Origin of the sequence: Pseudomonas sp. NFACC13-1, assembly GCF_900104425.1 — a bacterium.
Taxonomy (GTDB): Bacteria; Pseudomonadota; Gammaproteobacteria; order Pseudomonadales; family Pseudomonadaceae; genus Aquipseudomonas; species Aquipseudomonas fluorescens_AA.
Genome location: NZ_FMXV01000038.1, coordinates 1 through 53447, shown reverse-complemented (window position 1 = coordinate 53447; position 53447 = coordinate 1). Strand labels below are relative to the sequence as shown.

At 62.4% G+C, this 53447-nt stretch carries 53 protein-coding genes and 1 pseudogene; 35 read left to right on the top strand and 19 right to left on the bottom strand.

Features of this window, described 5'->3' with window-relative positions; all coding sequences use genetic code 11:
- Window positions 1-170: pseudogene (locus BLQ55_RS33025) on the top strand (IS481 family transposase); the annotation flags it as partial.
- Between the two features lie 745 nt (window positions 171-915).
- Window positions 916-1308 carry a DUF6124 family protein gene (locus BLQ55_RS29065; RefSeq protein ID WP_092258899.1) on the top strand — a complete coding sequence of 131 codons (393 nt, stop codon included), beginning with the start codon at window positions 916-918 and terminating at the stop codon, window positions 1306-1308.
- 186 nt (window positions 1309-1494) lie between these two features.
- Here BLQ55_RS29065 and BLQ55_RS29060 read toward each other — a convergent pair whose 3' ends face one another.
- Entirely contained in the window at window positions 1495-2211 is a 717-nt protein-coding gene (locus tag BLQ55_RS29060) for an SIMPL domain-containing protein (protein WP_092204986.1), read from the bottom strand.
- A 404-nt stretch (window positions 2212-2615) separates the two neighbouring features.
- Between BLQ55_RS29060 and BLQ55_RS29055 the strand changes: the two genes are divergently transcribed.
- The 4 genes from BLQ55_RS29055 to BLQ55_RS29040 all read left to right on the top strand — a co-directional run bounded on the left by BLQ55_RS29055 (window position 2616) and on the right by BLQ55_RS29040 (window position 7435).
- Window positions 2616-3875: an ATP-binding protein gene (locus BLQ55_RS29055; protein ID WP_092258896.1), complete on the top strand. Its 1260-nt coding sequence runs from the start codon at window positions 2616-2618 to the stop codon at window positions 3873-3875.
- On the top strand, window positions 3872-4432 hold the full coding sequence (locus BLQ55_RS29050) for a response regulator transcription factor (RefSeq protein ID WP_003177957.1): 561 nt from the start codon (window positions 3872-3874) through the stop codon (window positions 4430-4432). The genes BLQ55_RS29055 and BLQ55_RS29050 overlap by 4 nt, the downstream gene beginning before the upstream one ends.
- Window positions 4433-4683: 251 nt before the next feature.
- The gene (locus tag BLQ55_RS29045) at window positions 4684-6411 is read left to right on the top strand and encodes an ABC transporter ATP-binding protein/permease (protein ID WP_072410830.1); all 1728 of its coding nucleotides are present in this window, start codon (window positions 4684-4686) and stop codon (window positions 6409-6411) included.
- A gap of 277 nt (window positions 6412-6688) precedes the next feature.
- A complete protein-coding gene (locus tag BLQ55_RS29040; RefSeq protein WP_060739179.1) occupies window positions 6689-7435 on the top strand; it encodes a FadR/GntR family transcriptional regulator in 747 nt (248 codons plus the stop codon).
- A 147-nt stretch (window positions 7436-7582) separates the two neighbouring features.
- Here BLQ55_RS29040 and BLQ55_RS29035 read toward each other — a convergent pair whose 3' ends face one another.
- Window positions 7583-7966 (bottom strand): hypothetical protein, encoded by a 384-nt coding sequence (locus tag BLQ55_RS29035; protein ID WP_060739178.1) that lies wholly within the window; start codon window positions 7964-7966, stop codon window positions 7583-7585.
- A 287-nt stretch (window positions 7967-8253) separates the two neighbouring features.
- Here BLQ55_RS29035 and kdgD point away from each other — a divergent pair, with 287 nt between their 5' ends.
- From kdgD to BLQ55_RS29010, 5 genes are all read left to right on the top strand, one after another.
- Window positions 8254-9165 (top strand): 5-dehydro-4-deoxyglucarate dehydratase, encoded by a 912-nt coding sequence (gene kdgD, locus BLQ55_RS29030; RefSeq protein WP_014336610.1) that lies wholly within the window; start codon window positions 8254-8256, stop codon window positions 9163-9165.
- A gap of 132 nt (window positions 9166-9297) precedes the next feature.
- Window positions 9298-10743 carry an aldehyde dehydrogenase family protein gene (locus tag BLQ55_RS29025; RefSeq protein ID WP_092258893.1) on the top strand — a complete coding sequence of 482 codons (1446 nt, stop codon included), beginning with the start codon at window positions 9298-9300 and terminating at the stop codon, window positions 10741-10743.
- Window positions 10744-10828: 85 nt separating this feature from the next.
- Window positions 10829-12193, top strand: a complete 1365-nt coding sequence (locus BLQ55_RS29020; RefSeq protein ID WP_092204988.1) for an MFS transporter — start codon at window positions 10829-10831, stop codon at window positions 12191-12193.
- 13 nt (window positions 12194-12206) lie between these two features.
- Window positions 12207-13760: a galactarate dehydratase gene (garD, locus tag BLQ55_RS29015; protein ID WP_092204989.1), complete on the top strand. Its 1554-nt coding sequence runs from the start codon at window positions 12207-12209 to the stop codon at window positions 13758-13760.
- Between the two features lie 257 nt (window positions 13761-14017).
- Window positions 14018-14959: an AEC family transporter gene (locus BLQ55_RS29010; RefSeq protein ID WP_092204990.1), complete on the top strand. Its 942-nt coding sequence runs from the start codon at window positions 14018-14020 to the stop codon at window positions 14957-14959.
- Between the two features lie 130 nt (window positions 14960-15089).
- On the opposite strand, the gene BLQ55_RS29005 is transcribed toward BLQ55_RS29010, so the two are convergent.
- The 6 genes from BLQ55_RS29005 to gatC form a co-directional block, all read right to left on the bottom strand.
- Window positions 15090-15470: a carboxymuconolactone decarboxylase family protein gene (locus BLQ55_RS29005; protein ID WP_025211835.1), complete on the bottom strand. Its 381-nt coding sequence runs from the start codon at window positions 15468-15470 to the stop codon at window positions 15090-15092.
- On the bottom strand, window positions 15467-16528 hold the full coding sequence (locus BLQ55_RS29000) for a calcium/sodium antiporter (RefSeq protein WP_092258889.1): 1062 nt from the start codon (window positions 16526-16528) through the stop codon (window positions 15467-15469). The genes BLQ55_RS29005 and BLQ55_RS29000 overlap by 4 nt, the downstream gene beginning before the upstream one ends.
- A 49-nt stretch (window positions 16529-16577) precedes the next feature.
- Window positions 16578-16955: a septal ring lytic transglycosylase RlpA family protein gene (locus BLQ55_RS28995; RefSeq protein ID WP_092204992.1), complete on the bottom strand. Its 378-nt coding sequence runs from the start codon at window positions 16953-16955 to the stop codon at window positions 16578-16580.
- A gap of 152 nt (window positions 16956-17107) precedes the next feature.
- Window positions 17108-18553 carry an Asp-tRNA(Asn)/Glu-tRNA(Gln) amidotransferase subunit GatB gene (gene gatB, locus BLQ55_RS28985; RefSeq protein WP_092204993.1) on the bottom strand — a complete coding sequence of 482 codons (1446 nt, stop codon included), beginning with the start codon at window positions 18551-18553 and terminating at the stop codon, window positions 17108-17110.
- A 10-nt stretch (window positions 18554-18563) separates the two neighbouring features.
- Complete coding sequence (gatA, locus tag BLQ55_RS28980) at window positions 18564-20015, bottom strand: Asp-tRNA(Asn)/Glu-tRNA(Gln) amidotransferase subunit GatA (protein WP_092258886.1); 1452 nt, start codon at window positions 20013-20015, stop codon at window positions 18564-18566.
- A 16-nt stretch (window positions 20016-20031) separates the two neighbouring features.
- Complete coding sequence (gene gatC / locus BLQ55_RS28975; RefSeq protein WP_020297123.1) at window positions 20032-20319, bottom strand: Asp-tRNA(Asn)/Glu-tRNA(Gln) amidotransferase subunit GatC; 288 nt, start codon at window positions 20317-20319, stop codon at window positions 20032-20034.
- Window positions 20320-20533: 214 nt separating this feature from the next.
- Between gatC and mreB the strand changes: the two genes are divergently transcribed.
- The 8 genes from mreB to tldD all read left to right on the top strand — a co-directional run bounded on the left by mreB (window position 20534) and on the right by tldD (window position 31796).
- Window positions 20534-21571, top strand: a complete 1038-nt coding sequence (gene mreB / locus BLQ55_RS28970) for a rod shape-determining protein MreB (RefSeq protein ID WP_002555108.1) — start codon at window positions 20534-20536, stop codon at window positions 21569-21571.
- Between the two features lie 141 nt (window positions 21572-21712).
- Window positions 21713-22849 carry a rod shape-determining protein MreC gene (gene mreC / locus BLQ55_RS28965; RefSeq protein WP_092258883.1) on the top strand — a complete coding sequence of 379 codons (1137 nt, stop codon included), beginning with the start codon at window positions 21713-21715 and terminating at the stop codon, window positions 22847-22849.
- Window positions 22846-23334, top strand: a complete 489-nt coding sequence (mreD, locus tag BLQ55_RS28960) for a rod shape-determining protein MreD (RefSeq protein WP_003197820.1) — start codon at window positions 22846-22848, stop codon at window positions 23332-23334. The genes mreC and mreD overlap by 4 nt, the downstream gene beginning before the upstream one ends.
- Window positions 23335-23371: 37 nt before the next feature.
- Window positions 23372-23968, top strand: a complete 597-nt coding sequence (locus BLQ55_RS28955) for a Maf family protein (protein ID WP_092258880.1) — start codon at window positions 23372-23374, stop codon at window positions 23966-23968.
- A 56-nt stretch (window positions 23969-24024) separates the two neighbouring features.
- Window positions 24025-25482, top strand: a complete 1458-nt coding sequence (gene rng, locus BLQ55_RS28950) for a ribonuclease G (protein ID WP_018613976.1) — start codon at window positions 24025-24027, stop codon at window positions 25480-25482.
- Between the two features lie 60 nt (window positions 25483-25542).
- A complete protein-coding gene (locus BLQ55_RS28945) occupies window positions 25543-29346 on the top strand; it encodes a YhdP family protein (RefSeq protein WP_092258877.1) in 3804 nt (1267 codons plus the stop codon).
- A gap of 138 nt (window positions 29347-29484) precedes the next feature.
- Window positions 29485-30348 (top strand): carbon-nitrogen hydrolase family protein, encoded by an 864-nt coding sequence (locus BLQ55_RS28940; RefSeq protein WP_092258874.1) that lies wholly within the window; start codon window positions 29485-29487, stop codon window positions 30346-30348.
- A 5-nt stretch (window positions 30349-30353) separates the two neighbouring features.
- Window positions 30354-31796, top strand: coding sequence for a metalloprotease TldD (tldD, locus tag BLQ55_RS28935; RefSeq protein WP_003197828.1), 1443 nt, complete (start codon window positions 30354-30356; stop codon window positions 31794-31796).
- Between the two features lie 148 nt (window positions 31797-31944).
- On the opposite strand, the gene yjgA is transcribed toward tldD, so the two are convergent.
- Window positions 31945-32469 (bottom strand): ribosome biogenesis factor YjgA, encoded by a 525-nt coding sequence (gene yjgA, locus BLQ55_RS28930; RefSeq protein ID WP_003197830.1) that lies wholly within the window; start codon window positions 32467-32469, stop codon window positions 31945-31947.
- A gap of 108 nt (window positions 32470-32577) precedes the next feature.
- Here yjgA and pmbA point away from each other — a divergent pair, with 108 nt between their 5' ends.
- The 6 genes from pmbA to BLQ55_RS28900 all read left to right on the top strand — a co-directional run bounded on the left by pmbA (window position 32578) and on the right by BLQ55_RS28900 (window position 37899).
- On the top strand, window positions 32578-33924 hold the full coding sequence (gene pmbA / locus BLQ55_RS28925) for a metalloprotease PmbA (RefSeq protein WP_060739165.1): 1347 nt from the start codon (window positions 32578-32580) through the stop codon (window positions 33922-33924).
- 206 nt (window positions 33925-34130) lie between these two features.
- Entirely contained in the window at window positions 34131-34526 is a 396-nt protein-coding gene (locus BLQ55_RS28920; RefSeq protein ID WP_053118468.1) for a hypothetical protein, read from the top strand.
- Window positions 34519-35895 carry a class II fumarate hydratase gene (locus BLQ55_RS28915; protein ID WP_092205000.1) on the top strand — a complete coding sequence of 459 codons (1377 nt, stop codon included), beginning with the start codon at window positions 34519-34521 and terminating at the stop codon, window positions 35893-35895. The genes BLQ55_RS28920 and BLQ55_RS28915 overlap by 8 nt, the downstream gene beginning before the upstream one ends.
- A gap of 27 nt (window positions 35896-35922) precedes the next feature.
- Window positions 35923-36363 (top strand): hypothetical protein, encoded by a 441-nt coding sequence (locus BLQ55_RS28910; protein WP_072410865.1) that lies wholly within the window; start codon window positions 35923-35925, stop codon window positions 36361-36363.
- Between the two features lie 2 nt (window positions 36364-36365).
- Window positions 36366-36989, top strand: a complete 624-nt coding sequence (locus tag BLQ55_RS28905; RefSeq protein ID WP_092258871.1) for a superoxide dismutase — start codon at window positions 36366-36368, stop codon at window positions 36987-36989.
- A 19-nt stretch (window positions 36990-37008) separates the two neighbouring features.
- Window positions 37009-37899 (top strand): ZIP family metal transporter, encoded by an 891-nt coding sequence (locus tag BLQ55_RS28900; protein WP_092258868.1) that lies wholly within the window; start codon window positions 37009-37011, stop codon window positions 37897-37899.
- Between the two features lie 186 nt (window positions 37900-38085).
- Here the strand turns inward: BLQ55_RS28900 and BLQ55_RS28895 are convergent, their stop codons facing one another.
- From BLQ55_RS28895 to BLQ55_RS28850, 10 genes are all read right to left on the bottom strand, one after another.
- A complete protein-coding gene (locus tag BLQ55_RS28895) occupies window positions 38086-38361 on the bottom strand; it encodes an HPr family phosphocarrier protein (protein WP_092205003.1) in 276 nt (91 codons plus the stop codon).
- 15 nt (window positions 38362-38376) lie between these two features.
- On the bottom strand, window positions 38377-39234 hold the full coding sequence (gene rapZ / locus BLQ55_RS28890) for an RNase adapter RapZ (protein ID WP_092171547.1): 858 nt from the start codon (window positions 39232-39234) through the stop codon (window positions 38377-38379).
- Between the two features lie 2 nt (window positions 39235-39236).
- Window positions 39237-39701 (bottom strand): PTS IIA-like nitrogen regulatory protein PtsN, encoded by a 465-nt coding sequence (gene ptsN / locus BLQ55_RS28885; protein WP_092205004.1) that lies wholly within the window; start codon window positions 39699-39701, stop codon window positions 39237-39239.
- A gap of 12 nt (window positions 39702-39713) precedes the next feature.
- Complete coding sequence (gene hpf / locus BLQ55_RS28880) at window positions 39714-40022, bottom strand: ribosome hibernation-promoting factor, HPF/YfiA family (protein ID WP_003178005.1); 309 nt, start codon at window positions 40020-40022, stop codon at window positions 39714-39716.
- Window positions 40023-40098: 76 nt separating this feature from the next.
- Window positions 40099-41592, bottom strand: a complete 1494-nt coding sequence (locus BLQ55_RS28875; RefSeq protein WP_092205005.1) for an RNA polymerase factor sigma-54 — start codon at window positions 41590-41592, stop codon at window positions 40099-40101.
- 164 nt (window positions 41593-41756) lie between these two features.
- Window positions 41757-42482: an LPS export ABC transporter ATP-binding protein gene (lptB, locus tag BLQ55_RS28870; RefSeq protein ID WP_072410876.1), complete on the bottom strand. Its 726-nt coding sequence runs from the start codon at window positions 42480-42482 to the stop codon at window positions 41757-41759.
- Complete coding sequence (gene lptA / locus BLQ55_RS28865) at window positions 42482-43027, bottom strand: lipopolysaccharide transport periplasmic protein LptA (RefSeq protein WP_092205006.1); 546 nt, start codon at window positions 43025-43027, stop codon at window positions 42482-42484. The genes lptB and lptA overlap by 1 nt, the downstream gene beginning before the upstream one ends.
- On the bottom strand, window positions 43014-43583 hold the full coding sequence (gene lptC, locus BLQ55_RS28860; RefSeq protein ID WP_092205007.1) for an LPS export ABC transporter periplasmic protein LptC: 570 nt from the start codon (window positions 43581-43583) through the stop codon (window positions 43014-43016). Before lptC ends, lptA begins: the two co-directional genes overlap by 14 nt.
- Before the next feature lie 7 nt (window positions 43584-43590).
- Window positions 43591-44115, bottom strand: coding sequence for a KdsC family phosphatase (locus BLQ55_RS28855; protein WP_060739154.1), 525 nt, complete (start codon window positions 44113-44115; stop codon window positions 43591-43593).
- Window positions 44116-45090 carry a KpsF/GutQ family sugar-phosphate isomerase gene (locus BLQ55_RS28850; RefSeq protein WP_092205008.1) on the bottom strand — a complete coding sequence of 325 codons (975 nt, stop codon included), beginning with the start codon at window positions 45088-45090 and terminating at the stop codon, window positions 44116-44118. It lies immediately after the preceding gene.
- A gap of 273 nt (window positions 45091-45363) precedes the next feature.
- On the opposite strand from BLQ55_RS28850, the gene BLQ55_RS28845 reads away from it, so the two are divergent.
- The 10 genes from BLQ55_RS28845 to hisC all read left to right on the top strand — a co-directional run bounded on the left by BLQ55_RS28845 (window position 45364) and on the right by hisC (window position 53339).
- Window positions 45364-46173, top strand: coding sequence for an ATP-binding cassette domain-containing protein (locus tag BLQ55_RS28845; protein ID WP_092205009.1), 810 nt, complete (start codon window positions 45364-45366; stop codon window positions 46171-46173).
- Window positions 46173-46970 carry a lipid asymmetry maintenance ABC transporter permease subunit MlaE gene (mlaE, locus tag BLQ55_RS28840; RefSeq protein WP_092205010.1) on the top strand — a complete coding sequence of 266 codons (798 nt, stop codon included), beginning with the start codon at window positions 46173-46175 and terminating at the stop codon, window positions 46968-46970. Before BLQ55_RS28845 ends, mlaE begins: the two co-directional genes overlap by 1 nt.
- The gene (mlaD, locus tag BLQ55_RS28835) at window positions 46970-47437 is read left to right on the top strand and encodes an outer membrane lipid asymmetry maintenance protein MlaD (RefSeq protein WP_003178020.1); all 468 of its coding nucleotides are present in this window, start codon (window positions 46970-46972) and stop codon (window positions 47435-47437) included. Before mlaE ends, mlaD begins: the two co-directional genes overlap by 1 nt.
- A gap of 11 nt (window positions 47438-47448) precedes the next feature.
- Window positions 47449-48102, top strand: a complete 654-nt coding sequence (locus tag BLQ55_RS28830; RefSeq protein ID WP_060739150.1) for an MlaC/ttg2D family ABC transporter substrate-binding protein — start codon at window positions 47449-47451, stop codon at window positions 48100-48102.
- A gap of 8 nt (window positions 48103-48110) precedes the next feature.
- The gene (locus BLQ55_RS28825) at window positions 48111-48416 is read left to right on the top strand and encodes an STAS domain-containing protein (RefSeq protein WP_092205013.1); all 306 of its coding nucleotides are present in this window, start codon (window positions 48111-48113) and stop codon (window positions 48414-48416) included.
- Between the two features lie 115 nt (window positions 48417-48531).
- On the top strand, window positions 48532-48771 hold the full coding sequence (locus BLQ55_RS28820) for a BolA family protein (RefSeq protein ID WP_007953556.1): 240 nt from the start codon (window positions 48532-48534) through the stop codon (window positions 48769-48771).
- Between the two features lie 22 nt (window positions 48772-48793).
- Entirely contained in the window at window positions 48794-50059 is a 1266-nt protein-coding gene (gene murA, locus BLQ55_RS28815; RefSeq protein ID WP_025211869.1) for a UDP-N-acetylglucosamine 1-carboxyvinyltransferase, read from the top strand.
- Between the two features lie 129 nt (window positions 50060-50188).
- Window positions 50189-50824 (top strand): ATP phosphoribosyltransferase, encoded by a 636-nt coding sequence (gene hisG / locus BLQ55_RS28810; RefSeq protein WP_003197870.1) that lies wholly within the window; start codon window positions 50189-50191, stop codon window positions 50822-50824.
- A 123-nt stretch (window positions 50825-50947) separates the two neighbouring features.
- On the top strand, window positions 50948-52285 hold the full coding sequence (hisD, locus tag BLQ55_RS28805; protein WP_060739149.1) for a histidinol dehydrogenase: 1338 nt from the start codon (window positions 50948-50950) through the stop codon (window positions 52283-52285).
- Between the two features lies 1 nt (window position 52286).
- Window positions 52287-53339 carry a histidinol-phosphate transaminase gene (hisC, locus tag BLQ55_RS28800; protein WP_092258865.1) on the top strand — a complete coding sequence of 351 codons (1053 nt, stop codon included), beginning with the start codon at window positions 52287-52289 and terminating at the stop codon, window positions 53337-53339.
- Window positions 53340-53447 lie beyond the last annotated feature (108 nt).

The window sequence follows — 53447 nt, the reverse complement described above, 5'->3', positions numbered from 1 at the left end:
GAGCCGGTCTGCGGATATACGTGGGGAATCTGCTCAGGCATCAGAACATTGGAATGGAGATGATCAAGGACGGGGTATGGAATGTGATCTTCGGTCCGGTGATCCTAGGTCACGTCAATGCCAGGGACGCAAAGAACGGCTATGTTTCAATAAAAGTGTCACCTATGTGAATGCACTTTTTTGTAACCCATGTGGTTGTCCCGTACATGCCCCACCACTCGGCACCTCGCCTAGGCTCGGTGTGCCCTCACTCCGGCATTGCTCCGTGGGCCCGCCGCGAAGGGCCATCCATGGCCCAGCGCGGCTATCCCGGCATCCATGCCGGGATGCCCACTGCGCAATACCTGCGTTCGGCCAGCGTGGTCAACGGGGCCCCCAGATCAAAAGCCCGCCGAGGCGGCGTTATAGCCGACCTGGTTCTTGATGGAGACCGCGTTTCCCCTGTGGGAGCGGGCTTGCCCGCGAAGGCGGCCTGACAGCCGGCCTGGTTCCCTCGGGTGTACCCGATTCACTGGTTGAAGCAATACACCTCCCTTGCCACGGGGTTTGCGGTGGGTCGGAAGGCTGTATAAATCATTCAGAGGTGTCGGACGGATCTGCTCCTCAGAACGAAAGATCCGACAAGCTTTTAAGGTTGTCCCTCGGAAGTGGGCTCTCTAACCTTTTGCGTGTCGCTGCCATTCAGCGACCGGGCGTGAGAAACCCGAATAATAGGCATCCAGCCTCTGTACCTGCATAATTGCCGCCAGCTTATCCGCTGCCTGTAGTAAATGCGTTATGGCGGCTGTGTGCGGGCAGGCCTCGGTCTGGCCGAGTACCTATTCTCGGATTTCTCACCCCTGCACATAGCTGCCACCACTTTGCCGAGTGAGAAACGGCAAGTGATGGTCCTCATCACTAAATAGGTACAAATCAATGGATAAGCCAGTCCCCGACCCACCCTTCAACAAAACCAATCCCCTTTCCGGCTTCGACGCCATCGAAGACCTACTCAAAGACCGCGCCGCCGCCGAGCGTGCCCTCGATCATTACCTGAATCCAAAAAAACCGGAGCCAAGCACCGATCAGCGCATCGATAGCCTGTTTTCAGTCACCGCCAAAGCCGACACCGATACGCTGCTCACCAGCACCTCGGAAACCCTGGCCTCGATAAAAGCCATGGCCGAGGACTTGGCTTTCGAAGTGGAGGGCACGCGTCGGAGCGTGGCGTTGGGGATTCATCAGTTGGTGGAGCTGTGCCAGTTGCTGGTGGACAAGGCATTGGATCAGGTCGAGACACCGGCCAGTTCGGCCTGCCCGCCCACTTAAGGTCGGGCACCGTCCTGTGGCGAGGGGATTTATCCCCGCTGGGCTGCGAAGCAGACCCAGGCCTGACACCTCGGTGTGTCAGGTAGATTGAGTCGCTGCCTTTGGGGCTGCTGCGCAGCCCAACGGGGATAAATCCCCTCGCCACAAGGGTGTTTCACTGGGCTGGATGTCTCTGTCAGACAACCATCACTGCAACAACACCTCAACCACCCCATCCGCCGTCATCGTCACCTTGCTGGTGCCCGCTTCCACGTCAGGTGTCACGGACTCAGCATCCATGGACGCGCCTTTCATCATCATCTGCGGGCGCATGTACGGTTGTGGGTAGCCGTTGGTATTGAAGTTCAGGTTGACGATCTTGTAACCCTTGCCGCCCAGGGCTTCGGTGGCCAGTTGAGCGCGGGCCTTGAAGGCGTTGACGGCGTCTTTGAGCAGGGCGTCTTCGCTGCTCTGGCGGGTGGCGGTGGCGATGGCGAAGTCCATGCCGCCCATCTTCATGTCGCCCAGCAGCTCGCCGGTGAGTTTGGACAGTGCCGCGAAGTCGGCGCTTTCCAGGCGCAGTTCGGCGCGTTCGCGCCAGCCGGTGATTTTCCCGCCTTTGTTGTCGTAGATCGGGTAGCTGTTGCGGCTGCCCTGGCGCAGGGTGATGTCCTTGACCTCTTTAGCCTGGCCAATGGCTTTGTTCACCGTGGTGGTGATCGCGGCGGCGAGTTTGGCCGGGTCGGTGTTCTGTTCTTCGGTGTAGAGGGTGACGATCATCAGGTCACGGGCCACTTCCTGGCTGGCTTCGGCGCGCAGGGAAATCTGGTTGTAGTGAAGCTCGTCGGCGGCCAGGGCCGGCAGGCTGGCGACGGTGCCGAGGCTGAAGGCGAGCAGGGCGGCGGGGCGACTGAACGTGTGCATGAAAGCTCCTTGGGATGAGGCGCAGGGGTGAGGTCCGGGCCTGCGTGAAGGATAAGACTCTAGCTTTTATGGGTGGGTTCGCACAGTTACAACTTCTATACAGATACCTGAAGCCAATGAAGAGCCCCGTGGCGAGGGAGCTTGCTCCCGCTGGAATACGTCGTAGGAGCTGACGAGTGCAACGAGGCTGCGATCTTGTTCCGGCTAATTGAGTCGTGAGCGAAGGATCAAAAGATCGCAGCCTTCGGCAGCTCCTACACGCAGGCCAGCGGGAGCAAGCTCCCTCGCCACAAGGGGTATATGCAGCATTGAGAGCTGTGGCGCTTTGCCGCATATCTGCCGCTGCAACCCGCGCCTTGGTTATACTCCGTGCGATCCGCCTGGAGCGCTCATCAGGAGAGCTCATGCTCGCCCCTTTGCAAATGACTTCCGCTTCCCGCCAGAACCTCTGGCGTCTGACATTCATCCGTATTCTGGTCCTGGCGGCCCAGGCCGGCTCCGTGGGGCTCGCCTATTGGTTCGACCTGCTGCCGCTGCCCTGGCTGCAGTTGGCGATCACTCTGGTCTGTTCCAGCGTGCTGTGCGCGCTGACGGCGATTCGCCTGCGTGCCTCGTGGCCGGTGACCGAGCTGGAATATGCGGTGCAACTGGCGTGTGACCTGTTTATCCACAGCGCGCTGCTGTATTTCTCCGGCGGCTCCACCAACCCCTTCGTCTCTTATTACCTGGTGCCGCTGACCATCGCCGCGGTGACGTTGCCGTGGCGGTTTTCGCTGATCCTTTCCGGCATCGCCCTGGCCCTGTACACCTTGCTGCTGGCGCGGTTCTATCCGCTGGAAACCTTTCCCATCGCCCGGGAGAACCTGCAGATCTACGGCATGTGGCTGAGTTTTGCCCTGGCGGCGGCGGTCATCACGTTTTTTGCCGCGCGCATGGCCGAGGAGCTCCGCCGCCAGGAAGAACTGCGGGCCATCCGCCGTGAAGAGGGCCTGCGGGACGAGCAATTGCTGGCCGTGGCAACCCAGGCTGCCGGTGCCGCCCATGAGCTGGGCACACCGCTGGCGACCATGAGCGTGCTGCTCAAGGAAATGCGCCAGGACCATCACGACCCGGCACTGCAGGACGATCTCAGCGTGCTTCAGGACCAGGTCAAGCTCTGCAAGGAAACCCTGCAATACCTGGTGCGTGCCGCCGAGGCCAATCGGCGGCTGGACATCGACATGCAGGCAGTCACCTTCTGGCTCGACGATGCGCTGAACCGCTGGCACCTGATGCGCCCGGAAGCCAGTTATCGCTTCCAGTGCCTGGGCAAGGGCGTGGTGCCGCGCATGGCGCCGCCGCCAGACCTGACCCAGGCGCTGTTGAACCTGCTGAACAATGCCGCCGATGCCTGTCCCGACAACCTGGAAGTGGCGTTGGACTGGAACGCTTATGAATTGACCATCTGCATTCGCGACCACGGCGCCGGCGTGCCGCTGGCGATTGCCGAGCAGATCGGCAAGCCGTTCTATACCACCAAGGGCAAAGGTTTCGGCCTGGGCCTGTTCTTGAGCAAAGCCAGCGTGACACGCGCCGGCGGCTCGGTGAAACTCTACCCCCATGAGGAAGGCGGCACGCTCACCGAGCTGCGCCTGCCCCATGCCGACCGAGGAGACGAAACATGAGTGACGAGATCCAAGTCGACGGCGAAGAACTGCCGCACCTGTTGCTGGTGGATGACGACGCCACGTTTACCCGCGTCATGGCCCGGGCCATGTCCCGTCGCGGCTTTCGCGTCAGCACCGCCGGTTCCGCCGAGGAAGGCCTGACCATCGCCCAGGCCGACCTGCCGGACTACGCCGCCCTGGACCTGAAAATGGATGGCGATTCCGGCCTGGTGCTGCTGCCCAAGTTGCTGGAGCTGGACCCGGAAATGCGCGTGGTGATCCTCACCGGTTATTCGAGCATCGCCACGGCGGTCGAGGCCATCAAGCGCGGCGCCTGCAATTACCTGTGCAAACCGGCGGATGCCGATGACGTGCTGGCGGCGCTGTTGTCCGAGCACGCCGACCTCGACACCCTGGTGCCGGAAAACCCCATGTCGGTGGATCGCCTGCAATGGGAGCACATCCAGCGGGTGCTGACCGAGCACGAAGGCAATATCTCCGCCACCGCCCGCGCCCTGGGCATGCACCGGCGGACCCTGCAGCGCAAATTGCAAAAGCGTCCCGTGCGTCGCTGAACCTGCGCTGAACAGGTGTTGTCCACCCTCGCGACATATCGGGCCGTTGCTTTATGATCGGCCCCAGCGTCATGTATCACAAATACTGTTCCTTTTTGACGGCGTCTGTTGCCGTCATGCTGCGTTGCCGCTCCTCGCCATAGCGGGCTATGACTCGTCGCGGCGCCTTGCCTGACGACAACAGCCACTCGTCAAAAAGAAACGTATTTGCGAAACATGACACTAGTTCTTTTCTTTATAGAGCCTTAACCATGAATCAGAACGCTGAATATTCCGCGGTCAATGACGCGGTGCGCGGGCAGTTTTTCCGCCGTGTCTGGCAAATGACCACGCCGTACTGGCGCAGTGAGGAGAAGGGCAAGGCCTGGACGCTGTTGATCGCCGTCATCGCGCTGTCGCTGTTCAGCGTGGCGATCTCGGTGTGGATCAACAGTTGGTACAAGGATTTCTACAACGCCCTGCAGGAGAAGAACAGCGCGGCGTTCTGGCAGTTGATCCTGTATTTCTGCGGCATCGCGGCGGTGGCGATCCTTGGCGCCGTCTATCGCTTGTACCTCACGCAGATGCTCACCATTCGTTGGCGGGCCTGGCTGACCGAGCAGCATTTCGCCCGCTGGCTGGGCAACAAGAATTACTACCGGCTGGAGCAGGGCGGCTATACCGACAACCCGGACCAGCGGATTTCCGAAGACCTCAACAGTTTCACCACCAATACCCTGGGCCTGGGGCTGGGATTGCTGCGCACCGTGGTCAGCCTGGTGTCGTTCTCGATCATCTTGTGGGGCGTGTCCGGCAGCATCGAAGTGTTCGGCTACACCATCCCCGGCTACATGTTCTGGTGCGCCCTGGTGTATGCGGCGGTGGGCAGTTGGCTGACGCACCTGATCGGCCGACGCCTGATCGGGCTGAACAATAACCAGCAACGCTTCGAAGCCGACCTGCGTTTCTCCATGGTCCGGGTGCGTGAAAACGCCGAGAGCATTGCGCTGTACAACGGCGAGCCGAACGAGAACCGCCGCCTGAGCGGGCGCTTCGGCCTGGTCTGGCATAACTTCTGGGACATCATGCGGGTGTCCAAACGCTTGACGTTCTTCACCTCCGGCTACGGCCAGATCGCGATCATCTTCCCGTTCATCGTGGCCGCGCCGCGCTACTTCGCCGGCAAGATCCAACTGGGCGAGCTCATGCAGATCAACTCGGCGTTCGGCAATGTGCAGGAGAACTTCAGCTGGTTCATCAGCGCCTACGCCGACCTTGCCGCGTGGCGCGCCACCTGCGATCGTCTGTTGAGCTTCCGCCAGGCCATGAGTGACAACGAAGACCGCGTGCCGGCCATCGATGTGCAGAACCAGGGGAGCGCGTTGGCGGTTCATAACCTCGGCTTGGATCTGGCCGACGGTCGTCATCTGCTCGACAACGCCGATATGAGCGTGGCGCCGGGCGAGCGGGTCATGCTCAGCGGTCGTTCCGGCAGTGGTAAATCGACCCTGTTTCGCGCGATGGGGCATTTGTGGCCTGCGGGGCACGGGACGATCCGGCTTCCGGCGGCGCGTTACCTGTTCCTGCCGCAGAAGCCCTATCTGCCCATTGGCAGCCTGCGGGAAGTGTTGAGTTATCCACAGGCTGGCGACGTCTACCCCAACGAACGTTATGCACAGGTGCTGGAAACCTGCCGCCTGCCGCACCTGATCCCGCGGCTGGATGAAAGCAACCACTGGCAGCGCATGCTCTCGCCTGGCGAGCAGCAACGCCTGGCCTTTGCCCGTGCATTGCTTTATGCACCGCAATGGTTGTACATGGACGAAGCCACGTCGGCGATGGACGAAGAAGACGAGGCGACGCTGTATCAGGCGCTGATCGACCAGTTGCCGGGCCTGAGCATCGTCAGCGTCGGCCACCGAAGCAGTTTGAAACGTTTCCATCCGCGACATGTGCGTATCGAAAATGGCCAACTGGTGGAGCGCACCGTGACAGCATAAACACCCAAAACCTGTGGGAGCGAGCTTGCTCGCGATAGCGATGTATCAGTTGATATTGATGTGGCTGACTCACCGCCATCGCGAGCAAGCTCGCTCCCACAAGGGTTTGTGGTGAATCGGATGTTCATGTCTACAACCGATCCAATGTGGGAGCGAGCTTGCTCGCGATGAAGGCGACTAGGTGTCAGCCCTCGACTCGCCACTGCTCCCACGGTGATCGTACAACCACGTTGCGCTATGATGTTGTCATTCAGCCGCTTGCCGAGACACAGACACAATGGAAAACCCGATCGACATACCCCGCCTTCCCCGCAAGCGCCGCAGCCTGGCGCAGGAGCTGGTGACGGTGCTGACCGAGCAGATTCGCGACGGCCTGCTCAAGCGTGGCGATAAATTGCCCACCGAGTCGGCGATCATGGAAGCCCATGGTGTCAGCCGTACTGTGGTGCGCGAGGCCATTTCCCGGTTGCAGGCCGCCGGCCAGGTGGAAACCCGCCATGGCATCGGCACCTTCGTGCTGGACACGCCCAGCCCGAGCGGTTTTCGCATCGACCCGGCCACGGTCGTCACCTTGCGGGACGTGCTGGCGATCCTGGAGTTGCGCATCAGCCTGGAAGTGGAGTCCGCCGGGCTCGCGGCGCAGCGCCGTAGCGACGAGCAACTGGCGACGATGCGCGCCGCCCTCGACGCCTTGAAGGAAAGCGCCGCCCACGCCAGCGATGCGGTGGCCTCGGACTTCGCCTTCCACCTGGAAATCGCCCTGTCCACCGGCAACCGCTACTTCACCGACATCATGACCCACCTGGGCACTAGCATCATCCCGCGTACCCGGCTGAACTCGGCGCGCCTGGCCCACGACGACCACCAGCACTACATGGATCGCCTGAGCCGCGAGCACGAGGAAATCTATGAAGCCATCGCCCGCCAGGACTCTGACGCGGCCCGTGCGGCCATGCGCTTGCACCTGACCAACAGCCGCGAAAGGCTGCGCCAGGCCCATGAAGAGGCCCAGGCCCAAGGTTGATCTGACCAGCCGAGCCACCGCTATCGCGAGCAGGCTCGCTCCCACAGTGATTTCTTGTGATCACTGGATTCAGGTCCGCCACAATCCCCCTGTGGGAGCGAGCCTGCTCGCGATGGCGTCCGGTCAACCGCCGCTGTGCCTGGGCGCCTAGGGCTCGATCTTCAACTTCACCGACGGATCGGAATACAAGTCATACCCCGATTCATTGGCAAACCGGTAGCGCAGTTCAACCTGTCGGCCCAGGTACTTTTGCAGTTCTGCCTTGGGTACGGTGACTTTCAGCCCCGTCAGTTTCACCATGCCGTCGTTGGCATCGTCCCAGGTGCCGGCCGCCACCTGCTGGCCGGACCAGTCGGGATGATCCTTGTTGGCACCGAGAATCGGGTAGACCGACCAATCGGCGGAGATTTCATTCGAGTCAGGAATCTGGACTTCCAGATTGGCCCCCAGCTTCGACAGGTTGATCGTGACCTTCTCGGCGGGTTTGTTGCCTGAGAACTGGGTGAGGATGGGCAGTGCAAAGTTCGCCATGGTGTCTCTCCCTGTGAGGCGACCGTGCGCATACGGTGACTCACTGTTAGATAGCAAGCCAGAAAACACTGGCCGGGCGGTCGCACGGCCACTGCTGCGTTATGCCTCCAACACACCGTCACGCCTACTGGCAGAGTCGACAGTGCTGACGAACGGTTTGTCTGCCTTTTTACCCTTCGATGACGAAATGCAGTTGACGCAGATTATTTAAGTTGTACGATGACCTACAACTTCTGGCCGAAGCTTAACCATCTCACACACATTTTGCGTCCCAGGGTGTTCGAATAATGAATCCACAAGAACTGAAGTCCATCCTCTCGTCTGGCCTGCTGTCGTTCCCGGTCACCGATTTCACTGCCCAAGGCGATTTCAATCGCGACAGCTACATCAAGCGCCTCGAGTGGCTGGCCCCGTATGGCGCCTCTGCATTGTTCGCAGCGGGCGGCACCGGTGAATTCTTCTCCCTGGCCGCCAGCGAGTATTCGCAGGTCATCAAGACCGCCGTCGATACCTGCGCCACCAGCGTGCCAATCCTCGCCGGTGTTGGCGGTGCCACCCGCCAGGCCATCGAATACGCTCAAGAAGCCGAGCGCCTGGGCGCCAAGGGCCTGCTGCTGCTGCCGCACTACCTGACCGAAGCCAGCCAGGACGGCGTTGCCGCCCACGTTGAAGCCGTGTGCAAATCGGTAAAAATCGGCGTGGTGGTGTACAACCGCAACGTTTGCCGCCTGAACGCCACTCAGTTGGAACAACTGGCCGAGCGCTGCCCGAACCTGATCGGCTACAAGGATGGCCTGGGCGATATCGAACTGATGGTGTCGATCCGTCGTCGCCTCGGCGACCGTTTCAGCTACCTGGGCGGCCTGCCGACCGCTGAAGTCTACGCCGCGGCCTACAAGGCCCTGGGCGTGCCGGTCTACTCCTCGGCGGTGTTCAACTTCATCCCGAAAACCGCGATGGACTTCTACCACGCCATTGCCCGCGACGATCACGAGACCGTCGGCAAAATCATCGACGACTTCTTCCTGCCTTACCTGGACATCCGTAACCGCAAGGCCGGTTACGCGGTGAGCATCGTCAAGGCCGGCGCGAAGATCGTTGGCTATGACGCGGGCCCTGTGCGCACGCCGTTGACCGACCTGCTGCCAGAAGAATACGAAGCCCTGGCCGCGCTGATCGACAAGCAAGGCAAGCAGTAACAGACCCGCCGAGGCCGCTGAGTGATCAGCGGCTTTTTGCGTAAGGTGGTTTGTTCGTTCCCACGCTCCCCGTGGGAATGCCACCAGGGACGCTTTGCGTCCCTAGACAGCTTTTGTAGAAGGAGTAGCTCCGTGGCAGATTCAAAGCGTTTCGATAACTACATCAACGGTCAGTGGGTGGCCGGTGCCGACTATTGCACCAACATCAACCCGTCTGACTTGTCCGATGTCATCGGTGAATACGCCAAGGCTGACGCAGCGCAAGTCAATGCCGCCATCGAAGCCGCCCGCGCCGCCTTCCCGGCCTGGTCGACCTCGGGCATCCAGGCCCGTCACGATGCCCTGGACAAAGTTGGCAGCGAGATCCTCGCCCGCCGCGAAGAACTCGGCCAACTGCTGGCCCGGGAAGAGGGCAAGACCCTGCCTGAAGCCATCGGCGAAGTGACCCGCGCCGGCAATATCTTCAAATTCTTCGCCGGTGAATGCCTGCGCCTGTCGGGCGATTACGTGCCGTCAGTGCGCCCGGGCGTCAACGTCGAAGTCACCCGTGAAGCCCTCGGTGTGGTCGGCCTGATCACCCCCTGGAACTTCCCGATCGCCATCCCCGCGTGGAAGATCGCCCCGGCCCTGGCCTATGGCAACTGCGTGGTGATCAAGCCGGCCGAGCTGGTGCCGGGCTGTGCCTGGGCCCTGGCCGAGATCATTTCCCGCGCCGGCTTCCCGGCCGGTGCGTTCAACCTGGTGATGGGCAGTGGCCGCGTCGTCGGTGAAGTCCTGGTCAACAGCCCGAAAGTCGACGGCATCAGCTTCACCGGTTCCGTGGGCGTGGGCCGGCAGATCGCGGTCAACTGCGTGTCGCGCCAGGCCAAGGTGCAGTTGGAGATGGGCGGCAAGAACCCGCAGATCATCCTCGACGACGCCGACCTCAAGCAAGCCGTCGAGCTGGCGGTGCAGAGCGCGTTCTACTCCACCGGCCAACGTTGCACGGCCTCCAGTCGCCTGATCGTCACCGCCGGCATCCACGACAAGTTCGTTGCGGCCATGGCCGAGCGCATGCAATCGATCAAGGTCGGTCATGCGTTGAAGACCGGCACCGACATCGGCCCGGTGGTTTCCGAAGCCCAGCTCAACCAGGACTTGAAGTACATCGACATCGGCCAGAGCGAAGGCGCGCGGCTGGTCAGCGGTGGTGGTTTGGTGACGTGCGATACCGAAGGTTACTTCCTGGCGCCGACCCTGTTCGCCGACAGCGAAGCGTCGATGCGCATCAGCCGCGAAGAGATCTTCGGCCCGGTGGCCAACGTCGTGCGCGTGGCCGACTACGAGGCGGCGCTGGCCATGGCCAACGACACCGAGTTCGGTCTGTCCGCCGGTATCGCCACCACCTCGCTGAAGTATGCCAACCACTTCAAGCGCCATTCCCAGGCGGGCATGGTGATGGTCAACCTGCCGACCGCCGGCGTGGATTACCACGTGCCGTTCGGCGGGCGCAAAGGTTCGTCCTATGGTTCGCGTGAGCAAGGTCGCTACGCGCAAGAGTTCTACACCGTGGTTAAAACTTCTTACATCGGATCGTAAGTGCGACACCGCCAGGGCGGGTGATCCCGCCCTGGCGTCACAATCTGCTGACCCGCATAAAAATAAATAGTGGGAGTACATTTACATGCAAGCGAGCAAGCCGACACACGTCCGCTATTTGATCCTGCTCATGCTGTTCCTGGTGACGACGATCAACTATGCCGACCGTGCCACCATCGCCATCGCAGGCTCCAGCCTGCAAAAAGACCTCGGCATCGATGCCGTCACCCTCGGTTATATCTTCTCCGCTTTCGGCTGGGCCTATGTGGCCGGGCAGATTCCCGGCGGCTGGCTGCTCGACCGTTTCGGGTCGAAAAAAATCTATGCCTTGAGCATTTTCACCTGGTCGCTGTTCACCGTGCTGCAAGGCTATGTGGGTGAATTCGGCATGTCCACGGCCGTGGTTGCGCTGTTCATGCTGCGCTTCCTGGTTGGGCTGGCCGAAGCGCCGTCCTTCCCGGGCAACGCACGGATCGTCGCCGCCTGGTTCCCCACCGCGGAACGCGGCACCGCCTCGGCGATCTTCAACTCGGCGCAGTATTTCGCCACCGTGCTGTTCGCACCGCTGATGGGCTGGATCGTCTACCGTTTCGGCTGGCAGCACGTGTTCATCGTGATGGGCGTGATCGGCATCGTGTTCTCGCTGATCTGGCTGAAAGTGATCTACAGCCCGCGCCAGCACCCGATGATCAACGAAGCCGAGTTCAATCACATCGCCGCCAATGGCGCGATGGTCGACATGGACCAGGACAAAGGCAAGGACAAGAAAACCGACGGTCCGAAGTGGGATTACATCCGCCAACTGCTGACCAACCGCATGATGCTCGGTGTCTATCTGGGCCAGTACTGCATCAACGGCATCACGTACTTCTTCCTGACCTGGTTCCCGGTGTACCTGGTGCAGGAGCGCGGCATGACTATCCTCAAGGCCGGTTTCATCGCGTCCTTGCCGGCCATCTGCGGCTTTATCGGCGGCGTGCTGGGCGGGGTGATTTCCGACTACCTGCTGCGCAAGGGCCACTCGCTGACCTTCGCTCGCAAAGCGCCGATCATCGGCGGCCTGCTGGTCTCCAGCAGCATCGTGGCCTGCAACTACGTGGACATCGAATGGATGGTGGTGGGCTTCATGGCCCTGGCGTTCTTCGGTAAAGGCGTGGGCGCACTGGGCTGGGCCGTGGTGTCCGACACGTCGCCAAAACAGATCGCCGGCTTGAGCGGTGGACTGTTCAACACTTTCGGCAACCTGGCATCGATCACTACGCCAATCGTCATTGGCTACATCATCAGCGCCACCGGTTCGTTCAAGTGGGCACTGGTGTTTGTCGGTTGCAACGCGCTGGTGGCGGTGTTCAGCTACCTGGTCATCGTAGGGCCGATCAAGCGTGTGGTACTCAAGGAACCGACGGCCAAGGATGCCGAGATCTCCAGCCTGTCTGAAGCGAAATCCTGAAGGAGCGGCGTCAATGCAACTGATTGAACATGCCGATTCGCCGCGTTACATCCGCTTGCATGAGCGGGACAACGTGGTAATCGTCGTCAATGACCAGGGCGTACCGGCCGGGACCGAGTTCCCGGACGGCCTGGTCACCGTGGACTTTGTACCGCAGAGCCACAAGGTCACCCTGGAGGATATTCCCCAGGGTGGCGAGGTGATTCGCTACGGCCAGGTCATTGGCTATGCGCTGCAGCCGATTCCTCGTGGCAGTTGGGTCAAGGAAGACCAGTTGCGCATGCCCACCGCGCCGCCGTTGGACAGCCTGCCGTTGTCCACCGACGTACCGGCGGCCGATGCGCCGTTGGAGGGTTACACCTTCGAGGGTTATCGCAACGCCGACGGCACCGTCGGCACGCGCAACATCCTGGGCATCACCACCACGGTGCAGTGCGTGACCGGGGTGCTGGACCATGCGGTCAAGCGTATCAAGGATGAGCTGCTGCCCAAGTACCCGAACGTCGATGACGTGGTGGCGCTGACCCACAGCTATGGCTGCGGCGTGGCGATCACCGCCACCGACGCGTACATCCCGATCCGTACCGTGCGCAACCTGGCACGCAACCCGAACCTGGGCGGCGAGGCACTGGTGATCAGCCTGGGCTGCGAGAAATTGCAGGCCGGTCAGGTGATGCATGAGGGCGACAGTTCGGTGGACCTCAGCGAGCCGTGGTTGTATCGCTTGCAGGATTCCAGTCACGGTTTCACCGAAATGATCGAGCAGATCATGGAATTGGCCGAGACCCGCCTGAAGAAACTCGACCTGCGCCGTCGTGAAACCGTGCCGGCCTCGGAGCTGATCCTGGGCATGCAGTGCGGCGGCAGCGATGCGTTTTCCGGCATCACCGCCAACCCGGCGCTGGGTTATGCCTCGGACCTGTTGCTGCGGGCGGGGGCGACGGTGATGTTTTCCGAAGTCACCGAAGTGCGCGATGCGATCTACCTGCTGACCTCCCGGGCGCAAACCCAGGAAGTCGCCCAGGAGCTGGTGCGGGAAATGGACTGGTACGACCGCTACCTGGCCAAGGGCGAGGCCGATCGCAGTGCCAACACCACGCCGGGCAACAAGAAGGGCGGGTTGTCGAACATCGTCGAAAAATCCCTGGGCTCGATCGTCAAGTCTGGCAGCAGCGCGATCAACGGCGTGCTCGGCCCGGGCGAGCGTTTCAAGCAAAAGGGCCTGATCTTCTGCGCCACGCCGGCCAGTGATTTTGTCTGCGGCACCTTGCAACTGGCGGCGGGGATGAACCTGCATGTGTTCACCACCGGCCGGGGCACGCCCTACGGCTTGGCCATGGCCCCGGTGGTGAAGGTCTCGACCCGCACCGAACTGGCCCAGCGCTGGCCGGACCTGATCGACATCGACGCCGGTCGGATCGCCACCGGACGGGCGACCATCGAAGAGTTGGGCTGGGAGCTGTTCCACTACTACCTGGACGTGGCCAGCGGCAAGAAGCAGACCTGGGCCGAGCGGCACAAGCTGTACAACGACATCACCTTGTTCAACCCGGCGCCGATTACTTGATCTGTTGACCACTGAAGAACCAATGTGGGAGCGAGCTTGCTCGCGATGGGGGCGGCACATTCGATACCTGTGCAGGCTGAAACACCGCCATCGCGAGCAAGCTCGCTCCCACAGGGGATTTGTGGCGAATGCAGGTTCTGTATTCAGCCAAAAAAAAGGGAAGCGAGCCTGCTCGCGATAGCACTTCACCAGACGCCAATGCCGTGAGTGGCTTATTATTAGCCACCTAACGACACCACCTCTCAAGGTCCCCCGGCATGCTGGCAATTTTCCTCGAAACCCTGAACGTCACCGCGCCGGTGTTCGCCATGCTGTTTCTGGGGGTGTTGCTCAAGCGCGTCGACTGGATCAACGACAACTTCATCCACATCGCCTCGTCCCTGGTGTTCAACGTCACCATGCCGGCGCTGTTGTTCCTCGGCATCCTGCACGCGGACCTGCATGCGGCGTTACAGCCGGCTCTGTTGATCTATTTCTCTGTCGCCACCCTGGTGAGCTTTGCGATGGCCTGGGGCTGGGCGATCTGGCGTTGCCCGCGGGAAGATCGCGGCATCTACACCCAAGGTGCGTTTCGTGGCAATAACGGGGTCATCGGCCTGGCGCTGGCGGCGAGCATGTATGGCGACTACGGGATTTCCCTGGGAGCGATTCTCGCGGCGCTGGTGATCCTGTTCTACAACACCTTGTCGACCATCGTGCTGGCGGTCTACAGCCCGGTGATCAAGTCCGATCCGTGGAGCATTTGCAAAAGCGTGATCAGCAATCCGCTGATCATCAGTGTGATCGTCGCCGCGCCGTTCGCCTATTGGCAGATCGGTGTGCCGAACTGGTTCGAGACCTCGGCCAAGTACCTGTCGCAAATGACCTTGCCCCTGGCGCTGATTTGCATCGGCGGCACGCTATCGCTGGCGGCCCTGCGCAAGAGCGGCAAGATGGCCCTGAGTTCGAGCCTGGTGAAAATGGTCGGCCTGCCGCTGGTGGCCACGCTGGGCGCCTGGCTCTGGGGCTTTCGCGGGGCGGAACTGGGGATCCTGTTCCTGTACTTCGGCAGCCCCACCGCCGCCGCCAGCTTCGTCATGGCCCGGGCGGCCGATGGCAACCATGAACTGGCGGCGGCGATCATCGTCATCACCACCTTGATGGCGGCGATTACCACCAACCTGGGGATCTTTGTGTTGCAGTGGGGTGGGTGGATCTAGGCTTGGGCTTGCTCTTGAGGTCCAATCGCGAGCGAGCTCGCTCCCACAGGAGGTTCGTGGTGTACACACATTTTGTGTTCAGCGCCGGTCAACTGTGGGAGCGAGCTTGCTCGCGATAGCGATCTAACGATCACTCCGGCTTCTGGTAACTATCGATCACTTCCTGCGCCGCCCGAAACGCATCGATCGCCGCCGGCACGCCCGCGTACACCGCGCAATGCAGCAACGCCTCGCGAATTTCTTCCACCGTGCAACCGTTGTTCAGCGCGCCGCGCACATGGCCCTTGAGTTCCTGCGGGCACTTGAGGGCGGTGAGGGCGGCGAGGGTGATCAGGCTGCGGGTCTTCAGCGGCAGCCCCTCGCGTTGCCAGACGCTCCCCCAGGCATGTTCGTTGACGAAGTCCTGCAACGGCTGGGTGAACTCGGTGGCGTTGCCCAGGGCGCGGTCGACGAATGCGTCGCCCATGACCTGGCGACGCATGTCCAGGCCGGTCTTTGGAGTGTCGGTCATGGCAAATCCCTCTTGTGGTGTTGGCGGCGCCAGGCGCGCAGGGAGGTGAACAGCAAAAACGCGAGCAGGGCCGGCAGCGCATAGAACAGCATCAGCCGTTCCAGTTGGCCGGCCAGGGGCATGCCGGTGGTGAATGACACCACGTGCAGCCCGTAGGCCAGGTACAAGCCCAGGAACAACAGGCCTTCGGCGCGGGTGACGCGATAACCGGAATAGAACACCGGCAAGCACAGCACCGCCACGCCGAGCATCACCGGCAGGTCGAAATCCAGGGCGTTCGGCGAGACCGACAGTGGCGTGGGCGCGGCGAGGGCGGTGACCCCCAGCACGCCCAGCAGGTTGAACAGGTTGCTGCCGATCACGTTGCCCACCGCAATGTCCCGCTGGCCCCGCAAGGCGGCGATCAGCGACGTGGCGAGTTCCGGCAGCGAGGTGCTGACGGCGACGATGGTCAGGCCGATGATGCGTTCCGAGAGCCCGAGGTCCGTCGCCACTTCCACCGCCGCTCCCAGCAACAGGTGCCCGGCGAAAACCAGCATCGCCAGGCCCGACGCGATCATCACCACACTCTTGATCCAGGACCGGTGGGCCACGTCGCCCCCCACCGGGTGCGGTCGCCCCGAATGCCGTGACTGGCGCAGCAACAGCCCGAGGTACACCGCCAGGGCCAGCAGCAGCCAGATGCCGTCCAACCGGGTCAGTTCTTCATTCCAGGCCAGCACGAACACCAGCAGGCTGGCACCGATCATCAGCGGGATGTCCAGGCGCACCAGTTGGCGCGAGACGCGCAACGGAATGATCAGCGCCGACAACCCAAGGGTGACGAGGATATTGAAGATGCTGCTGCCGATCACGCTGCCCACGGCGATGTCGGCGTTTTGTGCCAGGGTCGCCTGCAGGCTGACGGCCATTTGCGGCGCGCTGCTGCCGAAGGCGACGACGGTCAGGCCGATGATCAGCGGTCGTACCTGCAAGCGGGCCGCCAGGCCCACGGCGGCGCGCACCAGCAGTTCGGCACCGCCGATCAGCAACAGCAGGGCGCCGAACAATTCGATCAGGCTGAGCAGCGGTAGGGCGGTGAGTAGGGTAATGGCCGGGCTCCGTCTATCAATCGTCGAGGGCTTGCACGCGCACCCGTGCGGTGCCGCTACGCAAAATGCCCAGTTGCTCGGCGGCTTCGCGGGACACGTCGATCAAACGGCCTCGGGAGTATGGGCCACGGTCGTTGATGCGCACCACCACGCTGTTATTGTTGCCCAGGTTGGTGATTTTCACCCGTGTGCCGAACGGCAACTGGCGATGGGCGGCGGTCAGGCCGTGCTGGTCGAAACGCTCGCCACTGGCGGTGCGCTTGCCATGGTGCCTGGCACCGTAATAAGAGGCGACGCCGGTCTGGTCGTAGCCGTGTGGATCGACCGTCCCACTCTGGCTGGCGCAACCGGCCAGCAGGGACAGCAGGGCGCAGGCGCCGAGGAGACGCTTCATTCGAAAGTTTCCAAATACAAATGTGGGAGCGAGCTTGCTCGCGAAGAGGCCAGCACATTCAACATCGGTGTTGACTGACATGCCGCTATCGCGAGCAAGCTCGCTCCCACAAAGGAGATTGGAGCCAGATTTGAAGGCTGGCTCCATGTCCATCAGCCCTCGAGCTTGCTTTTGAGCAGTTCGTTGACCTGCTGCGGATTGGCCTTGCCCTTGGAGGCTTTCATGGCCTGGCCGACGAAGAAGCCGAACATCTTGCCCCGCTTGGCTTCGTCTGCCGCCCGGTATTGTTCGACCTGCTCGGCGTTGGCCGCGAGCATTTCATCGAGCACGGCGGAAATGGCACCGGTGTCGGTGACCTGCTTCAAGCCGCGCTTCTCGATGATCTCGTCGGCGCTGCCTTCACCATTGGCCATGGCTTCGAACACCATCTTGGCGATCTTGCCGGAAATGGTGTTGTCCTTGATCCGCACCAGCATGCCGCCCAGTTGCTCGGCCGAGACCGGCGACTCATCGATTTCCAGGCCCTGCTTGTTCAACAGGCTGCCCAACTCGACCATCACCCAGTTGGCCGCCAGCTTGGCGTCGCCGCCGATGCTCACGACTTTTTCGAAGTAATCGGCCTGTTCGCGGCTGGTGGCCAGGACGTTGGCGTCATAGCTCGACAGGCCGAACTGCGCCTGGAAGCGCTCGCGTTTCTGCGGCGGCAGTTCCGGCAGGGTGGCGCGCACGTCATTGAGGAACGAGTCCTCGATGACCACCGGCAGCAGGTCCGGGTCGGGGAAGTAACGGTAGTCGTTGGCTTCTTCCTTGCTGCGCATCGGACGGGTCTCGTCCTTGTTCGGGTCGTACAGGCGGGTTTGCTGGATGACCTTGCCGCCGTCCTCGATCAGTTCGATCTGGCGCTGGATCTCGCTGTTGATCGCCTTCTCGATGAAGCGGAACGAGTTGACGTTCTTGATCTCGCAGCGGGTGCCGAACTCGACCTGGCCCTTGGGCCGGATCGACACGTTGCAGTCGCAGCGCAGCGAGCCTTCGGCCATGTTGCCGTCGCAGATGCCCAGGTAGCGCACCAGCGCGTGGATCGCCTTGACGTAGGCCACGGCTTCCTTGGCGCTGCGCATGTCCGGCTCGGAAACGATCTCCAGCAGCGGCGTGCCGGCACGGTTCAGGTCGATGCCGGTGGCGCCGTTGAATTCTTCGTGCAGGCTCTTGCCGGCGTCTTCTTCCAGGTGCGCCCGGGTGATGCCGACACGCTTGACCGTGCCGTCTTCCAGGGCGATGTCCAGGTGGCCCTTGCCGACGATCGGCAATTCCATCTGGCTGATCTGGTAGCCCTTGGGCAGGTCCGGGTAGAAGTAGTTCTTGCGGGCGAACACGTTGTGCTGGCCGATCTCGGCGTCAATCGCCAGGCCGAACATCACCGCCATGCGCACGGCTTCGGCGTTGAGCACCGGCAGCACGCCGGGCATGCCCAGGTCGACCAGGCTGGCCTGGGTGTTGGGCTCGGAGCCGAACGTGGTGGAGCTACCGGAAAAGATTTTCGACCGGGTGGTGAGCTGGGTATGAATCTCCAGCCCGATCACGACTTCCCATTGCATGTGTTTCTCCTCAGAAGCCGGTTGGGGTGCGGGTGTGCCAGTCAGTGTTCAACTGATACTGGTGCGCCACGTTGAGCAGGCGGCCTTCCTGGAAATACGGCGCGAGCAGTTGCACGCCCACCGGCAGGCCATCGACGAAACCGGCCGGCATGGACAGGCCCGGCAAGCCGGCGAGGTTGGCGGTGATGGTGTAGACGTCTTCCAGGTACTCGGCGACCGGGTCGCTGTTCTTGGCGCCGAGCTTCCAGGCCGGGTTCGGCGTGGTCGGGCCGAGGATGATGTCGACCTCGTTGAAGGCGGCCATGAAGTCGTTCTTCACCAGGCGGCGGATTTTCTGTGCCTTGAGGTAGTAGGCATCGTAGTAGCCGGCGGACAGCGCATAGGCGCCGACCATGATCCGGCGCTGCACTTCGGCACCGAAGCCTTCACCACGGGAGCGCTTGTACAGGTCGATCAGGTTTTCCGGGTTCTCGCAGCGGTAGCCGAAGCGCACACCGTCGAAGCGCGACAGGTTCGAGGACGCTTCCGCCGGGGCGATCACGTAGTACGCCGGAATCGCGTGCTGCATGTTCGGCAGGCTGATTTCCTTGATGACCGCGCCGAGCTTCTCCAGCTCTTTGACGCTGTTGTGGACCAGCTCGGCGATGCGCGGGTCGAGGCCGGCGCTGAAGTATTCCTTCGGCACGCCGATGCGCAGGCCTTGCAGCGAGCCGTTGAGGCTGGCGCTGTAGTCCGGCACGGGCTCATCGATGCTGGTGGAGTCGTTCGGGTCGAAGCCGGCCATGCCTTGCAGCAGGATCGCGCAGTCTTCTGCGGTGCGCGCCAGCGGGCCGCCCTGGTCGAGGCTGGAGGCGTAGGCGATCATGCCCCAGCGCGAGACGCGACCGTAGGTCGGCTTGAGGCCGGTGAGGTTGGTGAACGCCGCTGGCTGGCGAATCGAGCCGCCGGTGTCGGTGGCGGTGGCGGCCGGCAACAGGCGCGCGGCCACGGCGGCGGCGGAACCGCCGGACGAGCCGCCCGGTACGTGTTCCAGGTTCCACGGGTTCTTTACCGCACCGTAGTAGCTCGACTCGTTGGCCGAGCCCATGGCGAATTCGTCCATGTTGGTCTTGCCCAGGGTCACGGTGCCGGCGGCGGCCAGCCTGGCGACCACGGTGGCGTCGTACGGGGCCTTGAAGTTGTCGAGCATCTTCGAGCCGCAGCTGGTGCGGATGCCCTGGGTGCAGAACAAGTCCTTGTGGGCAATCGGCGCACCGAGCAGGGCGCCGGTTTCACCGTTGGCACGGCGGTCGTCGGCGGCCTTGGCCTGGCTCAGGGCCAGTTCCTGGGTGAGGCTGATGAAGCTGTTGAGCTGCGGGTCGAGCTGGGCGATGCGCGCCAGCAGGACCTGGGTCAGCTCTTCGGAAGAAAACTTTTTATCGGCGAGTCCGCGGGCGATCTCGGCCAGGGTCATGTGATGCATGAGAGGCTCTTTCCCTTTAGTCGATGACTTTCGGAACCAGGTACAGGCCGTTTTCGACCGCTGGTGCGATGGACTGGTAGGCCTCGCGGTGATTGGACTCGGTCACGACGTCGGCGCGCAGGCGCTGGCTGGCTTCCAGTGGGTGGGCCAGCGGTTCGATACCGTCGGTGTCGACCGCCTGCATCTCGTCGACCAGCCCTAGAATGCTGTTCAGGGCAGAAGTAATGTGTGGAAGATCGGCTTCATTGAGGCCCAGGCAGGCCAGATGAGCGATTTTTTCCACGTCGGAGCGTTCAAGCGCCATGGGATTCTCCAGTGGAAAACAAAACGGACGCAGTCTGTCCGTGTGTTAGATTGTCGGAACACTACCGCATTTCTACGGCCCTACGGCCGCGATTGTGGGGTTTGGTGCGCAGAAAAGCGGTCAATTTAACATATTGGCGCCTTGCCCAAAATCCCTGTCGTTGTTAGAGTTTGCCGCACTTTTTTACCCACGCGTTGCCTAGGGTCCCTTTCCCATGTTCAAGAAACTGCGTGGCATGTTTTCCAGCGATCTTTCCATCGACCTGGGCACTGCCAACACCCTTATTTACGTGCGCGAGCGCGGTATCGTCCTGAATGAACCCTCGGTCGTGGCCATCCGCACCCACGGTAACCAGAAGAGTGTCGTGGCTGTCGGTACGGAAGCCAAGCGCATGCTGGGCCGTACACCGGGCAACATCGCGGCCATTCGCCCAATGAAGGACGGCGTGATCGCCGATTTCAGCGTCTGCGAAAAGATGCTGCAGTACTTCATCAACAAGGTTCACGAAAACAGCTTTCTGCAGCCCAGCCCTCGTGTGCTGATCTGCGTTCCGTGCAAGTCCACCCAGGTGGAGCGTCGCGCTATCCGCGAATCGGCCCTCGGTGCCGGTGCCCGTGAAGTGTTCCTGATCGAAGAACCCATGGCCGCTGCCATCGGTGCCGGCCTGCCGGTGGAAGAAGCCCGCGGCTCGATGGTCGTCGACATCGGTGGCGGTACCACCGAAATCGCGCTGATCTCCCTCAACGGTGTGGTCTACGCCGAATCCGTACGTGTGGGCGGCGACCGTTTCGACGAAGCGATCATCACTTACGTGCGTCGCAACTACGGCAGCCTGATCGGCGAATCCACCGCCGAGCGTATCAAGCAGGAAATCGGCACGGCCTACCCGGGTGGTGAAGTGCGTGAAGTCGACGTGCGCGGTCGCAACCTGGCCGAAGGCGTTCCACGGGCCTTCACCCTCAATTCCAACGAGGTGCTCGAAGCGCTGCAAGAGTCGCTGGCGACCATCGTCCAGGCCGTCAAGAGCGCCCTGGAGCAGTCGCCACCGGAGCTGGCCTCGGACATCGCCGAGCGCGGCCTGGTGCTGACCGGTGGTGGCGCGCTGTTGCGTGACCTCGACAAGCTGTTGGCCCAGGAAACCGGCCTGCCGGTGATCGTTGCCGAAGACCCGTTGACCTGCGTTGCCCGCGGCGGTGGCCGTGCATTGGAAATGATGGACAAGCACACCATGGACCTGCTCTCCAGCGAATAAGCCTGGCGCAGTGGTCTATGTTGTTCGCTCTCGGGCAGCACTTTGCAGTGCTGCCCGTTGGCGTTTATCTTCTGTCATTCGTATCCAGGCCGGTTTGATGCCGTATGAATAAAGAAAACATTTGCCTGGGAGGAGCGGCCTATTAAACCGCTTTTCGCCAAAGGCCCCTCATTGGGCGTGCGCCTGCTGGTGCTGACCGTGCTATCGGTCGCGCTGATGGTGGTCGATGCCCGCTTCACGCTGCTCAAGCCTGTACGCAGCCAGATGTCGCTGGTGTTGATGGAATCCTATTGGATCACCGACCTGCCGCAGCGCTTGTGGCAAGGTGTCGCCAGCCAATTTGGCAGCCGGACCGAACTGGTCGCCGAAAACGAAAAACTCAAGACCGAAAACCTGCTGTTGCAGGGGCGCATGCAGAAGCTGGCGGCCCTCACCGAGCAGAACGTGCGGCTGCGCGAGTTGCTCAACTCCTCGGCACTGGTCAACGAGAAGGTCGAAGTGGCCGAGTTGATCGGCATGGACCCCAACCCCTTCACCCACCGGATCCTGATCAACAAGGGCGAACGCGACGGTGTGGTCCTCGGCCAACCGGTGCTCGATGCCCGGGGCCTGATGGGCCAGGTGGTGGAGTTGATGCCTTATACATCTCGCGTGCTGCTGCTGACCGATACCACCCACAGCATTCCGGTGCAGGTCAACCGCAACGGCCTGCGGGCGATTGCCAGCGGCACCGGCAACCCGGAGCGCCTGGAGCTGCGGCACGTGGCCGATACCGCCGATATCAAGGAAGGCGACCTGCTGGTCAGCTCCGGCCTCGGCCAGCGTTTCCCGGCCGGGTATCCGGTGGCGACGGTCAAGGAAGTCATCCATGACTCCGGCCAGCCGTTCGCCATTGTGCGCGCGGTGCCGACGGCCGCGTTGAACCGCAGTCGTTACCTGCTGCTGGTGTTCAGCGACACCCGGACACCCGAGGAGCGCGCCAACGAAGCCGCGGCGGCCCAGGAAGCCCAGGACCGGCAGGGCGGCGAGTCGGCTGCCCCGGCGGCAGTTCCTGCAATCGTGCCCAAACCGCAAGTGGCTGCCCCGGCTCCGGCAACTCCGGCAACAACGCCAGCGGCCGCACCTGCTACGCCTGCCGCGCCTGCTGCACCTGCTGCGAAACCACCCAGGTCATCGGCAACTCACGCGCCGGCGTCTCAGCCAGCCCGGCCCGCCGCCAAACCGCCAGTCTCCACGCCGGCCACCGCGCCAGCCACCAGGGGAGCACGAGAAGAATGAGCAGTACCCAATCCGGTAACGGCTGGATGGTCTGGCTGACCTTCGCCATCGGCCTGTTGCTCAGCGTTTCGCCGCTGCCGCAATTCATGGAAATCCTGCGCCCACTGTGGCTGGCCCTGTTGCTGGCTTTCTGGGCGCTGGCCCTGCCCCACAAGGTGGGCATGGTCACCGCCTGGTGCCTGGGCCTGGCCGAGGATGTGCTCTACGGCACGCTGCTGGGGCAGAACGCGTTGATCCTGACGCTGATCACCTTCCTGGTGCTGTCGCTGCAACAACGCCTGCGGATGTTCCCCATGTGGCAGCAGTGCCTGGTGATCCTGGTGATCTTCGGCCTGGCACAACTGGTGCAGCTGTGGCTCAGCGCGCTGACCGGCAATCGCCAGCCAACCCTGGCGCTGGTATTGCCAGCCCTGGTCAGTGCTTTGCTCTGGCCATGGGTCAGCTTCGGTTTGCGTGGCCTGCGCCTGCGTTTCAAAATCAACTGATTCGGTCAGGCATTGGCCTTGATAGGGAGATGTCTTGATGAAACCGCTTTACCTCGCCTCAGGCTCGCCGCGTCGGCGTGAGCTGCTCACGCAGATTGGCGTGCCCTTTACCGCCATCGGCGCGGACATTGATGAAACACCCCTGGATCACGAAACCCCCTCGGCCTATGTCGAGCGCCTGGCGCGCGGCAAGGCCGAGGCTGGGCGGCGAGCCCTGGACGCCGGTGTGGATGGCTGCGTGCTCGGCGCGGACACTGCCGTGGTGCTGGAGGGGCGGATTCTCGGCAAGCCAGTGGACCTGGCCGACGCCTTGTCCATGCTGCTGAGCCTGTCCGGTCGCGACCATGAAGTGCTGACCGCCATTGCTGTGCTGGACGGCTCGCGCTGCGAATCACGGGTGGTGCGCAGTCGGGTGCGTTTTCGCTCCATCACCGAACAGGAAGCGATGGCCTATTGGGCCAGCGGCGAACCCCGGGACAAGGCCGGCAGCTATGGTATCCAAGGGCTGGGCGCGGTGTTCGTCGCCGGGCTCGAAGGCAGCTATTCGGCCGTGGTCGGCCTGCCCCTGTGCGAAACCGCAGAACTGCTGGGCCATTTCGGCATACCCTGTTGGCAAACCTTGAGCGCGCGCTGAGCGCCGTCTGACTTGATGCGGCCATTATCGTGAACATGCCTGAACGAGACCCTGCCATGAGTGAAGAGATCCTGATCAACATCACGCCGATGGAATCGCGCGTGGCGGTGGTTGAAAACGGTGTGCTGCAAGAGGTCCACGTCGAGCGCACGCAAAAGCGTGGCATCGTAGGCAATATCTACAAGGGCAAGGTGGTGCGAGTGCTGCCGGGCATGCAGGCGGCCTTCGTCGACATCGGCCTGGACCGCGCGGCGTTCATCCATGCGTCGGAAATCTCCATGCGCGAAGGGCCGGCCGTGGAGAGCATCAGCGCGCTGGTGCATGAAGGCCAGAGCCTGGTGGTGCAGGTCACCAAGGACCCTATCGGCTCCAAGGGCGCCCGCCTGACCACGCAACTGTCGATTCCATCGCGCTACCTGGTGTACATGCCGCGCACCGCCCACGTCGGCATTTCCCTGAAGATCGAAGACGAAGCCGAGCGCGAGCGCCTCAAGCAGGTGGTCAGCGACTGCGTGGAAAAAGAAGGCATCAAGGAAGCCGGTGGGTTCATCCTGCGCACCGCCGCCGAAGGGGCCGGGGCCGATGAGATCCTCATGGACATCCGCTACCTGCGAAGGCTTTGGGACCAGATCGCCGCGCAGATCAAGACCATCGCCACCCCCAGCGTGATCTACGAAGACCTGGGCCTGGCACTGCGGACCTTGCGCGACCTGGTCAGCCCCAAGATCGAGAAAATCCGCATCGACTCCCGGGAAACCTTCCAGAAAACCACGCAGTTCGTCGCCGAACTGATGCCGGAAATCGCCGATCGCCTGGAACATTACCCTGGCGAGCGGCCGATTTTCGACCTGTACGGGGTCGAGGACGAAATCCAGAAAGCCCTGGAACGCAAGGTGCCACTCAAGTCCGGCGGTTACCTGGTGGTCGATCCGGCCGAAGCCATGAGCACCATCGACGTCAACACCGGGGCGTTCGTCGGCCACCGCAACCTGGAAGAAACCATCTTCAAGACCAACCTGGAAGCCGCCACGGCGATTGCCCGCCAACTGCGCCTGCGCAACCTGGGCGGGATCATCATCATCGACTTCATCGACATGGAAGATGAAGAGCACCAGCGCCAGGTGCTGCGGACCCTGGAAAAACAACTCGAACGCGATCACGCCAAGACCAACATCATCGGCATCACCGAACTGGGCCTGGTGCAGATGACCCGCAAGCGCACCCGCGAAAGCCTCGAGCAGGTGCTGTGCGAACCGTGCAGCAGTTGCCAGGGGCGGGGCAAGCTCAAGACCCCGGAAACCGTGTGTTACGAAATCTTCCGGGAAATCCTCCGGGAGGCGCGCGCCTACCAGGCGACCGGCTATAGAGTGTTGGCCAACCAGAAAGTGGTGGATCGCCTGCTCGACGAGGAGTCAGGCAATGTCGCGGAGTTGGAAGCGTTTATCGGACGCACGATTCGTTTCCAGGTCGAAACCATGTATTCCCAGGAACAATACGACGTGGTGTTGCTCTGAAGAGCTTGGGAAGCGGCGGGCCCGCGGATTTGATTGTCTTTGCCAGGGGAGCCCACTGACATGGAGCGTCTGACACGCTTGATCGCGACGCTGACCCGTTGGGGGCTGGGGCTTTGCGCCCTGTTGCTGGTGTTGCTGGCGTTGTACGTCAGCCTCGGTCGCGAGCTGGTCCCGCTGGTGGCCGAATACCGGGCCGAGGTCGAGACCCGCGCGGGTGCCGCCTTGGGCATGCCTGTGCACATCGGTAGCCTGGACGGCAGTTGGGACGCGTTGGCGCCGATCCTGGCGGCGCGCGACGTGGTGGTCGGCGAGGGCCCCAACGCCTTGCACCTGGACCAGGTGCGGGCCGTGCCTGACCTGTGGGACAGCCTGCTGGCGCGTCAGGTGCGCATCGCCCACCTGGAAGTCAGTGGCCTGAAGCTCAGCCTCAAGGAGGGCGCCGACGGCAAGTGGGCTTTGGAAGGCCTGCCGGTGAAGGACGAGCAGCCCCTCGATCCGCAGCAACTGCTCGAACGCATGCAAGTGGTCGACAAGCTCTCGGTGCTCGATAGCCAGGTGACCTTGCAACCGGTCGAGCAACCGCCGCTGACCTTGACCTACGTCGGCTTGAGCCTGCGCACCGGTGCCACCCGCCAGCGCCTGGATGCACGCCTGACCCTGCCTGACGGGCAGCCGGTGGCGATCAACCTGCGCACCCGCCTGCGCGCCAGCGACTGGAAGAACGGCCAGGCCGACGCCTATTTGAGCCTGCCGCAAAGCGACTGGTCCAAATGGCTGCCGAAACGCCTGACCCAGCAATGGAATTTCTCCCGGATCCAGGCCGGCGGTGAGCTCTGGCTCAGTTGGGGCGAGGGCACGGTGCAAAGCGCAGCCATGCGCCTGAACGCACCGCAGCTCCAGGGTGCCTACGGCGAACGCAAGCCGGTACAGATCCACAACCTGGCCCTCAACGCTTATTTCCAGCGCGGTAGCCAAGGGTTCACCGCGACCTTCGATTCCCTGGCGATGAACCTGGGCGAGACCCGCTGGGAATCGCACCTGCAACTGCAACAAACCGCCGCCACCGAGCAGGCCGAGGAGCGTTGGCACCTGCAGGCCGACCGCCTCGACCTGACCCCGCTCACGCCTTTGCTCAATGCCCTGGCACCGTTGCCCGAAGGCCTGGCCACGACGATTGACCGGCTCAAAGTGACCGGTGGCCTGCGCAACGTGCTGCTGGACTTCCGGCCGCAGAACACCGGTGACCAGAAAGTCAGCTTCGCCACCAACCTGGATACCGTGGGCTTTGATGCCTATCGCGGCGCTCCGGCGGCGCGCAACGTCTCCGGGAGCCTGAGCGGTGACCTGGGCGGCGGCGAGCTGCGCATGGACAGCAAGGATTTTTCCCTGCACCTGGATCCGATCTTCGCCAAGCCCTGGCAATACTTGCAGGCCAATGCCCGGCTGACCTGGAAGCTCGACAAGCAAGGCTTCACCCTGATCGCGCCATACCTGAAGGTGCTGGGCGAGGAGGGCCGGATTGCCGGCGACTTCCTGATTCGCCTGCATTTCGACCACAGCCAGGAAGACTACATGGACCTGCGGGTCGGCCTGGTGGACGGTGACGGGCGCTACACCGCCAAGTACCTGCCGGCGGTCCTCAGTCCGGCGTTGGATGAGTGGCTGCGCACGGCCATCGTCAAGGGCGCGGTGGACGAGGGCTTTTTCCAGTATCAGGGTTCGCTCAACCACGGTGCCGTGGACGCGGCGCGCAGCATCAGCCTGTTTTTCAAGGTGCATGACGCCGAACTGGCGTTCCAGCCGGGCTGGCCTTCGGTCAGCAAGGTCAGCGGCGATGTCTTCGTCGAAGACAGCGGCGTGCGCATCTATGCCAGCCAGGGGCAGTTGCTCGATACCCAGGTCAAGGATGTTTCGGTGAACATTCCCCATGTACCGACTGGCCAGAGCTCTCATCTGCTGCTGGACGGCGGGTTCGCCGGTGGGCTGGGCGACGGTTTGAAAATCCTCCAGAGCGCACCGATCGGGACCGCCGAGACATTCGCCGGCTGGGAAGGCGAGGGCGACCTGAAAGGCAGCGTGAAGTTGGATATCCCGCTGGTCAAAGGCGAGCAACCGAAGATCCTGGTGGACTTCGCCACCGACCAGGCTCGTCTCAAGCTCAGCGAGCCGGCGCTGGAGCTGACCCAGCTCAAGGGCGATTTCCGCTTCGACAGCAACAAGGGCCTGAGCGGCAAGGGCATCAGCGCCCGGGCATTCGACCGGCCCGTGACCGCGCAGATTTTCGCCGAGGGCCGTGCCGGTGCGCTCAACACGCGGGTCTCCGCGTCCGGGCAGGTGGAGATCAATAAGCTCACCAGTTGGCTGAACGTCACCCAACCGTTGCCGGTATCGGGCGTCGTGCCCTACCAGTTGCAAGTGATCCTCGACGGTGCCGACAGCCAGCTGTCGGTCAGCTCCAACCTCAAGGGCGTGGCCGTCGACCTGCCGGCCCCCTTCGGCATGGCCGCCGATGTCGGGCGCGACACGGTGTTTCGCATGACCCTGCAGGGGCCGGAACGGCGTTACTGGGTCGATTATGGTGACCTGGCCAGCTTCACTTACGCTGCGCCAAGCGGGAAATTCACCGACGGTCGCGGCGAGTTGCTGCTGGGCGCCGGCGATGCGGTGCTGCCTGGCGCCAAGGGGCTGCGGCTGCGGGGCACGTTGTCGGAGCTGGATGTAAATCCCTGGCAGGACCTGGTGAACAAGTACGCCGGCCAGGATCCGGGCGGCAGCGCCAAGCAATTGCTCAGCAGCGTCGATCTGACCGTCGGCAAGCTCACGGCCATGGGCACCACCCTGGACCAGGCGTCGGTGCAACTGGATCGCAAGCCGGACGCCTGGGCCTTGCGGCTCGACAGCCAGCAGGCCAAGGGCAATGTCAACCTGCCGGACGCCAAGGCCGCACCGATTGGCATCGAGCTTGACTACGTTCGCCTGCCGGCCCCAGACCCGACGGTCCAGGCAGATGAAAACGCCCCGGACCCGTTGGCGTCGGTCGATCCCGGCAAGATCCCGGCGATGGATATCGCCATCGACCAGTTGTTCCAGGGCCCTGACCTGATTGGCGCGTGGTCGTTGAAAGTGCGCCCGACCGCCAAGGGCATTGCGCTGAATAACCTGGACATGGGCCTCAAGGGCATGGTGTTGAATGGCAGTGGCGGCTGGGAAGGTACGCCTGGCGCCACCAACAGTTGGTACAAGGGACGGATCGGCGGCAAGAACCTGGCCGATGTGCTCAAGGGCTGGGGGTTCGCACCGAGCGTGACCAGCCAGGCCTTCCGCCTGGATGTCGATGGTCGCTGGCCTGGTTCGCCGGCGTGGGTCGCCACCAAACGCTTCTCCGGCAGCCTCGACGCGTCGTTGACCAAGGGCCAGTTCGTCGAAGTCGAAGGCAGCGCCCAGGCGTTGCGGGTATTCGGCCTGTTGAACTTCAACTCCATCGGCCGACGCTTGCGCCTGGACTTCTCCGACCTGTTCGGCAAAGGCTTGAGTTACGACCGGGTCAAGGGGCTGCTGGTGGCGAGCGACGGGGTGTACGTGACCCGCGAACCCATTACCCTGACCGGGCCGTCGAGCAACCTGGAACTCAATGGCACGCTGGACATGGTGGCCGACCGCGTCGACGCCAAGCTGCTGGTGACGTTGCCCGTGACCAACAACCTGCCGATCGCCGCGCTGATTGTCGGTGCACCGGCGGTGGGCGGGGCGCTGTTTCTGATCGACAAACTGATCGGTGACCGCGTGGCGCGTTTTGCCAGCGTAAGATACGACGTCAAGGGACCGTGGAAAGAGCCGAAGATCACTTTCGACAAGCCGTTTTGACAGACGATGGGATAACCCCTGTGGGAGCGAGCTTGCTCGCGATAGCCGTGTATCAGTCACATTTCCTTTGCGGATCCTGCGCTATCGCGAGCAAGCTCGCTCCCACAGGGGAATGATGCAAGAAATGAGGGAGGCACCATGGCAGTCGCCGTGATTCAAATGGTCAGCCAAAGCGACGTGCTCGCCAACCTGGCCCGTGCCCGGGTGTTGCTGGAGCAGGCTGCCGCCGGCGGCGCGAGGCTGGCAGTGCTGCCGGAGAATTTCGCGGCGATGGGGCGACGGGACATCGCCGATATCGGCCGTGCCGAAGCCTTTGGTCAGGGACCGATCCTGCCGTGGTTGAAACAGGTCGCCCGTGACCTCAAGTTATGGATTGTGGCCGGCACGCTGCCGTTGCCGCCGGTGGGCCAGCCCGAGGCCAGGTCCCATGCCTGTTCGTTGCTGGTCGACGACCAGGGCCAGATCGTGGCGCGTTATGACAAGCTGCACCTGTTCGATGTGGATGTGGCGGACAATCGCGGGCGCTATCGCGAGTCGGATGACTATGCTTATGGTGCCAACGTGGTGGTTGCCGATACCCCCGTCGGCCGGGTGGGCCTGACGGTTTGTTATGACTTGCGGTTTCCGGAACTCTACAGCGAGCTGCGGGCGGCCGGGGCCGAGTTGATCACGGCACCGTCGGCGTTTACCGCGGTGACCGGCGCGGCCCATTGGGACGTGCTGATCCGCGCCCGGGCCATCGAGACCCAGTGCTACGTGCTGGCGGCCGCCCAGGGTGGCGTGCATCCGGGGCCTCGGGAAACCTTTGGCCATGCCGCGATTGTCGACCCCTGGGGCCGCGTGCTGGCACAGCAGGATCAAGGCGAGGCCGTGCTGGTGGCCGAGCGCGACAGCAGCGAACAAGCGTCCATCCGGGCGCGCATGCCGGTGGCCAGCCATCGGCGCTTTTTCTCGCAGGGCGCTCGACAGCGGCCTGTCCAAGACGACGAATCCAAGGCGTAAAACATATGAGCGGGTTGTTATCCTCAGTCAGTGAGCACCTTTTAGCCCCTGGCGGCGTGACGCTTGAAAGCCTGCAAGGCGTGCTGGGCGACCTGGCCGGCCCGGGCATCGATGCCGCCGACCTGTATTTCCAGGGCCAGATTTCCGAGTCCTGGTCGCTGGAGGACGGCATCGTCAAGGAAGGCAGTTTCAACCTTGACCAGGGTGTGGGCGTGCGCGCCCAGTCCGGGGAAAAGACCGGTTTCGCCTACAGCAACGCCATCACCCTTGAAGCCCTGGGGGCCGCGGCCCGTGCGGCCCGCTCGATCTCCCGCGCCGGGCAGAATGGTACGGTCCAGGCGTTCAGCAGCCAGGACGTGGCGCAACTCTATGCCCCGGACAACCCGCTGGAGGTCATGAGCCGCGCCGAGAAAGTCGAATTGCTCAAGCGCATCGACGTCGCCACCCGTGCCCTCGACCCGCGCATCCAGCAGGTGTCGGTCAGCATGGCCGGGGTCTGGGAGCGGATCCTGGTGGCTTCCACCGATGGCGGCCTGGCGGCGGACGTGCGACCGCTGGTGCGTTTCAATGTCAGCGTCATCGTCGAGCAGAACGGTCGTCGTGAGCGCGGTGGCCATGGCGGTGGCGGGCGCACCGATTACCGTTATTTCCTCAGTGAAGACCGCGCCATGGGCTACGCCCGCGAAGCGTTGCGCCAGGCCCTGGTCAATCTGGAAGCCATCCCGGCTCCGGCCGGTACGTTGCCGGTGGTGCTCGGCTCCGGCTGGTCCGGTGTGCTGCTGCACGAAGCGGTGGGCCACGGCCTGGAAGGCGATTTCAACCGCAAGGGCAGTTCGGCCTACAGCGGGCGCATGGGGGAAATGGTCGCTTCGAAACTCTGCACCATTGTCGATGACGGTACCCTGGCCGGGCGTCGTGGCTCCCTGAGCGTCGACGATGAAGGCACGCCAACCGAATGCACCACGCTGATCGAGAACGGGGTGCTCAAGGGTTACATGCAGGACAAGCTCAACGCCCGGCTGATGGGCGTGGCACGCACCGGTAACGGTCGCCGCGAGTCTTACGCGCACCTGCCGATGCCGCGCATGACCAATACCTACATGCTGGGTGGCCAAAGCGACCCGGCGGAAATCATCGCCTCGGTGAAAAAAGGCATCTATTGCGCCAACCTCGGCGGCGGCCAAGTGGACATCACCAGCGGCAAGTTCGTGTTCTCCACCAGCGAGGCCTACCTGATCGAAGACGGCAAGATCACCGCACCGGTCAAGGGGGCGACCCTGATCGGCAATGGGCCGGAGGCGATGAGCAAGGTGTCGATGGTCGGTAACGACCTGGCGCTGGACAGCGGTGTGGGGACGTGTGGCAAGGACGGGCAATCGGTGCCGGTGGGCGTCGGCCAGCCGACCCTGAAGATCGATGCGATTACCGTGGGTGGCACGGGCGCGTAAGGATGATACGGTCCCCTATGAGCTGCGTAGGAGCTGTCGTAGGAGCTGTCGAGTGCAACGAGGCTGCGATCTTTCCCCAGACACTTGAGTCTCAAGCGAAAGATCAAAAGATCGCAGGCTTCGCCAGCTCCTACGGACCCGGTGAAACTCAGCGCAAGCCGCGTTGGGTCTCGTCCAGCTCACGGATGTACTTGAAGATTTTACGGCTCGAGGCCGGTGGCTTGTTCTGCGCCAGTTCGTGCTGGGCCTGACGGATCAGGGAGCGCAATTGCTGGCGATCGGCCTCCGGGTAGTCGATGACGAATTTTTCCAGCACGCCGTCGTCGCCTGCGATCAAGCGATCGCGCCAGCGCTCCAGGTTGTGGAAGCGTTCGTTGTACTGCCGGGTGGAGGCATCGAGTTGATCGAGCAGCACCAGGATGGCGTCAGTGTCCTGATCGCGCATCAGTTTGCCGATGAATTGCAGGTGCCGTTTACGCGCGATATTCGCGGTGTGCTTGGGCGCATCGGCCAGGGCCCGACGCAAGGCGTCGGTCAAAGGCAATTTGGCCAGCAAGTCAGGCTTGAGTGTTGTCAGGCGCTCGCCGAGGTCAACCAGAGCATGCAGCTCGCGTTTGACCTGGGATTTGCTTTTTTCACCCTCGTAGAGGGAGTCGTCGTAAGAATCAACCATGGTGGCAGTCCGCAAAGAAACGCCGCCATGATAACCAGTCGGGGGCCGCTTGTCCGGCCCGGTCGCTCGATGGCCATCACCGAAAACAGAATTTGAGTGGAGAACACCATGAGTGCAGTTCAAAGCGTCGGCCCGCAGGCATTGCCGGCACTGCAGGAACAAGTCGAGCAGATCCTCGCCGAGGCCAAGCGACAAGGCGCCAGTGCGTGCGAGGTGGCGGTGTCCCTGGAGCAGGGCCTGTCGACGTCGGTACGCCAGCGCGAGGTGGAAACCGTCGAATTCAATCGCGACCAGGGCTTTGGCATCACCTTGTACGTGGGCCAGCGCAAAGGCTCGGCCAGCACGTCGGCCAGCGGCCCGGACGCTATTCGCGAAACCGTCGCCGCGGCACTGGCGATTGCCCAGCACACCTCCGAAGACGAAGCCTCGGGCCTGGCCGATGCCGCGCTGATGTGCAAGGAACTGCGCGACTTCGACCTGTTTCACGCCTGGGACATCACCCCTGAACAGGCCATCGAACAGGCGCTGCGTTGCGAAGCGGCGGCGTTCGATGCCGACTCGCGGATCAAGAATGCCGACGGTACGACGCTCAATACCCACCAGGGCTGCCGTGTCTACGGCAACAGCCACGGTTTCATCGGCGGTTATGCATCGACCCGCCACAGCCTCAGTTGCGTCATGATTGCCGAAGCCAACGGCCAGATGCAGCGTGATTACTGGTACGACGTCAACCGCCAGGGCACCTTGCTGGCGGACCCGGTGAGCATCGGCCAGAAAGCCGCGCAACGGGCGGCCAGCCGCCTGGGTGCACGGCCGGTGCCGACCTGCGAAGTGCCAGTGCTGTTTTCTGCCGAGCTGGCCGGTGGCCTGTTCGGCAGCTTCCTGTCAGCGGTGTCCGGCGGCAATCTGTATCGCAAGTCGTCATTCCTCGAAGGCGCGCTGGGCCAGAAACTGTTCCCGGAATGGATGACCATCGACGAGCGTCCGCACCTGATGCAGGCCATGGGCAGCTCCGCGTTCGACGGCGATGGCCTGGCCACCTACGCCAAGCCGTTCGTGGAAAAAGGCGAGCTGGTGTCCTACATCCTCGGCACCTATTCGGGACGCAAACTCGGCATGCCGAGCACCGCCAATGCCGGTGGCGTGCATAACCTGTTCGTGACCCATGGCGAAGAAGACCAGGCCGCCTTGCTGCGGCGCATGGGCCGGGGCCTGCTGGTGACGGAACTGATGGGCCATGGCCTGAACATGGTCACCGGCGACTATTCCCGTGGCGCGGCGGGTTTCTGGGTCGAGAATGGCGAGATCCAGTTCCCGGTCCAGGAAGTCACCATCGCCGGGAACATGCGCGACATGTTCAAGCAGATCGTGGCCGTGGGGAATGACCTGGAACTGCGCAGCAACATCCGCACCGGCTCGGTACTGATCGAGCGGATGACAGTGGCGGGTAGCTGACCTTCGATCGCAGAAAAAAAGGCGCGTCATCCAAGTGGGTGACGCGCTTTTTTATGTTCGCAGATCCCTGTTTGGACCGGGGGACACGGTGGACGCCCTGTGGTGAGGGGATAAATCCCCTCGCCATAATGATGCGCTCCCAGGCTTGTGTTGCTTCTTATTATCATCTAATAATGAATCTCATTCGCCGAGTGTGAGCCCCGGTCATGAGTTCTGCCCTGCACGAACAACCCTACCTTGAAAGCTGGCGCTGGATGAGCCGCCAGATCCGTTGCGCGATGAACCCGGACGAACCGCGGCTGATCGAGCACTACCTGGCCGAGGGCCGCTATCTGGCCTGTTGCACCGCCACCTCGCCGTGGATGATCTCCGAAACCGCCTTCCGCCTGCTGCTCGACACCGCTTCGGATGTCGCGCTGCCCTGGCATTGGCGCAGCCTCTGCCTCGACCAGGCCTGGCGCCCCCTGCGTGACCTCGAACGCCAATCACTGTGCCGCTGCCGCCTCAAGCGCTGGCAGAGCCATGCCTGGGCGCTGGCGACCTGCGCCCTGGCACCATCGATTCCCCTTATTGAACTGGTGCAAGGATCTCCCGATGAGTAATACCCGTATCGAACGCGACAGCATGGGCGAGCTGCACGTCCCGGTGGACGCCCTATATGGCGCCCAGACCCAGCGTGCCGTGGATAACTTCCCGGTCAGCGGCCAGCGGATGCCAGCGCCATTCATCCGCGCCCTGATCCTGGCCAAGGCCGCGGCCGCCCGGGCCAACGTGGAGCTGGAACAGATCAGCGCGGCCCAGGGCAAGGCCATCGTCGATGCCGCCCTGGGGCTGCTCGAAGGCCGTTTCATGGATCATTTTCCGGTGGATATCTTCCAGACCGGCTCCGGCACCAGCTCCAACATGAACGCCAACGAAGTGATCGCCACCCTCGCCAGCGGCCTGTTGGGAGAGACGATCAACCCGAACGACCATGTCAACTGCGGCCAGAGCAGCAACGACATCATCCCCACCAGCATTCATGTCAGTGCCGCGCTGGCCTTGCATGAGCAACTGCTGCCGGCGTTGTTACACCTGGTGCAGGTGATCGAGCGCAAGGCCGAAGAAGTCCATCCGTTCATCAAGACGGGTCGCACCCACCTGATGGATGCCATGCCGGTGCGCCTGAGCCAGGTGCTCGACGGTTGGGCGCAACAGCTCAAGGCCAATATCGGCCACCTGCAGGACCTGCTGCCTAGCCTGCAATCCCTGGCCCAGGGCGGCACGGCGGTCGGCACGGGGGTCAATGCCCATCCGCGTTTCGCCGAGCTGTTCAGCCAACAGCTGACGCAATTGACCCACGTGCAATTCACCCCGGGCAAGAACCTGTTCGCGCTGATCGGCTCCCAGGACACCGCGGTGGCGGTTTCCGGACAGCTCAAGACCACGGCCGTGTCGCTGATGAAAATCGCCAACGACCTGCGCTGGATGAACTCCGGGCCGCTGGCGGGCCTGGGCGAGATCGAACTCGAAGGCCTGCAGCCGGGCTCCTCGATCATGCCCGGCAAGGTCAACCCGGTCATTCCTGAAGCCACCGCGATGGTCGCGGCCCAGGTGATCGGTAACGACACGGTGATCACCATTGCCGGTCAATCGGGCAACTTCGAATTGAACGTGATGTTGCCGATCATCGCCCAGAACCTGCTGAGCAGTATCGCCCTGATGTCCAGCGCCAGCCGCTTGCTCGCGGACAAGGCCATCGCCACGTTCAAGGTCAACGAAGCCAGGCTCAAGGAAGCGTTGTCGCGCAACCCGATCCTGGTGACTGCGCTGAATCCGATCATCGGTTACCAGAAGGCCGCTGAAATCGCCAAGAAGGCTTATCAGCAAGGCCGACCGGTCATCGATGTCGCCCTGGAACACACCGACCTGTCTCGCAGCGAACTCGAAGTCCTGCTGGACCCGGAGAAGCTCACCGCCGGCGGCGTGTAACCCCGACACCTGTGTGGAGGACTCACCATGGAACACTGGAAACGTACGATCGAACGGGCCAATCGCTGTTTCATGCTGGGCGAGCTGGTGGATGCCCGCGAAGCCTACCTGCAAGCCTTGGCGCTGGCCCAAGTGTTGTTCGAGCGCTGGGCGGATGCCGACGAAGCGGTCGCGGCTTGCGTCGTCTCCCATCACAACCTGGCGGACCTGCACTTGCGCCTGAACCAGCCGGAGGAGAGCGCTGAATACTTGTGTGCGATCCATCAACGGTTGTTGCAGACGATGCAGGACGAACGCCTGGCACCGGCCTTGCGCGCCGCCGCCCAGCGCCAGAGCCACAAGACCTACGTCGAACTGCTGAATTTCATCAGCGAGCACGGTGAGTACCCACGCACCCAGCGCCTGCTGCATTGCAATGCCGCCACGCCCCGGCAACGCAATGCCCCTCTTCATTATGGAGTTCATTGAACATGGCTTTTACCTTGCCTGCATTGCCCTACGCCTACGACGCCCTGGAACCGCACATTGATGCGCAAACCATGGAGATCCACTACACCAAGCATCACCAGACCTACATCAATAACCTCAACGCGGCGGTGGACGGCACCGAATACGCCGAATGGCCCGTCGAAAAACTGGTGTCCAGCGTGGAGCAGTTGCCAGCAAGTCTGAAGGCTGCGGTGATCAACCAGGGTGGTGGCCATGCCAATCATTCGTTGTTCTGGGAGGTGATGACGCCCCAGGGCTGCGGCCTGCCCGAGGGCGCCCTGGCGGCGGCGATCGATGCGCAACTGGGCGGTATCGAGCGTTTCAAGGAAGCGTTCACCAAAGCGGCACTGACCCGTTTCGGCAGCGGCTGGGCCTGGCTGAGCGTGACCCCGCAAAAGACCCTGGTGGTGGAGAGCAGCGGCAACCAGGACAGCCCGCTGATGAATGGCAACACGCCGATCCTTGGCCTGGACGTCTGGGAACATGCCTATTACCTGCGCTACCAGAACCGTCGTCCGGAATACATCAGCGCCTTCTACAACGTGATCAATTGGCCTGAAGTCGCCCGACGCTATCAGGCGGCGCTGGCGTCGAGTCCTTCATGAACCCCCTCCAAGGCTGACTATGGATACTCAAACACTGGCGATTGGAAGCGGACGGATGTTCCGCTATGCCTTGGGGTCGTTGTTGCTGTTGGCCGGGATGACGTTGTTGGCGGCCCAGGGCCTGGCGTGGCTGGACCTGGAGCCCAGGCTGTTGCGAGCCCTTCAGGGCGGCGGACTTTGTGCCTTGGGCACCGCGCTGGGGGCCGTGCCGGTGCTGGTCATCCGGCGCATGCCCCAGGCCGTGAGCGATTCGCTGCTGGGCTTCGGTGCCGGGGTGATGCTCGCGGCCACGGCGTTTTCGCTGATCGTGCCGGGCATTGCCGCGGCGCAGCAGTTGGGCTTCACGCCTTGGGCGGCCAGCGGCCTTATCTGTTTTGGCATTCTGTCGGGGGCGTTCGGGCTTTACCTGATGGACCGCAAGGTCTCGGCCAGCCCCGAAAGGCTGGTGGCGGCGTCGGGACGCCCGATCATTGCGCCGCGGATCTGGCTGTTCGTGTTCGCCATCATCGCCCACAACATTCCAGAAGGCATGGCGGTGGGCGTGTCGGCGGGCGGCGGCATGCCGGATGCCGACAGCCTGGCGATGGGCATCGCCTTGCAGGATGTCCCCGAAGGGCTGGTGATCGCGCTGGTACTGGCCACGGCGGGCATGTCGCGGGTCAAGGCGTTCCTGATTGGCGCGGCGTCAGGGTTGGTCGAGCCCGTGTTCGCGCTGCTGTGCGCCTGGTTGGTGAGCCTGGCCGAGCTGCTCTTGCCCCTGGGCCTGGCGTTGGCGGCTGGGGCGATGCTGCTGGTGGTGACCCATGAGGTCATTCCCGAATCCCGCCGCAATGGTCACGAGAAACTGGCGAGCCTGGGTTTGTTGGTGGGGTTTTGCCTGATGATGGTGCTGGATACGGCGTTGGCGTGACAGGGGGAATCTGTGTGACAGGGATCATCCGTGGGAAGGGACCATTTGTGGCGAGGGGATTTATCCCCGCTGGGCTGCGAAGCAGCCCAAAACCTACTCTCGCGGTATCTCTGGTCGATTGTATGGGCCTTTTTTTGGGGGGCTGCTTCGCACCCCAGCGGGGATAAATCCCCTCGCCACAGGGGGTTATTCGCCTTCGTCGAAATATCGGTTGATCAGGTCCACCAGGGCATCCATCGCTTCCTGTGCCTGATCCCCTTCAGTGCTCAGGTGGATCTTGGTGCCCTTGCCGGCGGCGAGCATCATCATCGCCATGATGCTTTTGCCGTCGACCGTGGATTCCGGCGTGCGGCCGACCCTGATGGTGGTGTCCTTGAACTGTCCCGCGACTCCGACAAACTTGGCCGACGCTCGGGCATGCAAACCCAGCTTGTTGATGATTTCAATTTCCTGAGCAGGCATCGCGGTGTGAATCCTTTAGCTGAGGTCGCGGTGGCGAACCTGGACATTCTTCAGGGATTTTTGCAGGAGCTGACCGAGGCGTTCGGTCAGGTAGACGGAGCGGTGATGGCCGCCGGTACAGCCGATGGCGATCGTGACATAGGCGCGGTTGCTCGCGGCAAAGCGGGGTAGCCATTTGAGCAGGTAGCTGGAGATGTCCTGGTACATTTCCTCGACGTCCGGCTGTGCGGCCAGGTAGTCGATCACCGGTTGATCGAGCCCGGACTGCTCGCGCAGTTCCGGTTTCCAATAAGGGTTGGGCAGGCAGCGCACATCGAACACCAGGTCGGCGTCTACCGGCATGCCACGCTTGAAGCCGAACGACTCCACCAGGAATGCCGTGCCCGGTTCCGGTTGGTTCAGCAGGCGCAGCTTGATGGTGTCGCGCAACTGATACAGGTTCAGGTGCGTGGTGTTGACCTTCAGGTCCGCCAGGTCGGCGATCGGCCCCAGCAGCTGGCTTTCATCTTCGATGGCTTCGGCCAGGGAGCGGTTGGCGTTGCTCAGCGGGTGACGCCGGCGGGTTTCGGAAAAACGCTTGAGCAGCGTCTCTTCATCGGCATCCAGGTACAACACATCGCATTGAATATGCCGGCTGCGCACTTCTTCCAGCAGTTCTGGAAAGCGCGACAGATGGCTCGGCAGGTTGCGCGCATCGATGGACACCGCCACCAGCGGCTGCGCCAGCTCGGTGTGGATCAGGGCGCGCTCGGCCAGTTCCGGCAGCAGGCCAGCGGGCAGGTTGTCGATGCAATAGTAGCCGCTGTCCTCAAGCACGTTGAGGGCCGTGCTTTTACCGGAGCCGGAGCGGCCACTGACGATGATCATGCGCATGTTTAATGACCGTTCTGCTCGTCCAGGACCACCTGGTACAGAGCTTCGTTACTCGACGCGCCGCGCAGTTTCTCGCGCACTTCCTTGCGGTCCAGCATGCTGGCGATCTGGCGCAGCAGCTCGAGGTGCGCATCGGTCGCCGCTTCCGGAACCAGCAATACGAACAGCAGGTCGACCGGAGCGCCGTCGATGGCATCGAAATCTATGGGGGCTTCAAGGTGCAACAGTGCGCTGATGGGCGCGATACAACCCTTGAGGCGGCAATGGGGGATGGCGATGCCGTTGCCAAAACCGGTGGAACCGAGTTTTTCACGGGCAACCAGCGCCTCGAAGACGTCCTGCATTCCCAGATCCGGCACTTCGCGGTGGATCAGGTTGGCAGTTTGTTCGAGGGCTTTCTTTTTACTGCCGCCCGGCGCGTTCACCAGGGAACGGCCGGGGGTCAGGATGTTTTCTAGTCGGATCATGGATTGGGGGGGTTAACGACCGGTCGCGCCCTGGAGGAGGCTCTGGGTCTTTTCCTTATGCTTTTTGAGTTGGCGATCCAGCTTGTCGGTCAGCAGGTCAATCGCGGCATACATGTCTGTGTGCTCTGCGTTGGCGACCACTTCTCCGCCGGGGATATGCAGCGTGGCTTCGATTTTCTGCAGCAGCTTCTCGACGTTCATCGTGACTTGCACGTTGGTGATCTTGTCGAAATGCCTCTCCAACCGGTCGAGTTTTTCGCCGATGTAGGTGCGCAGGGGTTCGGTCACTTCCAGTTGGTGTCCACTGATGTTGACTTGCATACAGCTTCTCCTTCGTTGCCAGTGCATAAAGCGGCAGGCAGAAATGCCTGCCACTGGAACGCTGTGGCGTGGCCTGTTACATCAACCGCTTGCGTTCGCTCGAAGGCGCGATCCCGAGGGATTCGCGGTATTTGGCGACGGTACGGCGGGCCACCTGAATGCCTTGTGCCTCCAGTAAACCAGCGATCTTGCTGTCACTCAACGGCTTTTTCTGATTTTCCGCGGCCACCAGTTTTTTGATGATCGCGCGGATGGCCGTGGACGAGCATTCGCCGCCTTCGGAGGTGCTGACGTGGCTGGAGAAAAAGTATTTCAATTCATAGATGCCCCGGGGGGTATGCATGAATTTCTGGGTGGTCACCCGGGAAATCGTCGACTCGTGCATGCCCACTGCCTCGGCAATGTCATGCAGGACCAACGGTTTCATCGCCTCATCGCCGTACTCCAGGAAGCCGCGCTGATGCTCGACGATCTGGGTGGCCACTTTCATCAGGGTTTCGTTGCGGCTTTGCAGGCTCTTGATGAACCAGCGGGCTTCCTGCAACTGGTTGCGCATGAAGGTGTTGTCGGCGCTGGTGTCGGCGCGCTTGACGAAGCCGGCGTACTGGGCGTTGACCCGCAGCTTGGGCACCGACTCCTGGTTGAGCTCCACCAGCCAGCGATCGTTGTGCTTGCGCACGATCACGTCGGGCACCACGTACTCAGGCTCGGTGGATTCGATCTGCGAGCCGGGGCGCGGGTTGAGGCTCTGGACCAGCTCGATGACCTGGCGCAGCTCATCTTCCTTGAGCTTCATGCGCCGCATCAACTGGCTGTAATCGCGACCGCCCAGCAGGTCGATGTAATCGGTGACCAATCGCTTGGCTTCGGCCAGCCATGGCGTCTTGGCAGGCAACTGGCGCAGTTGCAGCAGCAGGCACTCGCCTAGGTTGCGGGCGCCGATGCCGGCCGGTTCGAATTGCTGGATGCGATGGAGGACGGCTTCGATCTCGTCCAGCTCGATGTCGAGCTCGGGGTCGAAGGCTTCGAGGATCTCTTCGAGGGTCTCGTCCAGGTAGCCCTGGTTGTTGATGCAGTCGATCAGGGTCACGGCGATCAGGCGATCGGTGTCGGACATCGGCGCCAGGTTCAGTTGCCACAGCAGGTGGCTTTGCAGGCTTTCGCCGGCCGAGGTACGGGTGGTGAAGTCCCACTCGTCGTCATCGCTGCTGGGCAGGTTGCTGGCGCTGGTCTGGTAGACGTCTTCCCAGGCCGTGTCCACGGGCAGCTCGTTGGGGATGCGCTCGTTCCATTCGCCATCCTCGAGGTTATCCACCGTCGGGGCGGCTTCCTGGTAGGACGGTTCCGGGACCTCGGTATTGGTCTTCTGCTCGACGTTGTCGGCCAGCGGATCGGTGTTGTCGAAGTCGTCGCCTTCTTCCTGGCGTTCGAGCATCGGATTGGACTCCAGGGCCTCCTGGATTTCCTGTTGCAGGTCCAGGGTCGACAATTGGAGCAGGCGGATGGCCTGTTGCAGCTGCGGTGTCATCGTCAGCTGCTGGCCCATTCTCAAGACTAGCGATGGTTTCATGGCAGGGGCTTAACACCTTATTCGCCGGCGCACATGCGCCATCCACTACAGGGCGCCGGAGCGCCAAACTTAAGCAAATTATATGCCTGAAACTGAAGTGTTTGCCTAGAGCGTCGCCATAATAAAATTAAACGACGCCCAGGCAATTCGCCAGACACGTGTGCTTACAGACGGAACTCATGGCCCAGGTAGACTTCCTTGACCAGGTCGTTGGCCAGGATCGCGGCGGAGTCACCTTCGGCGATCAGTTGGCCGTCATTGACAATGTAGGCGGTTTCGCAGATATCCAGGGTCTCGCGCACGTTGTGGTCGGTGATCAGCACGCCGATGCCCTTGGCCTTGAGGTGATGGATGATCTGCTTGATGTCGCCCACCGAGATCGGATCCACGCCGGCGAACGGTTCGTCGAGCAGGATGAACTTCGGTGCGGTGGCCAGGGCGCGGGCGATTTCCACGCGGCGCCGTTCGCCACCCGACAGGCTCATGCCCAGGTTGTCGCGAATGTGGCTGATGTGGAATTCCTGCAGCAGGCTTTCCAGTTCCTGGCGACGGCCGGCCTTGTCGAGCTCCTTGCGGGTCTCGAGGATCGCCATGATGTTGTCGGCAACCGACAGTTTGCGGAAGATCGACGCTTCTTGCGGCAAATAGCCGATCCCGGCCTTTGCCCGGCCATGCATCGGCTGGTGGCTGACGTCCAGGTCGTCGATCAGCACGCGACCCTGATCGGCCTGGACCAGGCCGACGATCATATAGAAGCAGGTGGTCTTGCCCGCGCCATTGGGGCCGAGCAGGCCGACGATCTGGCCGCTGTCGATGGACAGGCTGACATCGCGCACGACTTGCCGGCCCTTGTAGCTCTTGGCCAAGTGCTGGGCTTTCAGAGTTGCCATTACTGGGCCTTCTGCTCGGTTTTCTTTTTAGGCTGGATCACCATGTCGATCCGCGGACGCTGCTCGGTCACTTTGCTGCCGGTGGCGCGGCCGGCGCTGGCCAGTTTCTTGACGGTGTCGTAGACGATTTTCTCGCCTTGGGTGACGTTGTTGTCCTTGTCGACGACCTTGGCGCGGTCGATCAGGACCACGCGATCCTGGGCGGCGTGGTACTGGATAGTTACCCCGTAGCCCTGTACCGGCTTGGTGTCGCCCGCGGTTTGCAGTTGCTCGAAGTAGGCCAGGTTGCCCACCGAGGTCACCACATCGATATCGCCGGTCGGGGTGCGGGTGATGGTCACGGTGTTGCCGGTGACCTTCATCGAACCCTGGGTGATGATCACATCGCCTTTATAGGTGGCGACGCCATTCTTGTCGTCGAGCTGGGCGTCGTCGGCCTGGATGCGGATAGGCTGGTCGCGGTCGTTGGGAAGAGCCCAGGCGCTCGCGCTTCCCAGTGCTGCGCCCAGACTGAGCAAAATAGGGAGGGTTTTAGCGAGCTTCATACTGTCCTCTTACGTTCGATAGCAGGTGTATCCTGCTTTCCTTCAAATACGCTTTCATTCCCGTGCCGGTCGATACACCCCCGGCGCCGTCGATTCTAACGGGTTGCTCGGTCTGCGCATATTCTTGCTGTGGGAACACGGTCATGCGTGTGCTGGTGATGATGGTCGTGCGGTTTTTTTCGTCGGTCCGGGCGACGCGTACCGAGTCGATCAGTTCCACTTCGGTGCCGCCGGAGTTGACTTCGGCGTGCTCGCTCTGCACGTGCCACGGGAATTCGGTGCCGCGGAACATGTTCAGGTCCGGCTTGGTGACCAGCGTAATGTCAGTGGCCTTTACGTGGTCAACCTTGTCGGACGTCATCTCATATTGCACTTTGCCGTCGGGCAGGTACTGCAGGGTATGGGTGTTGGTCGCGTACCAGTCGATCCGTTCCTCGACCTGGGCGGCGGGCTGGTCGAGAAACCGCTCGGGGCTGATGTTCCAATAGCCCACCGCGGCGAAAATCGCCGCGATACAGGCAAACACCACAACGGTGCGAATCTTTTTGCTCAGCATAAATGGCTCACAGGTACGCGGCGTTGGCCGCTTCGAGGCGGCCCTGGGCGCGCAGGATCAGTTCACAGAATTCGCGGGCGGCACCTTCGCCGCCTCGCGCCGTGGTGATGCCGTGGGCATGCTCGCGCACGAAGCTGGCCGCGTTGGCGACCGCCATGCCCAGGCCGACCCGGCGAATCACCGGCAGGTCTGGCAGGTCGTCACCGAGGTAGGCCACCTGTTCATAGCTTAGGTTGAGTTGGCCCAGAAGCTCGTCCAGCACCACCAGTTTGTCTTCGCGTCCCTGGTAAAGGTGCGGGATGCCGAGGTTCTTCGCACGCCGTTCGACCACCGGGGTCTTGCGGCCGCTGATGATAGCCGTCTGTACGCCGGCGGCCATCAACATCTTGATACCTTGGCCGTCGAGGGTGTTGAAGGTCTTGAATTCGCTGCCGTCTTCGAGGAAGTACAGGCGGCCGTCGGTCAGCACGCCGTCCACATCGAACACGGCCAGCTTGATGGCTTTGCCACGTTGCAACAGGTCTGTGTTCATTTACATGACTCCCGCACGCAGCAGATCGTGCATGTTCAGGGCGCCCACCGGACGGTCTTCGTCATCGACGACCACCAGGGCGCTGATCTTGTGGTCTTCCATGATTTTCAGGGCCTCGGCGGCGAGCATCTCGGCGCGGGCGGTCTTGCCGTGGGGGGTCATGACTTGCTCGATGGTCGCGCTGTGGATGTCGATGGTGCGGTCCAGGGTGCGGCGCAGGTCGCCGTCGGTAAAGATCCCGGCAAGCTTGCCGTCGTCCTCCAGGACCACCGTCATGCCCAGCCCCTTGCGGGTCATTTCCATGAGCGCGTCCTTGAGCAGCGTGCCGCGCACGACCTGTGGCAGTTCCTGGCCGGCGTGCATCACGTTTTCGACTTTCAGCAGCAGGCGACGACCGAGGGCGCCACCGGGATGGGAAAAGGCGAAGTCTTCCGCGGTGAAGCCCCGGGCTTCCAGCAGCGCCACGGCCAGGGCATCGCCCATGACCAGGGCCGCGGTGGTGGAGGAGGTCGGTGCCAGGTTCAACGGGCAGGCTTCGTGTTCGACATGGACATTGAGGTTCACTTCGGCGGCCTTGGCCAGCGGCGAGTCGGGGTTGCCGGTCACGCTGATCAACTGGATGCCCAGGCGCTTGATCAGCGGCAGCAGGGTGATGATCTCGTTGGTGGAGCCGGAGTTGGACAGGGCCAGGATGATGTCGTCCCGGGTGATCATGCCCATGTCCCCATGGCTGGCTTCGGCCGGATGGACGAAAAAGGCCGTGGTGCCGGTGCTGGCGAGGGTGGCGGCGATCTTGTTGCCGATGTGCCCGGACTTGCCCATGCCGACCACGACCACGCGGCCCTTGCTGGCCAGAATCATCTCGCAGGCGCGTACGAAATCAGCGTCGATATGGGGCAGCAAGCCTTGCACGGCTTCGAGCTCGAGGCGGATGGTACGTTGTGCCGATTGAATCAGGTCGCTGGATTGGCTCATGTCTGAAATCGTATAGCCCGATGAAAAGGCGGCGATTATAGCGGTAATGAACAATTCCCTCACGTAAGTTCGTCATGCTTTGTTCAAGGGGCCACAACGTTTGACATAAAATGTGGCATTTACCTTAAGCCAGGCTTAACGGGCGGGGCGTTGGCCTTGGGCGCTTGGCTGTTGCAGTGATATAGTTCGCCGCCGGTTCGTGTGCCCGGCGGTACCGGCGCTTGTCGGCTGCCCGGGGCATTCGAATGTGAGGCTGCATCGCAAGGAGTTTAGATGAGTGCCGACAACGCCTACGCGGTCGAGCTGAAGGGACTGTCCTTCAAGCGAGGGACGCGCAGCATTTTCAATGACATCGATATTCGCATACCACGGGGCAAGGTCACCGGCATCATGGGGCCCTCCGGGTGTGGCAAGACCACGCTGTTGCGGCTGATGGGCGCGCAGCTGCGTCCCAGCGCCGGCGAAGTCTGGGTCAATGGCCAGAATCTTCCCCAATTGTCTCGCAGCGACCTGTTCGATGCGCGCAAGCACATGGGCGTGCTGTTCCAGAGCGGCGCGCTGTTCACCGACCTCGATGTGTTCGAGAACGTGGCGTTTCCGCTGCGGGTCCATACCGACCTGCCGGAAGAGATGATCCGCGACATCGTCCTGCTCAAGTTGCAGGCCGTCGGGCTGCGTGGCGCCATCGACCTGATGCCCGACGAGCTGTCCGGCGGCATGAAGCGGCGGGTCGCGCTGGCGCGGGCGATTGCCCTCGATCCGAAGATCCTCATGTACGACGAACCCTTCGTCGGCCAGGACCCGATCGCCATGGGGGTGCTCGTGCGGCTGATCCGCCTGCTCAACGATGCGCTGGGCATCACCAGTATCGTGGTCTCCCATGACCTGGCCGAAACCGCCAGCATTGCCGACTACATCTATGTGGTCGGCGACGGCCAGGTGTTGGGGCAGGGCACACCGCAGGAACTGGCGGATTCGGACAACCCGCGCATTCGCCAATTCATGAAGGGTGATCCGGACGGGCCGGTGGCGTTCCACTTTCCGGCCACGGATTACCGTACCGATCTGCTGGGGAAGCGCTGATGCGCAAGAAATCACTGTTGGAAAGAGTTCGTCTGTTCGGTCGCTCCGGCATCGATGTGGTGGCGGTGCTGGGCCGTTCCTCGCTGTTCCTGATGCACGCCTTGCTCGGTCGCAGCGCGACGGGCGGCGGCTTTGGCCTGCTGGTCAAGCAGCTGCACTCGGTGGGCGTGATGTCCCTGGTGATCATCGTGGTCTCCGGGATCTTCATCGGCATGGTGTTGGCGCTGCAGGGCTTCAGCATTCTGTCCAGCTACGGTTCGGAGCAGGCGGTCGGGCAGATGGTCGCCCTGACATTGCTGCGTGAGCTGGGTCCGGTGGTGACGGCGCTGCTGTTCGCCGGGCGAGCCGGTTCGGCGCTGACGGCTGAAATCGGTAACATGAAATCCACCGAGCAGTTGTCCAGCCTGGAAATGATCGGTGTCGATCCACTCAAGTACATCATTGCCCCGCGCCTGTGGGCCGGCTTCATTTCCCTCCCGGTGCTGGCGATGATTTTCAGCGTCGTGGGGATCTGGGGCGGCTCCTGGGTGGCCGTCGACTGGCTGGGGGTCTATGAAGGTTCCTACTGGTCGAACATGCAAAACAGCGTCGACTTCCTCGATGATGTCCTCAATGGCGTGATCAAAAGTGCCGTGTTCGCGTTCGTCGTGACCTGGATCGCCGTGTTTCAAGGCTATGACTGTGAGCCCACTTCAGAGGGGATCAGCCGTGCCACAACCAAGACCGTGGTGTACGCCTCGCTGGCGGTCCTGGGCCTCGACTTTATTCTGACCGCCTTGATGTTTGGAGATTTCTGATGCAAAACCGCACCCTGGAAATCGGTGTCGGCCTTTTCTTGCTGGCTGGCATCCTGGCTTTGCTGCTGCTGGCCTTGCGGGTCAGTGGACTGGCGCCGACGGCAAGCACCGATACTTATAAACTTTATGCCAACTTTGACAATATCGCCGGTTTGACGGTCAGAGCCAAGGTGACCATGGCCGGTGTGACCATCGGCAAGGTCACGGCAATCGATCTGAACCGCGAGGATTTCACCGGTCGGGTGACGCTGCAGCTGGAAAAGCGCGTGGACAACCTGCCGACTGACTCCACGGCGTCTATCCTCACGGCCGGGCTGCTGGGCGAGAAATACATTGGCATCAGCGTGGGAGGGGAAGACACCGTGCTCAAGGACGGCGGTGTCATCCATGACACGCAGTCGTCCCTGGTGCTCGAGGACCTGATCGGTAAATTCCTGCTCAATACCGTTAGCAAAGACGCCAAATGAGGAGCTTTTGAATGATCTCTATCTTGCGACGTAGCCTGTTGGTGCTGCTCGCGGCGCTGCCGTTGATGGCCAACGCCGTGGCCGCGCCTTCGGCCCATGACATCATCCAGGACACGACCACCCGGTTGTTGGCGGACCTTGCCGCCAATAAAGAGAAGTACAAGCAAGACCCCAGCGCGTTCTATGACGCGCTGAACGGCATCGTCGGCCCTGTGGTAGACGCCGATGGCATCTCCAAGAGCATCATGACCGTCAAGTACTCGCGCAAGGCGACCCCGGCGCAGATGACCCGCTTCCAGGAGAACTTCAAGCGCAGCCTGATGCAGTTCTATGGCAACGCCCTGCTGGAATACAACAACCAGGGCATCACCGTCTCCCCGGCCAAGGACGAAAGCGGTACCCGCACCAGCGTCGACATGCAGGTCAAGGGCAACAACGGCGCGGTCTATCCTGTCTCCTACACGCTGGAGAAGATCAACAGCGAGTGGAAGGTGCGCAACGTGATCATCAATGGCATCAACATTGGCAAGCTGTTCCGCGATCAGTTCGCCGACGCGATGCAGCGCAATGGCAACGACCTGGACAAGACCATCGACGGTTGGGCCGGCGAAGTCGCCAAGGCCAAGGAAGTGACCGAAGAAGCCAAAGAGAAGCAGGAACAATGATCGAGTCGGTGAGTGAGTCGGCCGTTCGTCTGGGCGACGCGGGTGAGCTGCTGCTCAGTGGCGTGCTGGACTACCGCACCGGCCCGGCCTTGCGCAAGCAGGGCCAGGCGCTGATCAAGTCCGTCGGTGCCACCGAGGTGGTCATTGACTGCTCGGCGGTGCAGAAGTCCAGCAGTGTCGGCTTGTCGCTGCTGCTGTGCTTCATGCGGGACGCCAAGGCGGCCGGCAAAACGTGGAGCATCCGTGGGATGCCCGAAGACATGCGCGAAATAGCCCAGGTCAGCGAGCTGACCGAGCTGTTGGCGCACCCCTGACCCACATTGTTGGAAAAGTCCCCCCGTCAGAGTCCTGCTTCGCGGGGTTCGCAGGCGCGGGGCTTTTTTGTATGATGTGCGACCCGCGCGCACAGGGCGCCGATTGAGGTTGAGCATGCAGGCTGTAGAAGTGAAGAGCTTCCTTGAAGGAAAGCTGCCTGGTACACAGGTGGAAGTTGAAGGCGAAGGCTGCAACTTCCAGCTGAACGTGATCAGCGATGAACTGGCGGCATTGAGCCCAGTGAAGCGCCAGCAGAGCATCTATGCCCATTTGAACCCATGGATTGCCGATGGCAGCATCCACGCGGTCACGATGAAATTTTTCAGCAGCGCGGCCTGGGCCGAGCGCACCTGAGCCCAAGGGCCTCGAGATTCTTATGGATAAACTGATTATTACCGGCGGCGTTCGTCTTGATGGCGAAATCCGTATTTCCGGGGCAAAGAACTCCGCCCTGCCCATCCTGGCCGCCACCCTGCTGTGCGATGGTCCTGTGACCGTGGCCAACCTGCCGCACCTGCACGACATCACCACGATGATCGAGCTGTTCGGCCGCATGGGCATCGAGCCGGTGATCGACGAGAAGCTCAGCGTCGAGATCGACCCACGCACCATCAAGACCCTGATCGCCCCGTACGAGCTGGTGAAGACCATGCGTGCGTCGATCCTGGTACTGGGCCCGATGGTCGCCCGTTTCGGTGAAGCCGAAGTCGCCTTGCCTGGCGGTTGCGCCATCGGCTCGCGTCCGGTGGACCTGCACATCCGCGGCCTGGAAGCCATGGGCGCGGTGATCGACGTCGAAGGCGGCTACATCAAGGCCAAGGCGCCGGAAGGCGGCTTGCGCGGCGCGAACTTCTTCTTCGATACCGTCAGCGTGACCGGTACCGAGAACATCATGATGGCCGCCGCACTGGCCAAGGGCCGTAGCGTGCTGCAAAACGCCGCCCGCGAGCCTGAAGTGGTCGACCTGGCGAACTTCCTGATCGCCATGGGCGCCAAGATCAGCGGTGCCGGCACTGACACCATCACCATCGATGGCGTCGAGCGCCTGCATTCGGCCACCTACAAGGTGATGCCGGATCGGATCGAAACCGGCACCTACCTGGTGGCCGCTGCGGTCACCGGTGGCCGCGTCAAGGTCAAGGACACCGATCCGACCATCCTCGAAGCCGTCCTGGAGAAGCTCAAGGAAGCCGGTGCCGAAGTCACCTGCGGCGAAGACTGGATCGAAGTGAACATGCACGGCAAGCGGCCCAAGGCTGTCAACGTGCGGACCGCTCCATACCCGGCGTTCCCGACCGACATGCAGGCGCAGTTCATCTCCCTCAACGCCATTGCCGAAGGCACGGGCGCGGTCATCGAGACGATCTTCGAAAACCGCTTCATGCACGTCTACGAACTGCACCGCATGGGCGCCAAGATCCAGGTCGAAGGCAACACGGCCATCGTCACCGGCACCGAGAAGCTCAAGGGCGCGCCAGTCATGGCCACCGACCTGCGGGCGTCGGCCAGCCTGGTCATCTCGGCCCTGGTTGCCGAAGGCGATACCCTGATCGACCGCATCTACCACATCGACCGTGGCTACGAGTGCATCGAAGAAAAACTGCAGATGCTCGGCGCCAAGATCCGCCGCGTGCCGGGCTAGTTCCGGCTGCATGGGTACACGGATGTGCCCGTTGATTTCGTTTCAGGTCGAGGGTGTCTGCACCCTCGATGTGTGTCCGGCGCCGCTTGCGACCGGGCATGAGTACCTTGATAAGGACTGACGTTTCCCATGTTGACCATCGCACTGTCCAAGGGCCGCATCCTTGACGACACCCTGCCGCTTCTGGCTGAAGCGGGCATCGTGCCGACCGAGAATCCGGACAAGAGCCGCAAGCTGATCATCCCCACGACCCAGGCCGATGTGCGCTTGCTGATCGTGCGTGCCACCGATGTGCCGACCTATGTGGAACATGGTGCCGCCGACCTGGGCGTTGCCGGCAAGGACGTGCTGATGGAATACGGCGGCCAGGGCCTGTACGAGCCCCTGGACCTGCAGATCGCCCGTTGCAAGCTGATGACCGCCGGTAAAGTCGGCGCGCCGGAGCCCAAGGGGCGTTTGCGCGTGGCGACCAAGTTCGTCAACATTGCCAAGCGTTATTACGCCGAGCAGGGACGTCAGGTCGACATCATCAAGCTGTACGGTTCGATGGAGCTGGCGCCGCTGATCGGCTTGGCGGACAAGATCATCGACGTGGTCGACACCGGCAACACCCTGCGGGCCAACGGTCTGGAACCCCAGGATTTCATCGCTGACATCACCTCCCGGTTGATCGTCAACAAGGCGTCGATGAAAATGCAGCATGCTCGTATCCAGGCTCTGATCGATACCCTGCGCAAGGCAGTGGAATCGCGACACCGCGGCTGATTCACCTGCGCGACCTCGAGTCGCGCCCGTCTATCCGTGTCATAGCCAATTTTCTCAGGTGCCCACGCGAATGGACTGGTAGCTTAGGGCGCCTGAGCATTTGCCATTAATGAGGCCCTCGCTATGACCGCTCCCACTTCGATTCGCCGACTCAACGCTGCCGATCCGGATTTCGCACATCATCTGGATCATCTGCTGAGCTGGGAAAGCGTGTCTGACGACTCGGTCAATCAGCGGGTGCTGGACATCATCAAGGCCGTGCGCGAGCGTGGCGATGCCGCCCTGGTGGAGTTCACCCAGAAATTCGACGGCCTGCAAGTGGCGTCCATGGCCGACCTGATCCTGCCGCGCGAGCGCCTGGAACTGGCCCTGACCCGGATCACCGTGCCCCAGCGCGAAGCCCTGGAAAAAGCCGCGTCGCGGGTGCGTGACTATCACGAAAGGCAGAAACAGGACTCCTGGAGCTACACCGAAGCCGACGGCACGGTGCTGGGCCAGAAAGTCACGCCGCTGGACCGCGCCGGCCTGTATGTGCCGGGCGGCAAGGCGTCGTATCCATCCTCGGTGCTGATGAACGCCATCCCGGCCAAGGTCGCCGGCGTGACCGAAGTGGTCATGGTCGTCCCGACCCCGCGGGGTGAAATCAACGAGCTGGTGCTGGCCGCCGCCTGCATCGCCGGGGTGGACCGGGTATTCACCATCGGCGGAGCCCAGGCCGTGGCTGCGCTGGCCTACGGCACCGAAAGCGTGCCACGGGTGGACAAGGTGGTCGGGCCGGGCAATATCTATGTCGCCACCGCCAAGCGTCACGTGTTTGGCCAGGTCGGCATCGACATGATCGCGGGCCCTTCGGAAATCCTCGTGGTGTGCGACGGCCAGACCGATCCGGACTGGATCGCCATGGACCTGTTTTCCCAGGCCGAGCACGACGAAGACGCCCAGGCGATCCTGGTCAGCCCGGACGCCGAGTTCCTCGACAAGGTCGCTGCCAGCATCGACAAGCTGCTGCCGACCATGGACCGCGCCGAGATCATCAACACCTCGATCAACGGCCGTGGGGCGCTGATCAAGGTCGATGACATGGCGCAGGCCATCGAGGTCGCCAACCGCATCGCGCCGGAACACCTGGAATTGTCCGTTGCCGATCCGCAAGCCTGGCTGCCACAGATCCGCCACGCCGGCGCGATCTTCATGGGCCGCCACACCAGCGAGGCACTGGGCGATTATTGCGCGGGGCCCAACCACGTGTTGCCGACTTCCGGCACCGCCCGCTTTTCGTCGCCGCTGGGGGTGTATGACTTCCAGAAGCGTTCGTCGATCATCTTCTGCTCCGAGCAGGGTGCTTCCGAACTGGGCAAGACCGCCTCGGTGCTGGCCCGTGGCGAATCGCTGAGCGCCCACGCCCGCAGCGCCGAGTACCGCATTCTTGATGAGCAATCCGTTGAAGGGCAGGGGAACTGAAATGAGTAAATTCTGGAGCCCGTTCGTCAAGACCCTGGTGCCCTACGTGCCGGGCGAGCAACCGAAGCTGACCCGCTTGGTCAAGCTCAACACCAACGAGAACCCCTACGGCCCATCGCCCAAGGCCCTGGCGGCGATGCAGACCGAACTGAACGACAACCTGCGCCTGTATCCGGACCCCAACAGTGACCTGCTCAAAGGCGCCGTGGCCCGCTACTACGGCGTGCAGAGCAACCAGGTGTTCCTGGGTAACGGCTCGGATGAAGTGCTGGCACACGTCTTTCACGGTCTGTTGCAGCACGACCAGCCGCTGTTGTTCCCGGACATCAGCTACAGCTTTTATCCGGTGTATTGCGGGTTGTATGGCATCCAGTTCGACGCCGTGCCCCTCGACGCACAGTTCCAGATCGATCCGGCGGACTATGCCAAGCCGAACGGCGGGATCATTTTCCCCAATCCGAACGCACCCACCGGCTGCCTGCTGGCGCTGGACGCGGTCGAGCGGATCCTCAAGGCCAGCCCGGATTCGGTGGTGGTGGTCGATGAGGCCTATATCGACTTCGGCGGCGAGACGGCCATCAGCCTGGTGGATCGTTATCCGAATCTGCTGGTGACCCAGACACTGTCCAAGTCCCGCTCGCTGGCGGGGCTGCGCGTGGGCCTGGCGGTGGGCCATCCGGACCTGATCGAAGCGCTGGAGCGGATCAAGAACAGCTTCAACTCCTACCCGCTGGATCGCCTGGCGAACGTCGGCGGCGCGGCGGCGTTCGATGATCGCGAGCATTTCGACCGGACCTGCCGGTTGGTCATCGAGCACCGTGAATGGGTTGTGGCCCAACTGGAAGCCAAGGGCTTTGAAGTGCTGCCCTCGGCGGCCAACTTCATCTTCGCCCGCCACCCCCGGCACGATGCGGCGGGCTTGGCGGCGAAACTGCGGGAACAGGGGGTGATCGTACGGCACTTCAAGCAGGAGCGGATTGCCCAATTCCTACGGATCAGCATCGGCACACCGGAGCAGAACCAGGCCCTGATCGAAGCCCTCGGCGAACTCTGAAACCCTGCATTGACCCTGTGGGAGCGAGCCTGCTCGCGAAGGCGTAGTGTCAGTCACTTTAATGTTGGCTGAACTGACGTCATCGCGAGCAAGCTCGCTCCCACAGTT

What these genes read in the sequence shown, in the direction of transcription:
- BLQ55_RS29065 (WP_092258899.1), top strand. Translation starts at nt 916, where the DNA reads ATGGATAAGCCAGTCCCCGACCCACCCTTCAACAAAACCAATCCCCTT.
- BLQ55_RS29060 (WP_092204986.1), bottom strand. Translation starts at nt 2,211, where the DNA reads ATGCACACGTTCAGTCGCCCCGCCGCCCTGCTCGCCTTCAGCCTCGGC.
- BLQ55_RS29055 (WP_092258896.1), top strand. Translation starts at nt 2,616, where the DNA reads ATGCTCGCCCCTTTGCAAATGACTTCCGCTTCCCGCCAGAACCTCTGG.
- BLQ55_RS29050 (WP_003177957.1), top strand. Translation starts at nt 3,872, where the DNA reads ATGAGTGACGAGATCCAAGTCGACGGCGAAGAACTGCCGCACCTGTTG.
- BLQ55_RS29045 (WP_072410830.1), top strand. Translation starts at nt 4,684, where the DNA reads ATGAATCAGAACGCTGAATATTCCGCGGTCAATGACGCGGTGCGCGGG.
- BLQ55_RS29040 (WP_060739179.1), top strand. Translation starts at nt 6,689, where the DNA reads ATGGAAAACCCGATCGACATACCCCGCCTTCCCCGCAAGCGCCGCAGC.
- BLQ55_RS29035 (WP_060739178.1), bottom strand. Translation starts at nt 7,966, where the DNA reads ATGGCGAACTTTGCACTGCCCATCCTCACCCAGTTCTCAGGCAACAAA.
- kdgD (WP_014336610.1), top strand. Translation starts at nt 8,254, where the DNA reads ATGAATCCACAAGAACTGAAGTCCATCCTCTCGTCTGGCCTGCTGTCG.
- BLQ55_RS29020 (WP_092204988.1), top strand. Translation starts at nt 10,829, where the DNA reads ATGCAAGCGAGCAAGCCGACACACGTCCGCTATTTGATCCTGCTCATG.
- garD (WP_092204989.1), top strand. Translation starts at nt 12,207, where the DNA reads ATGCAACTGATTGAACATGCCGATTCGCCGCGTTACATCCGCTTGCAT.
- BLQ55_RS29010 (WP_092204990.1), top strand. Translation starts at nt 14,018, where the DNA reads ATGCTGGCAATTTTCCTCGAAACCCTGAACGTCACCGCGCCGGTGTTC.
- BLQ55_RS29005 (WP_025211835.1), bottom strand. Translation starts at nt 15,470, where the DNA reads ATGACCGACACTCCAAAGACCGGCCTGGACATGCGTCGCCAGGTCATG.
- BLQ55_RS28995 (WP_092204992.1), bottom strand. Translation starts at nt 16,955, where the DNA reads ATGAAGCGTCTCCTCGGCGCCTGCGCCCTGCTGTCCCTGCTGGCCGGT.
- gatB (WP_092204993.1), bottom strand. Translation starts at nt 18,553, where the DNA reads ATGCAATGGGAAGTCGTGATCGGGCTGGAGATTCATACCCAGCTCACC.
- gatA (WP_092258886.1), bottom strand. Translation starts at nt 20,015, where the DNA reads ATGCATCACATGACCCTGGCCGAGATCGCCCGCGGACTCGCCGATAAA.
- gatC (WP_020297123.1), bottom strand. Translation starts at nt 20,319, where the DNA reads ATGGCGCTTGAACGCTCCGACGTGGAAAAAATCGCTCATCTGGCCTGC.
- mreB (WP_002555108.1), top strand. Translation starts at nt 20,534, where the DNA reads ATGTTCAAGAAACTGCGTGGCATGTTTTCCAGCGATCTTTCCATCGAC.
- mreD (WP_003197820.1), top strand. Translation starts at nt 22,846, where the DNA reads ATGAGCAGTACCCAATCCGGTAACGGCTGGATGGTCTGGCTGACCTTC.
- BLQ55_RS28955 (WP_092258880.1), top strand. Translation starts at nt 23,372, where the DNA reads ATGAAACCGCTTTACCTCGCCTCAGGCTCGCCGCGTCGGCGTGAGCTG.
- rng (WP_018613976.1), top strand. Translation starts at nt 24,025, where the DNA reads ATGAGTGAAGAGATCCTGATCAACATCACGCCGATGGAATCGCGCGTG.
- BLQ55_RS28945 (WP_092258877.1), top strand. Translation starts at nt 25,543, where the DNA reads ATGGAGCGTCTGACACGCTTGATCGCGACGCTGACCCGTTGGGGGCTG.
- BLQ55_RS28940 (WP_092258874.1), top strand. Translation starts at nt 29,485, where the DNA reads ATGGCAGTCGCCGTGATTCAAATGGTCAGCCAAAGCGACGTGCTCGCC.
- tldD (WP_003197828.1), top strand. Translation starts at nt 30,354, where the DNA reads ATGAGCGGGTTGTTATCCTCAGTCAGTGAGCACCTTTTAGCCCCTGGC.
- yjgA (WP_003197830.1), bottom strand. Translation starts at nt 32,469, where the DNA reads ATGGTTGATTCTTACGACGACTCCCTCTACGAGGGTGAAAAAAGCAAA.
- pmbA (WP_060739165.1), top strand. Translation starts at nt 32,578, where the DNA reads ATGAGTGCAGTTCAAAGCGTCGGCCCGCAGGCATTGCCGGCACTGCAG.
- BLQ55_RS28920 (WP_053118468.1), top strand. Translation starts at nt 34,131, where the DNA reads ATGAGTTCTGCCCTGCACGAACAACCCTACCTTGAAAGCTGGCGCTGG.
- BLQ55_RS28915 (WP_092205000.1), top strand. Translation starts at nt 34,519, where the DNA reads ATGAGTAATACCCGTATCGAACGCGACAGCATGGGCGAGCTGCACGTC.
- BLQ55_RS28910 (WP_072410865.1), top strand. Translation starts at nt 35,923, where the DNA reads ATGGAACACTGGAAACGTACGATCGAACGGGCCAATCGCTGTTTCATG.
- BLQ55_RS28905 (WP_092258871.1), top strand. Translation starts at nt 36,366, where the DNA reads ATGGCTTTTACCTTGCCTGCATTGCCCTACGCCTACGACGCCCTGGAA.
- BLQ55_RS28900 (WP_092258868.1), top strand. Translation starts at nt 37,009, where the DNA reads ATGGATACTCAAACACTGGCGATTGGAAGCGGACGGATGTTCCGCTAT.
- BLQ55_RS28895 (WP_092205003.1), bottom strand. Translation starts at nt 38,361, where the DNA reads ATGCCTGCTCAGGAAATTGAAATCATCAACAAGCTGGGTTTGCATGCC.
- rapZ (WP_092171547.1), bottom strand. Translation starts at nt 39,234, where the DNA reads ATGCGCATGATCATCGTCAGTGGCCGCTCCGGCTCCGGTAAAAGCACG.
- ptsN (WP_092205004.1), bottom strand. Translation starts at nt 39,701, where the DNA reads ATGATCCGACTAGAAAACATCCTGACCCCCGGCCGTTCCCTGGTGAAC.
- hpf (WP_003178005.1), bottom strand. Translation starts at nt 40,022, where the DNA reads ATGCAAGTCAACATCAGTGGACACCAACTGGAAGTGACCGAACCCCTG.
- BLQ55_RS28875 (WP_092205005.1), bottom strand. Translation starts at nt 41,592, where the DNA reads ATGAAACCATCGCTAGTCTTGAGAATGGGCCAGCAGCTGACGATGACA.
- lptB (WP_072410876.1), bottom strand. Translation starts at nt 42,482, where the DNA reads ATGGCAACTCTGAAAGCCCAGCACTTGGCCAAGAGCTACAAGGGCCGG.
- lptA (WP_092205006.1), bottom strand. Translation starts at nt 43,027, where the DNA reads ATGAAGCTCGCTAAAACCCTCCCTATTTTGCTCAGTCTGGGCGCAGCA.
- lptC (WP_092205007.1), bottom strand. Translation starts at nt 43,583, where the DNA reads ATGCTGAGCAAAAAGATTCGCACCGTTGTGGTGTTTGCCTGTATCGCG.
- BLQ55_RS28855 (WP_060739154.1), bottom strand. Translation starts at nt 44,115, where the DNA reads ATGAACACAGACCTGTTGCAACGTGGCAAAGCCATCAAGCTGGCCGTG.
- BLQ55_RS28850 (WP_092205008.1), bottom strand. Translation starts at nt 45,090, where the DNA reads ATGAGCCAATCCAGCGACCTGATTCAATCGGCACAACGTACCATCCGC.
- BLQ55_RS28845 (WP_092205009.1), top strand. Translation starts at nt 45,364, where the DNA reads ATGAGTGCCGACAACGCCTACGCGGTCGAGCTGAAGGGACTGTCCTTC.
- mlaE (WP_092205010.1), top strand. Translation starts at nt 46,173, where the DNA reads ATGCGCAAGAAATCACTGTTGGAAAGAGTTCGTCTGTTCGGTCGCTCC.
- mlaD (WP_003178020.1), top strand. Translation starts at nt 46,970, where the DNA reads ATGCAAAACCGCACCCTGGAAATCGGTGTCGGCCTTTTCTTGCTGGCT.
- BLQ55_RS28830 (WP_060739150.1), top strand. Translation starts at nt 47,449, where the DNA reads ATGATCTCTATCTTGCGACGTAGCCTGTTGGTGCTGCTCGCGGCGCTG.
- BLQ55_RS28820 (WP_007953556.1), top strand. Translation starts at nt 48,532, where the DNA reads ATGCAGGCTGTAGAAGTGAAGAGCTTCCTTGAAGGAAAGCTGCCTGGT.
- murA (WP_025211869.1), top strand. Translation starts at nt 48,794, where the DNA reads ATGGATAAACTGATTATTACCGGCGGCGTTCGTCTTGATGGCGAAATC.
- hisG (WP_003197870.1), top strand. Translation starts at nt 50,189, where the DNA reads ATGTTGACCATCGCACTGTCCAAGGGCCGCATCCTTGACGACACCCTG.
- hisD (WP_060739149.1), top strand. Translation starts at nt 50,948, where the DNA reads ATGACCGCTCCCACTTCGATTCGCCGACTCAACGCTGCCGATCCGGAT.
- hisC (WP_092258865.1), top strand. Translation starts at nt 52,287, where the DNA reads ATGAGTAAATTCTGGAGCCCGTTCGTCAAGACCCTGGTGCCCTACGTG.